The 57,671-nt window shown below is 38.1% G+C and carries 48 protein-coding genes and 1 pseudogene (2 of these 49 cut by a window edge); 27 read left to right on the top strand and 22 right to left on the bottom strand.

Translation table 11 applies throughout. From position 1 onward, the window contains the following. Both RMB03_RS18930 and RMB03_RS18925 read right to left on the bottom strand, forming a co-directional pair. Positions 1-1,007: pseudogene (locus RMB03_RS18930) on the bottom strand (diguanylate cyclase domain-containing protein); its annotated part reaches 430 nt to the left of the window's first position; the annotation flags it as partial. Positions 1,008-1,182: 175 nt separating this feature from the next. Further along, on the bottom strand, positions 1,183-1,974 hold the full coding sequence (locus tag RMB03_RS18925; protein ID WP_311077252.1) for a hypothetical protein: 792 nt from the start codon (positions 1,972-1,974) through the stop codon (positions 1,183-1,185). Positions 1,975-2,154: 180 nt separating this feature from the next. Here RMB03_RS18925 and uvrB point away from each other — a divergent pair, with 180 nt between their 5' ends. From uvrB to proB, 8 genes are all read left to right on the top strand, one after another. Next, positions 2,155-4,176, top strand: coding sequence for an excinuclease ABC subunit UvrB (uvrB, locus tag RMB03_RS18920; protein ID WP_003650334.1), 2,022 nt, complete (start codon positions 2,155-2,157; stop codon positions 4,174-4,176). Positions 4,177-4,269: 93 nt separating this feature from the next. Next, complete coding sequence (locus RMB03_RS18915; RefSeq protein WP_198495329.1) at positions 4,270-4,857, top strand: lipocalin family protein; 588 nt, start codon at positions 4,270-4,272, stop codon at positions 4,855-4,857. A 110-nt stretch (positions 4,858-4,967) separates the two neighbouring features. After that, a complete protein-coding gene (gene rarD, locus RMB03_RS18910) occupies positions 4,968-5,915 on the top strand; it encodes an EamA family transporter RarD (RefSeq protein ID WP_151744632.1) in 948 nt (315 codons plus the stop codon). A gap of 216 nt (positions 5,916-6,131) precedes the next feature. Next, entirely contained in the window at positions 6,132-7,589 is a 1,458-nt protein-coding gene (locus tag RMB03_RS18905; protein WP_003650341.1) for a glyceraldehyde-3-phosphate dehydrogenase, read from the top strand. Positions 7,590-7,738: 149 nt separating this feature from the next. Beyond that, complete coding sequence (locus RMB03_RS18900) at positions 7,739-8,464, top strand: hypothetical protein (protein WP_004643644.1); 726 nt, start codon at positions 7,739-7,741, stop codon at positions 8,462-8,464. Between the two features lie 11 nt (positions 8,465-8,475). Then, the gene (locus RMB03_RS18895; protein ID WP_003650344.1) at positions 8,476-9,150 is read left to right on the top strand and encodes a hypothetical protein; all 675 of its coding nucleotides are present in this window, start codon (positions 8,476-8,478) and stop codon (positions 9,148-9,150) included. Between the two features lie 182 nt (positions 9,151-9,332). Then, positions 9,333-10,553 carry an Obg family GTPase CgtA gene (cgtA, locus tag RMB03_RS18890; RefSeq protein ID WP_003650347.1) on the top strand — a complete coding sequence of 407 codons (1,221 nt, stop codon included), beginning with the start codon at positions 9,333-9,335 and terminating at the stop codon, positions 10,551-10,553. A gap of 15 nt (positions 10,554-10,568) precedes the next feature. Further along, positions 10,569-11,702 (top strand): glutamate 5-kinase, encoded by a 1,134-nt coding sequence (gene proB / locus RMB03_RS18885; RefSeq protein ID WP_005038923.1) that lies wholly within the window; start codon positions 10,569-10,571, stop codon positions 11,700-11,702. A gap of 27 nt (positions 11,703-11,729) precedes the next feature. On the opposite strand, the gene RMB03_RS18880 is transcribed toward proB, so the two are convergent. Next, the gene (locus RMB03_RS18880) at positions 11,730-12,386 is read right to left on the bottom strand and encodes an HAD-IB family hydrolase (protein WP_005038925.1); all 657 of its coding nucleotides are present in this window, start codon (positions 12,384-12,386) and stop codon (positions 11,730-11,732) included. Next, a complete protein-coding gene (locus tag RMB03_RS18875) occupies positions 12,353-13,561 on the bottom strand; it encodes a DUF1615 domain-containing protein (protein WP_026056191.1) in 1,209 nt (402 codons plus the stop codon). Before RMB03_RS18875 ends, RMB03_RS18880 begins: the two co-directional genes overlap by 34 nt. A gap of 83 nt (positions 13,562-13,644) precedes the next feature. Here RMB03_RS18875 and dusB point away from each other — a divergent pair, with 83 nt between their 5' ends. Then, positions 13,645-14,670: a tRNA dihydrouridine synthase DusB gene (gene dusB, locus RMB03_RS18870; RefSeq protein WP_017391860.1), complete on the top strand. Its 1,026-nt coding sequence runs from the start codon at positions 13,645-13,647 to the stop codon at positions 14,668-14,670. A gap of 37 nt (positions 14,671-14,707) precedes the next feature. Here the strand turns inward: dusB and RMB03_RS18865 are convergent, their stop codons facing one another. Both RMB03_RS18865 and RMB03_RS18860 read right to left on the bottom strand, forming a co-directional pair. After that, positions 14,708-15,754: a nitronate monooxygenase gene (locus RMB03_RS18865; protein WP_311077251.1), complete on the bottom strand. Its 1,047-nt coding sequence runs from the start codon at positions 15,752-15,754 to the stop codon at positions 14,708-14,710. 117 nt (positions 15,755-15,871) lie between these two features. Beyond that, a complete protein-coding gene (locus RMB03_RS18860; RefSeq protein ID WP_311077250.1) occupies positions 15,872-16,573 on the bottom strand; it encodes a VIT family protein in 702 nt (233 codons plus the stop codon). Positions 16,574-16,838: 265 nt separating this feature from the next. On the opposite strand from RMB03_RS18860, the gene RMB03_RS18855 reads away from it, so the two are divergent. Then, a complete protein-coding gene (locus tag RMB03_RS18855) occupies positions 16,839-18,056 on the top strand; it encodes a hypothetical protein (protein ID WP_311077249.1) in 1,218 nt (405 codons plus the stop codon). Position 18,057: 1 nt separating this feature from the next. Then, positions 18,058-19,200, top strand: a complete 1,143-nt coding sequence (gene wecB, locus RMB03_RS18850; protein WP_311077248.1) for a non-hydrolyzing UDP-N-acetylglucosamine 2-epimerase — start codon at positions 18,058-18,060, stop codon at positions 19,198-19,200. On the opposite strand, the gene RMB03_RS18845 is transcribed toward wecB, so the two are convergent. From RMB03_RS18845 to RMB03_RS18805, 9 genes are all read right to left on the bottom strand, one after another. Continuing rightward, positions 19,185-20,105 carry a hypothetical protein gene (locus tag RMB03_RS18845; protein WP_311077247.1) on the bottom strand — a complete coding sequence of 307 codons (921 nt, stop codon included), beginning with the start codon at positions 20,103-20,105 and terminating at the stop codon, positions 19,185-19,187. The two genes, wecB and RMB03_RS18845, sit on opposite strands and share 16 nt — an antisense overlap. Further along, positions 20,083-21,927 (bottom strand): hypothetical protein, encoded by a 1,845-nt coding sequence (locus RMB03_RS18840; protein WP_311077246.1) that lies wholly within the window; start codon positions 21,925-21,927, stop codon positions 20,083-20,085. The genes RMB03_RS18845 and RMB03_RS18840 overlap by 23 nt, the downstream gene beginning before the upstream one ends. Further along, on the bottom strand, positions 21,924-23,177 hold the full coding sequence (locus RMB03_RS18835; RefSeq protein WP_311077245.1) for a glycosyltransferase: 1,254 nt from the start codon (positions 23,175-23,177) through the stop codon (positions 21,924-21,926). Before RMB03_RS18835 ends, RMB03_RS18840 begins: the two co-directional genes overlap by 4 nt. Next, a complete protein-coding gene (locus RMB03_RS18830; RefSeq protein ID WP_080027578.1) occupies positions 23,164-24,060 on the bottom strand; it encodes a hypothetical protein in 897 nt (298 codons plus the stop codon). Before RMB03_RS18830 ends, RMB03_RS18835 begins: the two co-directional genes overlap by 14 nt. Next, positions 24,060-24,803, bottom strand: coding sequence for a hypothetical protein (locus RMB03_RS18825; RefSeq protein ID WP_005038949.1), 744 nt, complete (start codon positions 24,801-24,803; stop codon positions 24,060-24,062). Before RMB03_RS18825 ends, RMB03_RS18830 begins: the two co-directional genes overlap by 1 nt. A 192-nt stretch (positions 24,804-24,995) precedes the next feature. Beyond that, complete coding sequence (locus tag RMB03_RS18820; RefSeq protein WP_311077244.1) at positions 24,996-26,438, bottom strand: deoxyribodipyrimidine photo-lyase; 1,443 nt, start codon at positions 26,436-26,438, stop codon at positions 24,996-24,998. 117 nt (positions 26,439-26,555) lie between these two features. Then, a complete protein-coding gene (locus RMB03_RS18815) occupies positions 26,556-27,038 on the bottom strand; it encodes a peptidylprolyl isomerase (RefSeq protein ID WP_003650377.1) in 483 nt (160 codons plus the stop codon). Between the two features lie 136 nt (positions 27,039-27,174). Continuing rightward, positions 27,175-28,461, bottom strand: coding sequence for an NAD(P)/FAD-dependent oxidoreductase (locus RMB03_RS18810; RefSeq protein WP_045429685.1), 1,287 nt, complete (start codon positions 28,459-28,461; stop codon positions 27,175-27,177). Between the two features lie 99 nt (positions 28,462-28,560). Continuing rightward, positions 28,561-29,880, bottom strand: coding sequence for a D-alanyl-D-alanine carboxypeptidase PBP6B (locus tag RMB03_RS18805; protein ID WP_311077243.1), 1,320 nt, complete (start codon positions 29,878-29,880; stop codon positions 28,561-28,563). Positions 29,881-30,051: 171 nt separating this feature from the next. On the opposite strand from RMB03_RS18805, the gene RMB03_RS18800 reads away from it, so the two are divergent. Together RMB03_RS18800 and RMB03_RS18795 are read left to right on the top strand one after the other, a co-directional pair. Next, positions 30,052-31,755: a M61 family peptidase gene (locus RMB03_RS18800; protein WP_311077242.1), complete on the top strand. Its 1,704-nt coding sequence runs from the start codon at positions 30,052-30,054 to the stop codon at positions 31,753-31,755. A gap of 398 nt (positions 31,756-32,153) precedes the next feature. Continuing rightward, on the top strand, positions 32,154-34,391 hold the full coding sequence (locus RMB03_RS18795; RefSeq protein ID WP_132068844.1) for an NADP-dependent isocitrate dehydrogenase: 2,238 nt from the start codon (positions 32,154-32,156) through the stop codon (positions 34,389-34,391). Positions 34,392-34,509: 118 nt separating this feature from the next. On the opposite strand, the gene RMB03_RS18790 is transcribed toward RMB03_RS18795, so the two are convergent. Next, positions 34,510-35,298 (bottom strand): rRNA large subunit pseudouridine synthase E, encoded by a 789-nt coding sequence (locus RMB03_RS18790; RefSeq protein ID WP_005038961.1) that lies wholly within the window; start codon positions 35,296-35,298, stop codon positions 34,510-34,512. Positions 35,299-35,494: 196 nt separating this feature from the next. Between RMB03_RS18790 and icd the strand changes: the two genes are divergently transcribed. Next, positions 35,495-36,751 (top strand): NADP-dependent isocitrate dehydrogenase, encoded by a 1,257-nt coding sequence (gene icd / locus RMB03_RS18785; protein ID WP_003650391.1) that lies wholly within the window; start codon positions 35,495-35,497, stop codon positions 36,749-36,751. Positions 36,752-36,788: 37 nt separating this feature from the next. Here icd and RMB03_RS18780 read toward each other — a convergent pair whose 3' ends face one another. Further along, positions 36,789-36,914, bottom strand: coding sequence for a hypothetical protein (locus tag RMB03_RS18780; protein WP_017391875.1), 126 nt, complete (start codon positions 36,912-36,914; stop codon positions 36,789-36,791). Further along, on the bottom strand, positions 36,911-38,137 hold the full coding sequence (locus RMB03_RS18775; protein WP_311077241.1) for a YbfB/YjiJ family MFS transporter: 1,227 nt from the start codon (positions 38,135-38,137) through the stop codon (positions 36,911-36,913). The genes RMB03_RS18780 and RMB03_RS18775 overlap by 4 nt, the downstream gene beginning before the upstream one ends. Positions 38,138-38,185: 48 nt before the next feature. On the opposite strand from RMB03_RS18775, the gene RMB03_RS18770 reads away from it, so the two are divergent. From RMB03_RS18770 to RMB03_RS18755, 4 genes are all read left to right on the top strand, one after another. Beyond that, complete coding sequence (locus RMB03_RS18770) at positions 38,186-39,067, top strand: LysR family transcriptional regulator (RefSeq protein WP_045429716.1); 882 nt, start codon at positions 38,186-38,188, stop codon at positions 39,065-39,067. A gap of 208 nt (positions 39,068-39,275) precedes the next feature. After that, positions 39,276-40,667, top strand: a complete 1,392-nt coding sequence (locus tag RMB03_RS18765) for an L-cystine transporter (RefSeq protein WP_004643616.1) — start codon at positions 39,276-39,278, stop codon at positions 40,665-40,667. Between the two features lie 147 nt (positions 40,668-40,814). Beyond that, on the top strand, positions 40,815-41,633 hold the full coding sequence (locus RMB03_RS18760) for a PhzF family phenazine biosynthesis protein (RefSeq protein WP_311077240.1): 819 nt from the start codon (positions 40,815-40,817) through the stop codon (positions 41,631-41,633). 122 nt (positions 41,634-41,755) lie between these two features. Then, a complete protein-coding gene (locus RMB03_RS18755) occupies positions 41,756-44,518 on the top strand; it encodes a pitrilysin family protein (RefSeq protein WP_311077239.1) in 2,763 nt (920 codons plus the stop codon). A gap of 61 nt (positions 44,519-44,579) precedes the next feature. On the opposite strand, the gene RMB03_RS18750 is transcribed toward RMB03_RS18755, so the two are convergent. Continuing rightward, positions 44,580-44,963, bottom strand: a complete 384-nt coding sequence (locus RMB03_RS18750; RefSeq protein WP_004643612.1) for a DUF3144 domain-containing protein — start codon at positions 44,961-44,963, stop codon at positions 44,580-44,582. Between the two features lie 103 nt (positions 44,964-45,066). On the opposite strand from RMB03_RS18750, the gene RMB03_RS18745 reads away from it, so the two are divergent. Continuing rightward, positions 45,067-45,699, top strand: coding sequence for a hypothetical protein (locus RMB03_RS18745; protein WP_003650404.1), 633 nt, complete (start codon positions 45,067-45,069; stop codon positions 45,697-45,699). A 35-nt stretch (positions 45,700-45,734) separates the two neighbouring features. Here the strand turns inward: RMB03_RS18745 and RMB03_RS18740 are convergent, their stop codons facing one another. Continuing rightward, positions 45,735-47,198: a CHAD domain-containing protein gene (locus tag RMB03_RS18740; protein ID WP_311077238.1), complete on the bottom strand. Its 1,464-nt coding sequence runs from the start codon at positions 47,196-47,198 to the stop codon at positions 45,735-45,737. Positions 47,199-47,363: 165 nt separating this feature from the next. Here RMB03_RS18740 and RMB03_RS18735 point away from each other — a divergent pair, with 165 nt between their 5' ends. From RMB03_RS18735 to rapA, 6 genes are all read left to right on the top strand, one after another. After that, the gene (locus RMB03_RS18735) at positions 47,364-47,747 is read left to right on the top strand and encodes a DUF962 domain-containing protein (protein ID WP_231762792.1); all 384 of its coding nucleotides are present in this window, start codon (positions 47,364-47,366) and stop codon (positions 47,745-47,747) included. Between the two features lie 115 nt (positions 47,748-47,862). Beyond that, positions 47,863-48,474, top strand: coding sequence for a thiamine phosphate synthase (gene thiE, locus RMB03_RS18730; protein WP_311077237.1), 612 nt, complete (start codon positions 47,863-47,865; stop codon positions 48,472-48,474). A 42-nt stretch (positions 48,475-48,516) separates the two neighbouring features. Continuing rightward, positions 48,517-49,815 (top strand): glutamate-1-semialdehyde 2,1-aminomutase, encoded by a 1,299-nt coding sequence (gene hemL, locus RMB03_RS18725; RefSeq protein WP_311077236.1) that lies wholly within the window; start codon positions 48,517-48,519, stop codon positions 49,813-49,815. Positions 49,816-49,876: 61 nt separating this feature from the next. Further along, on the top strand, positions 49,877-50,581 hold the full coding sequence (locus RMB03_RS18720) for an acyl carrier protein (protein ID WP_311077235.1): 705 nt from the start codon (positions 49,877-49,879) through the stop codon (positions 50,579-50,581). A 132-nt stretch (positions 50,582-50,713) separates the two neighbouring features. Next, complete coding sequence (locus RMB03_RS18715; RefSeq protein WP_311077234.1) at positions 50,714-51,352, top strand: RluA family pseudouridine synthase; 639 nt, start codon at positions 50,714-50,716, stop codon at positions 51,350-51,352. A gap of 145 nt (positions 51,353-51,497) precedes the next feature. Next, on the top strand, positions 51,498-54,335 hold the full coding sequence (gene rapA, locus RMB03_RS18710; protein WP_311077233.1) for an RNA polymerase-associated protein RapA: 2,838 nt from the start codon (positions 51,498-51,500) through the stop codon (positions 54,333-54,335). 57 nt (positions 54,336-54,392) lie between these two features. Here rapA and RMB03_RS18705 read toward each other — a convergent pair whose 3' ends face one another. Further along, entirely contained in the window at positions 54,393-55,409 is a 1,017-nt protein-coding gene (locus RMB03_RS18705) for an AI-2E family transporter (RefSeq protein WP_231762795.1), read from the bottom strand. A 165-nt stretch (positions 55,410-55,574) separates the two neighbouring features. Next, positions 55,575-56,270, bottom strand: coding sequence for an HTH-type transcriptional repressor FabR (gene fabR / locus RMB03_RS18700; protein WP_005038992.1), 696 nt, complete (start codon positions 56,268-56,270; stop codon positions 55,575-55,577). Positions 56,271-56,411: 141 nt separating this feature from the next. Between fabR and RMB03_RS18695 the strand changes: the two genes are divergently transcribed. Both RMB03_RS18695 and RMB03_RS18690 read left to right on the top strand, forming a co-directional pair. Beyond that, entirely contained in the window at positions 56,412-57,479 is a 1,068-nt protein-coding gene (locus tag RMB03_RS18695; protein ID WP_311077232.1) for a ferredoxin reductase, read from the top strand. A gap of 12 nt (positions 57,480-57,491) precedes the next feature. Then, a protein-coding gene (locus tag RMB03_RS18690; protein WP_004643597.1) for an acyl-CoA desaturase crosses the window boundary here: on the top strand, positions 57,492-57,671 show its 5' portion. The gene runs 915 nt beyond the window's last position; only the first 180 of its 1,095 coding nucleotides appear in the window; its start codon is at positions 57,492-57,494; its stop codon lies off the right edge, out of view.

The raw sequence follows: 57,671 nt of genomic DNA, 5'->3' as shown, positions 1-57,671 counted from the left end.
AAAAAAGCGCGATTATATAGTTTGGTCAGGACATCGTGCTGCCCCAAATATTCAAGATAGTTTTCCGCTTTTTTTCGCGCCGTAATATCGGTAAGTGCAACCTGTACCAGTCCCCAAGTGTCTTCATAACCCGGAAAAACGGTAAATTGAAGCAATACATTTCTTATTTGCCCATCTAAGGCATAGTTAATCGCTTCACGCTTATGATGAATATTACCTTGCCATAATTCGATGAGTTGTTCCCGAAAGGTTTCAATCATCTCTTCAGCAAAAATCTTGTGTGTATTTCTTAAAAGTGTCGACTTATCAGGAGCCTTAAATAAATCAAGAGTTGCCTGATTAACATCTAAAATCAGAATATCTTCTACACACTGACGGACAAATTCAGGATGGACATCTAGAAACGTTCTAAAATCTTCAATACCTAATAATCTGAGTTGATCAATTCTATTTTTTATACGGCTGAAATCTTCGACCCAAAGAGAGGTGGGTGAATAGATAAACATAGACTCAGCTAATCGACGATTTTTTGCTTCCTCACGAAGTGCATTTTGATAGGGTGTAATGTCTTCGGTGGTAATTAATACACGCTCAAAGGTCGATTCAGAGCCAGGTAAAATTGAGCCTCTTAGCTGAACATCAATACGTTTGCCTGATAAGGTGTAATTTACGGTCGTACTTGAAAAGTGGGTTTTACCATTCCATAGTTCTTCAAGCTCAAAAATATGGGATTCGAACATTTCTTTTTTAAAAATAAGATTTAAATTCGAATATAGCTCTTCGTGAGTTCTGGCTTCAAAAAGTTCTAATGTTTTTTGATTAACACGAATGATTTTAATTTTATGTGCACATTCACTGATTAAGTTTTTATTTTTACTTAAAAATTCATGGAGGTTTTCAATACCTTGATTTCTCCATAAATCAAATTGTCGTTTAACTTCACTGAAATCCTCAATCCACATTGGAATTGGGCTAAGGTCAAAAATTGAAGAATCTAAAGTTTCCATATGTTTCTTTAAGTATTCAGTTTGCCTTAAAGTATAATGAGAAAAATTAGGATTTGGGAAGCTAAAGAACTTAAATCTATTAGAATAATTAAAAATATAAAGATTAAATGTAAGTGAAAATAAAATAATGAGAAAGCAGATATTATCTGCTTAGCTCATAAGTTTATAAGAAAAATTAACGATTAATAGGGTGGTCAATATTCTTTTCACCACGCCAGAGTTTGATAAAGTCTTGCTCATCAAAATCATAAAGTTCCATGAGTGCAACCACAGCACTTACAAAAATCATGGCACCCTCAGAGTTTCCGTGCAGGTCAAAAATTTTACCATTGAGCTTTCCTAAAATATCACTCAGCTCATGATCACGGCCTCGGCCATAACGATCCCGAGGGTATAGCTCTTCATTTAAAACAATAAGAGCAATGGCTTTTTCGGCACTTGATAAATCTGTTTTATCTAAGGCTTCTTCAAAAGATTCACTTCCATGATTAAAGTAAAAAATAACTTCATCATTAATGAAACTTTTTACCATCTTTTGAGTTAATGTCGGAAATTCAGAAACTGCATTATCTTCAACATACGGTTTAAAAGATTCTGGAAAGGTAACATTGTGATGAATATCTTTAAACAGTGGCGCAATTTCAGAAACTTTATAACCTGCGATGCCACAACCTAAAGCCGTGACAAAATATTTCATTTTAGGATGATTTTTTGCATATATCTTAAAATCTTCAACATAGTGCTCAATCTGTGAAAGAGGCATTTGTTGAATATGTTCATTTAAGGTGGGAATTGCAAAGCTTTGACCAGCCCAGCCTCGACCTACACCTTCAACTGCTCCGAAGTGTTGACTGGCAACGCGTGCTGCACCGCTACCATGCTGTCCAGCAAGGTTACTTCCGAATACAAAAACTGTATCTTCGGGAAGTTCGGTTACAATACTTTCATCATGATATTGATAGGTCATGGTTATGCTTTTTATTTAATGGATAGCTTCATGTTGCAACTGATTATGGTATTGGTCAAGTGTTAAGATGCTTAATCTTTTACATTGAATTTCCAACTCAATTTGCACTTTAAATTAAGATAAAAATCCCCATTAATGGGGGAGACGTTAAATTCAATTTTTTCATAAAGAGAGATAACTTTGAACGAAAATCAACCTTTCGATTTGGTCACTCATTATCAGCCAGCAGGTGATCAGCCACAGGCAATTGAAAAGCTGGTCAATGGTATCGAGCATGGTTTTCGTAATCAGTTATTGCTAGGGGTAACGGGCTCAGGTAAGACCTATACCATGGCAAATGTGATCGCTCAAACACAGCGACCTACAATTGTGATGGCTCATAACAAAACTTTGGCTGCCCAGCTTTATGGTGAGTTTAAATCTTTCTTCCCCAATAATGCGGTTGAATATTTTGTAAGTTATTACGATTACTACCAACCAGAAGCTTACGTTCCATCTTCGGATACGTTTATTGAAAAAGATTCAGCCATTAATGATCACATTGACCAGATGCGGTTATCAGCAACACGAGCTTTATTAGAACGTCGTGATGCAATTATTGTAGCATCGGTTTCTGCAATTTATGGTTTGGGTGACCCGAATGCTTATATGCAAATGTTGCTGCATGTGGTTGAGGGCGACCGAGTAAGTCGCGATGAAATCATCCGCCGATTGGTTGAAATGCAATATACGCGTAATGAACTTGAATTTTTACGTGGTACTTATCGCATTCGCGGCGAAATTATTGATATTTTCCCAGCAGAATCTGATCAACATGCGATTCGTATTGAACTATTTGATGATGAAGTCGATTCAATCCGTTGGTTTGACCCGCTAACTGGTAAAATGGTTCGTAAAGTTTCTCGGATAACGATTTATCCAAAAAGCCACTATGTGACACCAAAAGATCATTTGACCCGTGCTATCGATACAATTAAAGATGAATTACAAGATCAGCTCAAATTTTTCCGTGAACATGACAAATTGCTTGAAGCACAACGTATCGAGCAACGGACACGTTACGATCTGGAAATGATGCAACAGTTGGGTTATACCAATGGTATCGAAAACTATTCGCGTCATTTGTCAGGGCGTCCGTCTGGTGAAGCACCGCCGACTTTATTCGACTATATTCCAGAAGATGCTTTACTCATTATTGACGAATCACACGTTACTGTTCCGCAAATTGGAGCGATGTATAAAGGTGACCGGTCACGTAAAGAAAACTTAGTGAATTATGGGTTCCGTTTGCCAAGTGCGCTTGATAACCGTCCAATGAAATTTGAAGAGTGGGAGCGTATTGTACCGACGACCATTTTTGTAAGTGCCACGCCTGCTAAATATGAATTAGAAAAGTCAGATCAAATCGTTGAACAGGTGGTACGTCCAACAGGTCTAATCGATCCTGAAATTGAGATTCGTCCTGTCTTAACCCAAGTAGATGATGTTCTTTCTGAAATTAATATTCGTAAAAACTTGAATGAAAGGGTATTAATTACAACTTTAACAAAGCGTATGGCAGAAGACCTGACTTCTTATTTAAAAGAATATGGCGTTAAGGTCGCTTATCTCCACTCAGATATTGATACGGTTGAACGCGTCAAAATTATTCATGAACTACGTACAGGTGTATTTGATGTTTTAGTCGGTATTAACCTGCTACGTGAAGGTCTGGATATGCCGGAAGTTTCTTTGGTTGCTATTTTAGATGCAGATAAAGAAGGCTTTTTACGTTCAGAACGCTCACTCATTCAGACGATTGGTCGTGCTGCGCGTAATGTGAAAGGTAAAGCAATTTTATATGCTGACCGAATTACCGATTCTATGCAAAAAGCAATAGACGAAACTGATCGTCGTAGAGCCAAACAAATTGAATTTAATGAGCTGCATGGTATTACACCACGTAGTGCTGTTCGTCAGGTCATCAAAGAAATTGACTCGGGTGAGGTACTTTCAGACGACGAGATTGATGAAAAAGTACTTGAACAAGCACAAGCATTGAGTGCCGATGAAAGACATATTCTTTCAGATCCTAAACTGTTTAGTAAGCATATTACTAAGCTTGAAAAAGATATGTTAAAGGCCTCGAAAGATTTACAGTTCGAGCAAGCAGCGCGGATACGTGATGAAATCATTCGATTAAAAGCGCAAATGTTGCAATAAACGAATACATAACGCTACATAATGTGTTTAAAAAACAAGCTACTGTAGATATTTGAGTTCTTTTGTATTCACAACTAATCGTTGAGGGCAACAATGGCATTTCGAAATAATGTTCCGCAAGCCAGTTGGCGTTTGGCTAAAATTGCGTTGGGCGGTGTTGTTTTGGCTGGTTTAGCTGTTGGAACGTATGTCTATGCTCAGCCGAAACCTTTGCAAACCGTTTATAAAGTTGAACTGGACCGATATTTAGGTGTCTGGTATGAGGTCGCCCGTAAGCCTGTTTTTTTTCAAAAAAAATGTGCTTATAACGTATCTGCAACTTACACTTTAAATGAAAATGGAAATGTGGTTGTAGATAATCGCTGTTATGACAATAGAAAACAATTACAGCAATCTATTGGTGAAGCCTTTGTCGTAAATCCGCCATACAACACGAAATTGAAGGTGAGTTTCTTACCGGAAGCTGTGAGATGGATTCCAGTCATTCGTGGAGATTACTGGATTTTAAAAATAGATGAAGACTATCAAACTGTTTTAGTAGGAGAACCTTCTCGTAAATATCTTTGGGTGTTATCAAGAACACCTCATCCTGAACAAGAAGTGGTTGATGAATATCTAAATTATGCAAAAACATTAGGTTTTGATATTCGCGATATTATTCATACAGAACATAAAGAATAGCTGTAGATGTCTGATTAATAAAAAACCATGTTTTTACATGGTTTTTTCTTTTTTATAGTGGATAAATCAAGTATTGTGGTGAGCTGTTTTTACTAAAGTATAAGAGGGTGATGATGTTTAAGGGCGTGAGCTTGTCTGTCATGGCATCTATCACTTTTGGTGTACTTTATTTTTATACTCAATTGTTAAGTCAGCTTGATAGTGAACAGACTTTTGGATGGCGGATTATTGCAACACTACCAGTTCTCACTTTGTTTATGTGGTGGAGCGGTGATTTAGGGTATATAAAAAATATCTACCAGCGTATTTTGGCAAAGCCGTCTTTATTATTGTTGTTAATCACAACCTCCATTTTAACTTCAGTACAACTTTGGCTGTTTTTATGGGGGCCAATGCATGGTCGAGGCCTACAAGTATCTTTAGGATATTTTCTGTTGCCGCTTGTTCTTGTCTTGGCTGGAAGTGTGCTGTATGGCGAAAAAATATCAAAATTTCAATGGGTCGCAATTATTCTTGCAGTCATTGGAGTTGGCCATGAGATCTGGCGTTTAGGAAGTATTGCTTGGGAAACTGCATTAGTTGCAGTTGGTTATTCTGCCTATTTTTTATTACGTAAGACCATTAAAACAGACAATTTAGGCGGTTTTTGGTGGGACTTAGTTATTATTCTGCCGATTGCGATTTATTTGACCCATACGGGTTTACTTCCTTATAGCAAATTTATAGACCAACCGAGTCTTGCTTTGGTCATTGTTGGGCTTGGAATTTTAAGTGCTATTGGTTTAGGAAGTTATATTCTGGCAAGCCGCTTTTTACCATTAGTCGTGTTTGGGCTTTTAGGATATTTGGAACCTGTATTACTTGCTCTCGCTTCTTTAGTTTTAGGGGAGAGTATTGGCCAAGAAGAATGGTTCACTTATATTCCGATTTGGTGTGCAGTATTTGTGTTAGTTTTAGAAGGTGCAGTTCACCTTTATCAGCAACGTCAAAAAGCCAAAAATTTGCAGCTCAACATCGCGAAATATCAAAAAAGATTAAAAAATGATGAGCTTGATTAGAGGAGCAGAATCTAAAAAGTAAGAAAAAGCAAAAATTTAGCTGCTTTAAACAATAAAATAATAAAAAATAATTATAGGTATTTTATGAATTTATGATGAATTTTAGGAAAATCTAATCACTAACGTCAGCTTTTGATTCATTCTTGCCAATAATTCCATTACAATTACGGGGTTTAAAAAATCACGCCTAGATATAATTAATTAGAGGACGTATCTGTGAGCAAAGACACTATCATCGCCCTGCATGCTGAACACCAAGGCCGTTGGAAAAACCGTGAAGAAATCGCGGAACGTATGATTGCATTAATTGGACAATTATACCGTGAAAAAAATATTGTCGTATCTGTTTACGGTCGCTCTTTAATTAACCGTTCTGTTATCCAAATTTTGAAAACTCACCGTCGTACACGTGTTGTAGACGTTGAGCTTTCTGTTGTAAATACATTCCCAATTTTAGAAGCTTTAGCTAAGCTTGAAAATATTGGTTCTGCAGAAGTTGATATCGGTAAACTTGCTGTTGAATATAAAGAAAAAGGCGGTGATGTTGATGCTTTTGTTGCTCAAGCAGTTGAGTCAATCAAAGGTAGCGCAACTTCTGAACAACCTAAAGATGTCGTTCTTTATGGTTTTGGTCGTATTGGCCGTATCTTAGCCCGTTTGATTATTAGCCAATCAGGTCTAGGTCGTGGTTTAAGCCTTAAAGCAATTGTTGTGCGTAAATCTTCTGATGGTGATTTAGCAAAACGTGCTTCTTTACTTCGTCGTGACTCTATTCACGGTACTTTCGCTGGCACAATCGCTGTTGATGAAGAAAACGAAGCAATCATTGCTAATGGTAACTTCATTAAAGTGATTTATGCGTCTAGCCCAAGTGAAGTTGACTATACTGAATATGGTATTTCAAACGCACTTTTAATCGACAATACTGGTAAATGGCGTGATGCTGAAGGTCTAAGCCAACACTTGAAATGCCCAGGCGTTGCACGTGTTGTATTGACTGCACCAAGTAAAGGCGAAATGAAAAACGTTGTATTTGGCGTAAACAACACAGACATCTTAGATGAAGACAAAATCATCTCTGCTGCAAGTTGTACAACAAATGCAATTACTCCAATTCTTAAAGTATTGGATGACAAATATAAAGTTCTTAATGGTCATGTTGAAACTGTTCACTCATTTACAAATGACCAGAACTTGATTGATAACTACCATAAAGCAGATCGTCGTGGTCGTGCTGCTACTTTAAACATGGTAATTACGGAAACTGGTGCAGCTAAAGCAGTTGCTAAAGCATTACCTGCATTAAAAGGTAAGTTAACTGGTAACTCTGTACGTGTTCCTACACCAAACGTATCTCTTGCTATCTTGAACTTAACGCTTGATAAAGAAATTGATCGTGAAGAAGTGAACGAATACATTCGTCAAATTTCAATTAACTCTAGCCTTCAAGGTCAAATTGGTTATACCAACTCGACTGAAGTTGTATCGAGTGACTTTATCGGTTCTCGTACTGCTGGTGTATATGATGCTCAAGCAACGATTACTTCTGGTAACCGTTTAACTGCTTATGTTTGGTACGATAACGAAGTAGGTTATAGCTGTCAGGTATTACGTATCGCTGAACAAATGTGCGGCGTAAGCTACAAAAAAATCCCAGCAGAATTGAATGCTTAAGATCATTTAATGATCTATAAAAGATTTTCACAAAAAGACCCAGTTTAGACTGGGTTTTTTTACAACCGTACAAAATATATGCTGACTATTTTTTGTAAATAAATGAGAATATGGATTAAGGAAAAAAAGAAAATAGTAAGGGATTGGAATTGTCGCAGTTTAAACGTTTGTTGGTCGTTTTTATATTCATCATTATTGCCAATTTATGTGGTGTACTCATTGCAATATGGGTGTTTAAGCATTTTAATATTTATATTCCACTGAAGAATCAGGCAGTTGCTATTGACTTGCAAGAACCCCTACAGGTTAAAGTTAAAGTACAAGATGCTTTAAATGTGGATGTAAAAGGGCGGGTAAATGCCAGTATTCCAATTGATGAGCAATTGAATATTCCATTAACACAAACATTAACTCCGCGTGTTTATTTCGATAATATGGTGCCCATTAGCACAACAATTCCTGTCAAAGAAGTATTAAAAGTTGAGCAAAATTTACCAATTGATACGAAGGTGCAAGTCAGAGTTTTGGGGCGTGATATTACCTTACCGTTAAAGGGATCAATTCCATTAAAACTTGATGTTCCGATTGATATTAATGTTCCGCTTGAGCAAAAGGTTCATTTGAAATTCGATGCGCCAGTGCGGACAGTATTAAAAGAAAATTTACATATTCCTCTAAAAGCAAGATTAGATACAAATATTCCAATTGAGGGCAATTTGAGTGTCCCTGTTAAAACAGCGCTAAATGCTTCGGTTGATGTGAAAAATACTTTACCTGTGAAGATCGCAAATGGTGAGTTAAAAATTCCTCTGTCCAGTATGCGATTAAATCGGGTATTAGGTTCAGAAACGTCGCAGACGACAGCTGATCAATAGGGTGGATGGTAATGTTTCGTTCACTCAAGAGTATGCTCATCAGTTTCATTTTAATGATGATACTTGCCGCTGTTATGTTTTGGGTATATCTCAATATTCAGGCAAATGTAGTGGTTTCGGCTCATAATGCAGATATTAGTTTACCCGACTCTTTAGAAACAAAGATTCAGGTTGGCAATACGTTGCAAGTCCAATCTATTGGTAAACTTGATACAACATTGGATATAGACCGCCAACTGACTCTACCGCTAAAAGGGAAATATTTAGCAGATATCAGTTTTGCTATAGAGACACCCGTTACAGTAAATGTTGATTACACAACGACTCTAAAAATTGATCAGGTCATGCCTCTTGAAACAACTACAGATTTAATTTATCAAAATAAGTTGTTACCTAAATTTCCACTTAAACTTGATATCCCCATAAAGTTAGATGTGCCTTTTCAGTTAAAGCGTAGTTATACCATTCCGATTAAAATTGTTTTTGATGGTCCTGTTTATTTTGAATTTGATGAGCCAGTAAATTTATCGGTTAAACATCAGTTTAAACCAAGTCTACAAGTGAATGATCCTATGGAAATGGGGAATGTCTCTTCATTTAATGCCATTATGTATAATTCGGTTCCAAAAACAAAAGCAAATCTTGATATGCAAATGACCTTACCTCTACGGAATGTTCATCCTTAAAAATTAAATAGTCATCCTGCATTTTATTTTCAATTTAGGCTGTATTTGTGGATCTAAAATGCTTCTGATGACTTAAATATAAAAACAGATCGTTATAAATAGGAATTGTCCCATTTTATATTCGAGAATTTTATGAAAATATGGCAGAATAAGCGGTTTTAGAGTTTTTAGAGGATTGGCAGATGCGCTTTGTTGATGAAGCAGTCATTACCGTAGAGGCTGGCGACGGTGGCAATGGCGTAGCCAGTTTTCGCCGTGAAAAATTTGTACCATTTGGTGGCCCAGATGGTGGTGATGGCGGACGTGGTGGAAGTATCTATATTCAAGCTGATGATGATACAAGTACGCTAGTCGATTACCGTTACACACGTAAGTTCCGTGCTGAGCGCGGAAAGAATGGTGCAGGCGCTAACTGTACTGGACGTGGTGGTGAAGATGTGGTTTTAAAAGTACCCGTTGGTACAACAATTGTTGATACAGATTCAGGCGATATTATTGGCGATTTGGTTGAAGATGGCCAAAGAATTCTGGTTGCAGGTGGTGGTGACGGTGGTTTGGGGAATACCCACTTTAAATCATCAACTAACCGTGCTCCGCGTAAATGTACGACAGGTATAAAAGGTGAGTTTCGTGAAATTCGCCTTGAATTAAAAGTATTGGCAGATGTTGGTTTATTGGGCATGCCAAATGCTGGTAAATCAACCTTTATTCGTGCTGTAAGTGCTGCAAAACCAAAAGTGGCAGACTATCCATTTACAACCATGGTTCCAAACCTAGGTGTAGTAGATGCTGACCGTCATCGTTCATTTGTAATGGCCGATATTCCTGGGTTGATTGAAGGTGCAGCAGAAGGTGCAGGTTTGGGAATTCGTTTCCTTAAACATCTGGCACGTACGCGTATCCTTTTACACATTATTGATGTGCAGCCAATTGATGGTTCAGATCCGGCGCATAATGCAAAAGCAATTATGAACGAGTTAGTTAAGTTTTCACCTACTTTGGCTAAACTACCAGTTGTTTTAGTACTGAATAAACTTGATCAGATTGCTGAAGAAAGTCGTGAAGAGTGGTGTCAGCATATTCTAGATGAACTAGAGTGGACTGGACCTGTCTTTAAGACATCGGGCTTATTAAGTGAAGGGACGAAAGAGGTTGTGTATTACCTCATGGATCAGCTTGAACAACAACGCGAACGCGAAGTTGAAGATCCTGAATATGCAGCAGAAGTAAAAGCTTTCCGTGAACAACTAGAAGTTGAAACACGTGAACAAACCATTGCGGCAAAAGAAGCATATCGCGCTATGCGTCGAGCACAACGTCTTGAAGGCATGTTAGGCGATGATGATGATTTTGACGATGATGAAGACGACAATGATGTAGAAAGCGTCTACGTTCGTGACTAGAAAACCGAGGAAAACATGATAGAAGTGGTCGATGGGCAACGTCAGCTCAGTGAGTGTAAACGAATCGTTGTTAAAATCGGATCATCTTTACTCACAGCCAATGGGCAAGGTTTAGATTTGGATGCTATTTCGCATTGGGCGAAACAGATTGCAGATCTACACAATGCCGGACACGAAATTATTTTAGTGTCTTCTGGAGCTGTGGCAGAAGGTATGGTTCGTATGAAGCTTGCGAGTCGACCCACCGATCTACCCAGTCTACAAGCCTGTGCTGCGATTGGGCAGATGGGTTTAATTCATACTTGGTCTAGTGTGCTTGAAGAACATGGTATTCGTACTGCTCAGGTTTTACTGACACATGATGATCTGGCGGACCGTCGTCGTTATTTAAACTCATGTGATGCTTTGCAAAACTTGATTGATTGGCGTGTAATTCCAGTCATTAATGAAAATGATACGGTATCTACCGATGAGATCCGTTTTGGTGATAACGATACTTTAGCTGCGATGGTTGCAGGTCAGGTTCATGCAGAATTGCTGATCATTTTAACAGATCAGCAGGGTATGTTTGACTCAGACCCACGTCATAACCCTGATGCTAAATTACTATCTACTGTTCGTGCCATGGACGATGTTTTATTCGAAATGGCTGGCGGTGGTGGTGTGCTTGGCAGAGGTGGTATGGTGACTAAAGTTCGTGCCGCACGTTTAGCTGCTAAGTCGGGTTGTCCAACGCTCATCGCAAGTGGTGAAAGTGATAATGTCTTATCACGTGCGATGGCGGGTGAAATGCTAGGTACGTTGTTTACGACAGATAAAGACCGTATGACTGCTCATCAACAGTGGCTCGCTGCTCATTTACAGACAGCAGGTCGTCTTGTAATTGATGATGGTGCTATTGAAGCGATTAAATTGAAACATCGCAGTTTACTCCCTGTCGGGGTTAAAACTGTTGAAGGGCATTTTGATCGTGGTGATGTGGTTGAATGTGTCGATAAACAAGGTAAACGTATTGCAGTGGGGCGAGTGAATTTTAGCTCGCGATCTGCTGAGATTATTAAAGGCTTAGCCTCTGATAAGGTTTATCAAGTGCTTGGTGAAGCCCGTTCACTTGAAATGATTCATCGTGATCATATGGCGATTTACTAGATTGTTGTAAAATTAAAAAAGCTCGCTTTATGCGAGCTTTTTTTCTGGTGTTAAACGAGGTAAAACACGATCTTCACCCACCATATATGGGTGTGTCGCGAGACTCAACATATCTAGGTCTTCCGAGCTATTACCGTAAGCATAAATTTGATGATAATGCTGTAGCGTATATTGCTGATGTACTCTTAATTTCTTTTGTTCACTACTACAATCTGGGGTGGAGTAGTAACCCGTCACTATGCCGTTTTTAATTTGAGTTTCAGTACAAATTAATTCGATATCTAGTAACTTGCACAGTGGGGCAAGGTAGACATCAATTGAAGCCGAAACCAGTACGACCCGATCACCACGTAACTGGTGGTGCTGTAACTGTGCGAAAAGTTCAGGTGAGAGTGCAGAGACTAGCTCTTGTGCGTATTCTTCACCTAATCTTTGCAGTTCAATTGCGGAGGTATCTTTGAACATGCTGCGAAATAACTTGGCACGCATCGCATGGGCTGGATAAAAATTAAGATAGTAGGCTTGAATCCATGGCAGAATTTTCAAGCCTTGTTTAACGATGTGGCGCTTAGACAAAGCATAAAAGATGAACCCTGTAAAACTGTCTTTGCTACACAAGGTTCCATCAAAATCGAACAGGGCGAGACTTTTTATAGTCTTATTCGTTTCGCTCGTTGCATACATGATTCATATCGTCCGTTTACGCGGGTTGCATACCAGTTGGTATTATAGTCACGACTTAATTTTGGCCCAGAAATAACGACTTGCGGCATAATTGCATAGATAGGTTCTTTACCTGTCTTCGTTTTATAAAGTTTAGTCAGGGCAATATAGGTTTGTGTACTTTCAAACTTTTTCTCTTTTTCTAATTTAAGATCATCACGAATTTGTCTTGGCGTAACTAATACATTATTTTTTGCAAATACGGTAATCAGTTCTTTTTCTGACTGGCTCTGAGTCGGGCGCGGATCGCCATCTTTTGTGTAAAGAAGTAGATCACCATCAAGACTTATTTCTGTATCTGTTAGGTCCTTTAACATGCTTTGAAAAGCAGCATTACGGCTAGAATACATGCCTGAGTTATAGTCTGCAAATCGATAAATGGCTTTATCATAATTAGCTGGATAAACCATTAAACGATGTATGCCGTAATATAAACCGCCATATTCAGTATATAAGTCATCACGAAGTGCAGCAGTATTCATGCTTGAACGTTTATTGGCTTTTGCGTAGTTAATATGGACTTGCATAGAACCTAGGGTCGTAATAGGGTTCATTTTCTCGCCAATATCTTGACCAACCAATTTAGCTGCACCCGTTAATGCGCTCACATGGTAATGCTTAGCCATGAAGTCGAAAATTTCTCGGTAAAGTAAGTCGAGTTCTTTTTCGGTTTTAACCTTACGCATTTGACTCATATAGTTGTTATCAGGAGAAGGCTGAGTTTTTAGCACTTCTTCAAAATAACCAGCAATTGTTCCACCAACGGTTTTGCCAAGCTTATCTTCAAATTTTTCATTTAAACGCGTACTAACTTCTTCAACTGCTTTTTGGCCTAACCCAGGCACTTGAGGATTTGCAACGAAGTTCGACTCTTGATCGACAACCGCAATAATACTGCAGACATTTTTCTTATTTTTTGGAATATCCAGTTCTTTCATAATGTCGTCAATATCTTTTGCCCAAGACTCACGATCATTCACACGTGATGGAATTAGACGTTTAATCTGTTTGCTTTCTAGTTCAGGCTCATCATTGTTTGACCACCAAGCTTTATCACCACAAGCAGCTAAACTCATGCACACGGCGACCATACCGAATGATTTTAATAAAAAACGGGAAGACAACGGTTTGTTCATGGCGAGGAAAGCACCTGCATAAAAAGATGAGCCGATCAAGCGGATGAAGTATACTATGTTGATCATCAATTGTATGAATATATATGTATATTGGTCCCTATCAACTGTCAAATAATTTAATCGTTGCTCCTATGGCTGGGGTCACTGACCGTCCATTTAGAACGCTCTGTAAGTATTTTGGCGCAGGCCATGCAGTCAGTGAAATGATGACTGCCGATAAGACTTTGCAGATGAGCAAGAAAAGCCTCTACCGTGCAAATTTTGATGGGGAACTTGCTCCGATTTCTGCACAAATTGCGGGTTCTGATCCTGAGCAGTTAGCTGAGGCTGCACGTCATCAAGTGGCAAATGGCGCCCAAATTGTTGATATTAATATGGGATGTCCTGCCAAAAAAGTATGTAATAAACTCGCAGGTTCAGCTTTATTACAAGATGAAGATTTGGTGGCACGAATTCTTGATACGGTGGTCGCTGCTGTCGATGTTCCTGTTACCTTAAAAACCCGATTGGGCTTTTTAAATGGTCAAGAAAATATTTTAAGAGTAGCAAAAAGAGCAGAAGAGGCGGGAATTGCTGCACTAGCCTTACATGGTCGTACACGTGAAGACATGTATTTAAATACAGCACGCTATGATTTGATAAAACATGTCAAAGAATTAATCAATATCCCACTTATTGCAAACGGTGATATCGATAGCCCTGAAAAAGCTAAATATGTGCTCGACTATACAGGGGCTGACGCGATTATGATTGGTCGTGCTGCTCAAGGCCGTCCATGGATTTTTCGTGAAATTGCTCATTATTTAAAAACTGGAGAGCATTTAGCGGCACCTAATATTGAAGAAGTTAAGCAGGTGTTACTTGGACATTTATCAGAACTTTATCAATTTTATGGTGAATATTCAGGGTGCCGTATTGCCCGTAAACACATTGCTTGGTACACAAAAGGATTACGTTCAAGTAATGAATTTCGCCAAAATATGTATAAAGTTGAAAGTACAGCTGAGCAAGCAATAGTGGTTGAAAACTATTTTAATCAGTTATTGGCTGAAGGTAATTTGATGAGCGATGTCCAAGTCGAGCAAATTAATTTATTGCAAACTCATTAAACAAAAAAGCCAGTATCTACACTGGCTTTTTAAGATCTTACTCATCTTCTAATATTTCTACCACTAACTGGTTAATCAGGTCAGCAGCATCTAGTTCTCTTATTTGCGATACATTACTACCTGCCCAAAAAGCACCATATCCATAGTCTTGATGTTTGCTTGCAATCGCATTTAACTGTTTCGCTAAATCATAGGTATATGGATATTCGGGTTGAGGAGGGCGATTTGGTAAATCAATTTGTATATGCCAGTGGTTCAGTAGACCACGGGCTGGACGACCAGAAAGACTCGCACTGATTTGTGTTACTGGTTCATTAAATAAAGCTTTACGATATTCAACAGATGCATTGGATGATCGACATTGAACAAAAGCGGTTCCCAGTTGAACAGCCGCAGCACCTAAGCTCAACATATGCCGCGCTTGTGCTCCATTCATAATCCCACCGGCGGCCACGACAGGCAACTTGCAGTGTTTTACAATAAGCTGTACTAAATCGCTAGTTTTAATTGCTGCATCAAAGGTTTTATTAAAGATTCCTCGATGTCCACCTGCTTCAATACCTTGAGCAATAATAATATCAATACCAGCTGCTTCAATGGCTTGTGCTTCAACTAAATTGGTAGCAGAAACCATAGTGATAATTCCGGCATCTTTTAACGCCTGAATTTGATGGGGATGAGGAATGCCAAAGTGAAAACTGACCGCTTTAGGTTTCGTTTCTAAGACAACATTTAAAAAGTCATCGTTATCAAGAAAACTTGGATAAATGCATTTTAAATTTTGAGGAGGTTGCTCACCAAACTTTTCAAACTGTGGGCGTAAATATTCAATCCATTGTGCTGAAGTTTGAGGATTAAGTTGTTCGGGTTGATGGCAGAAAAAATTAACTTGAAATGAGTTTTCTGTGAGTTCTTGAGTTTTTAAAATCTGTTCGCGTGCAATTTGAGCCGTATTTGCACCTAATCCTAGTGATCCAAGGCCACCTTGGTTAGAAACTTCGGCTGCAAGTTGAGGGGTAGACACACCTGCCATGGGTGCAAGAAAAATTGGATGTTTAATTTCAAGTTGTTGTAACAGCGTCATTTTATTCACCTCATTTCTTTCCCTTCACCATAACGTGAAATCAGAACCAAGAGCAAATAATATTGGGCATTTAGTTTTTAAATATTTATTCCTTGATGTTTAATAAGTTACTCTTTTTTAAAGAGGAGTAACGTGAAACAAAGAGCCGATCCAGCTTGAAAATACCATCGCCAAAATACCCCATAACGTAATACGTAAACTGCCTTTGAGTTTGGACGTTCCAGCAAAATGGCTTGAGAGAGCTCCTAAAAAAGCTAATGAAATAATGCCAAATATTAAAACCGTTTTTTCGACCCATATGTCTGGACTGATTAAAATAGCTAACATGGGGAATAATGCACCAAATGAAAATGAACTAGCCGATGCAAGAGCTGCTTGAATCGGATTTGCTGCTGTATTTTCATGGATACCAATTTCATCACGTGCATGAGCACCTAAAGCATCATGACTGGTGAGTTGTATGGCAACTTGCCTTGCTAAATCAGGTGCCAAACCTCTTGATATATAAATTTGGGTGAGTTCATCTAGTTCCCGTTGCGGGTGTCTTTTAAGTTCTTGTGCCTCAAATTTTAAGTCAGCTTTTTCAATATCTTCTTGAGATTTTACAGAAATATATTCTCCGGCTGCCATGGAGGTTGCACCGGAAATTAAACCTGCAATGCAGGCAATAAAAAGAGTATGAGCAGAAGCTCCACTTGCAGCCATTCCCATAATTAAGCTAGTAACCGAAATAATCCCATCATTAGCCCCTAAAACGGCTGCTCTTAACCAACCTGAACGGTGAATAAAATGATGTTCGGGATGTTGGGAGAATGACATAACTTTTCCTAATTCTAGTTATAAATTTTTATCTTATCCTATAAGATTATTTACAATAATACGATTAAAAAATGTGCCATTATAGGAAAAACAATCAGATAAGAACTTTTTAAGGATAATATAAAAGGAGATAAAATGAATGACTTATGGAACCAGCTAACACACCTAAATAGGGTAATTTACGAGTTTAATTATAATATTTATTGATTAAATTTTAATTTTATTTCTACGAATAGATTCTATCCACTTTACTCTAGAGGTCTCAATGAATAGCAAAACAATAAAATCTCTAACATGTTCCTTTATCGTTATCGGTTCGATTTATCCTGCTTTAGGCTTTTTAACTATTGAGACTACATTTGCCCAAGAGATTGTTAATCAAGAATATAAACCCGGTAACCCGATTTACGATAAATGGGACCAATTTTATAAAATTGAGAAGACTCAACCAGAGAATGCTGAAAAAATACTACTAGAACTTGGTGAGATGACGCCAGCAGATATAAAAGTTTGGAAAAGCTTAACCTATTTGCAGATTAGATTAGGTAAACAAGACGCCGCTTTGCAAAGTCTAAGAAAAGCAGAGGCATTAGATCCAGCAGATGATACTTTAAAACTACAAGAAGCCTATCTACTCAATTCGCAAAAAAATAATAAAGAAGCTTTGGTAGTTTTCAAGGGACTTACACAATCTAAAGATGCTGATATTGCCAATAAAGCCACACAAGCCGTAAAAAATCTGAGTGGAGGGGAGGTTAAAACTTATTTCCGTGATGTTTATTTTGCACCTTCATATGAGTCACGTTATGACGATGTAATTTTCCCGCTCAAAGCTCGTTATGGTAAAAACTTTGATAATGGACGAGCACAAGTGTATGGCTTTTTAAACTTAAACCGTGATACCCAATCTCAAGGTGGTGTACGTCCTGAAATTATTGATGAAAATGCAGTGACGCTAGGGATAGGTGCTAATTATCAACCTTGGACTTCAATCCCTGTACGTGCATATCTAGAAGTTGGCGGAAGTTACGATCTGATTGACCGCAATAGAGATAAATTTCGTGAAAGTATAGTTGGTGGCGTTACGGGTTACCAAGAGTGGAATTCTCAAAATAATTGTAATAATTCACTTTGCTTTAATGATTATTTCACCGACTTATATGGCAATGCTGCGACCTATTCTAGAGAAGATTATAATGTTATTGGGGATTTACGCCTACGCACAGGCTTAAATGTCTATAAAGGTGAGAATGGAACTGTGCAGGCTTATGTAAAATTGCATGGTTTAGCTGATAGTAAGGATGAATATTACAATAATTTATTCGAATATGGCCCAGGTATTTCATGGCAGCCTTTTAATTATCAACCTATAAAATTACGTGTTGAACGACTATATGGCAATTACTTTAAAGATGTGCCAGTAAATACAAAAGATCATTACAACAATACTCGCGTCGAACTCGTTTTTTATAAGGATTTCTAAAATGAAGAAAATTTTTATATCTATTGTATTTGGTACACGTCCCGAATTAATCAAACTTGCCCCTGTTATTTTATTGGCAAAACAAGATCCGCGCTTTCAAGTTGAGGTTATTTTTACCGGACAGCATGATGAATTGGTAAGGGATGCGATAGATTTCTTTGGGGTTGAAATTGACCACCGTCTCAAAATTATGAATGCAGGCCAAAGTCTAAATCAGTTATTAATACATGGTTTGAGTCAAATTGAACAGGTATATACAGATGGTCAGAAAAGAGATGCAATTGTTATTCAGGGCGATACAACGACTGTTTTAGCGGCAGGTTTAGTCGCATTCTCTATGAAAGTACCTGTTGCGCATGTCGAAGCGGGGTTACGTTCCTATGATTTAGATCATCCTTTTCCAGAAGAAGGAAATCGCCAGTTAGTTTCCCGCATTACAAAATGGCATTTTGCTCCGACTGAACAATCAAAGAGAAATCTACTCAATGAACAAATTTTACCAGAACTGATTACGGTTACAGGAAATACGGTTGTAGATGCGGTGTATTTAGGGCGCAAATTAATTTCTGAAAAATCGGGTTTGAAAAATCAGCTTGAACCTTATGGAATTCAATTAAAGCAAGATGATAAAGTTGTGCTTATTACGGCTCATCGCCGTGAAAACTTTGGTGAAGGAATTCAAAATATTTGTAATGCAGTTGAGCATTTAGCGAAGGGGCATCCTGACTTACATTTTATTTGGCCAGTTCATTTAAATCCTGCCGTACATGATGTCGTCCATAATAAGTTTAAAAATCATGCCCAAATCCATCTTGTTAAACCATTAGACTATCCAAGTTTATTAGCAGTCATAGATCGATCTACTTTTATTTTGACCGATTCGGGTGGTTTACAAGAAGAGAGCCCATCATTTAATAAGCCCGTTTTAATCTTGCGAGACACCACAGAACGACCTGAAGTTGTTGAAGTGGGGGCAGGTGTTTTAGTCGGTACAAGCCAACAAAAAATTATTGAAGAAGCTGAAAAACTACTCACCGACCAACAGCATTATGAAAAAATGGCACATGTAGAAAATCCATTTGGTGATGGGCAAGCTGCTCGGCGTATTCTTGATCAAATTGTTAAATCTTATGAATTAGCATAGTTGTGAGTTAAAGGTTTATTCTCACTTACGGAGGTATTCTTACCACTATAAGTGAGGCGGTACCACAAGCTCACAATATTGACGCACCAACGGTTCATATAGTGAGGACCATCAAAAATATAGACAGTTTTTCCTTCATATGCTTTCAGTTGAGAAATAATTTCCCAAGGATAGGCAGCTCTAAATTGTCCATTCTTTTTAACTCTAAAAGCTTCTAGCACTATAATTACTTTATCTTTTCCAAGCTTTTGTTCAAGCTGATCTAAAATATGTTTGGCTTGCTGAGGAGACCTTACACCTACGCCAACCCCGTCTTGGAAGAAAACACCGTTATGTTCTGGTAACCAGCTTTTAACCCATAAATCATAATGTTCGGGTTCGCTTTCACCACTATAAATACTTACCCAAACTGGTACTGGAAGTTTCGTTAAAACCTGACCTAAAGCACTGACTCTCAACCACGTTGGATCTGCTTCCACCGGAAAATAATAGCCTTTAGGCGCCGTTTTTTGCTCTTTTATAATTTCGGCAGATTTTTCCCCTAACTCAGTTACATTTGCCCGAGCTTTAGGTTCATTATATTCACCTGCTAAACCTAATATTAGATTTTTAGCCCAAGGTTCTTGTTTAATTTTTTCTAAATTAATTGCTTTTTCCCATTGAGGAAAGTTTGATTCTTTCCACCATGATTTAGACTCAACAACAGACCACTGAGGGACAAATGTGTTAACACCCAAATAGTGCCAGTTTCCCTCTGGTGGGGTCGTGTTATTGTCAGGCTGCCAGAAAATTCCTTCAATACGCGGGGCTTGACCTTGATGTTTGAACAACCCCGCATAAGCTATAACACTACATATAATTAAAATAATAAAAGCAGCTATTTTAATTGGTATCTGTTTTTTCATTATTTCGTCTTAACCAGTACCACAAGAAGATAATTATTATCATAATTGCAGATATAATCACAACTAATAAGAAGAAAGAAGATTGTTGGACTAAAGGTGCTTTTTGATTTCCGACAATGAGCTTTTGTAAAACATAAATATTTCCATTTTCTGAAACCAACATTTTTGTCACGTTATTTGGAATTTTATGCTGTATTTTTTCCCAAAGATGCATAAAGCTTTGTGCACCACCTTCTGAGTCGGTAATAACATCAAAACGGTTATTGCTATAACTCACAATAAAACCATTAACAGCAGCAGGTGCATAAATAATATCTTGATGCATTAATACCTGTTGTTGATAAATATCTTTATTCACACGAACATTTATTGATTGAGGTGCACTCGGTGTATAGCGAACTAGATTTAGAGGAATAGGGGCTTGTGTTAACAACATTTTTTTAGCAACTTGGCCCATAATAATAGCAATATTCAAAGCACCAGATTGATCATCAATCGCAATGGTTGGAGTAGTGGCTAAAGTCATAGAAATTGCGGCTACGCCATTTTTGAGTTTATGTGGCAGTTTTACAGTAGATTTAGCTGTATCAATCCAGAGCGAACCATGTGCAGTGGGTAAACACTGAGAGTTAGCAATCACCGAATTTTCAAGCTTTAAACTAAAATTGGTCGTATTAGAAATAGCTTTTGCAAAAATGTTGAATTGTCGGTTGACGGGATCGGAAGCAAGGTCGGCTGTTTTCATACTGCCTGCAAGTCCGCCATCAATCCAAGCCGTAATATTTGAACCTTGTAATAAGCCACTTTGAATGCGAAGAGCGATCTGTCCTTGCAAAATATCAGTGGGTTGCCATACAGCTGGGAAATCAAGGAATAAGTTCTTTTCAGCGTGATTTAATCTGAAGTCCTCAATGCCTAAATCGGCAAGTGTATTAATTTTTTTAAATTGTGCCCAAGTTGGGGTGGAGATCGTTGTGGGAAAAATTGCACTTCCTGTATCAAGTTGCTCTACATACGAGGGATTGATTAGTCCATTTATGGCAGCAGTGAGTTCTTGTGGTGTGTGATAAGTAATTGAAAGAGTAGCCACTCCATTTGCTGGTTTTGCAATTTGTACTAAAGCACCCCCTTTGAGTGGCGTAGCTGAGCGAATCACTTCAATAATGAAATTTGTTTCATCATTTAAATTAGTTTGTCCTGAATCAACCCATTCAATTGGTGTGATTGAAGTCCATGAACTTGCTAATCTAGCGAGCATAGAAGCTTCTATAATCTCTTTACGGTTATATTTTAAAATACCAACAAATGGAGTAGGTCGTCTCGCTTGTGGATTAGCTAAAGCATCTGGTAAGTCTTTTAAACGGTATACATTACGGATAGGCGTAAAGTCGAGTTGGGAATTGCTTAAATAAGTTAAGTGATCAATATCTTCTGTACAGAATGTTTCTTTGGTTTGATTCAGCGTAGTCGGTTTAGCATACTGTTGAATAATAAAATCTAAACGATGAAAGCCACTCTGACTTTTAGGGATATTAAACTTCAGTTGTCCATCACCGCTTAAAGTGGTGTTATAGATGAGCTTATCATCATATTTTACAAGTAACGTTGTCTCACTTTGAGTAGAGTAGTTGCTTGAAAATTCAATGTTTTCCCATTCAGCACCTTTCCCAATATAGAAAAAATGGGGCTCAACGGTATATTTAGTAGAAGTATTAATATCATCTAGTTCCCATGTATATGCATGAGCAGACATTGCTAACATGAGACTAGTGCTAGCAAGGAGTACTTGAACCATTTGGTAGAAATTAGAAGAGTATTTCATTTTTTTTTCTCCTTGCTACGTTCCGTTTTGTACCATTGAAGGGAGTTGCCCTGTATTTTATTTTTAAGCATGTCATATGCGGCTTTAAATACAATAAATAGAAATATTTGTGAGTAACTTACGTAAGATAAAACCGAGTAAAAATAGAGTTCTGGTTTAACTTTTTCTAAAGAAAGGGTAAACCACATTTGCGCAACATAGAGGCAAAATGAAAGGCCCCACAATAATGTGAATGGTCCCGGAACTGAAATGCCTGCAATACCGAGTAAGCCCAGAGTTAAGGTAATATGACTCCAGAATAAAGCTGGTACAAAAAGTATGTAGCACATAATGTTATTCAGAATTTCAATTCCGATAGGAAAAGGTGTTCTTAACGCTACAGGTAAATATTTACGGGTCACATAAAAATTACCTTGAGTCCAGCGTGAGCGCTGTTTAATAAATACACTTAAAGATGGTGGATCTTGTTGCCAACCAATTGCGTAGGGTACCCATTTAATTCGTTTTTGGCCGATAAAAATACGGAAGCTCATTTCAGTGTCATCGACCAATGACTTCTCATCAAAACCACCTAAGGTTTCTAATGCATCGCGCCAAATGACATAGTTCGTACCCATCAATGTAGATAGTTCAAAACGTTGCCAACGTCCGCCTTGAAAGATCCATTGGAAAAAAATGAACTCAATGGCAATAAAGCGAGTCAAAATACTATCTTGCCAATTACGGGTTCTGACTTTGCCATTTACAGCCACTAATTTTTTATCGGCAAGTAGTGTTTGAGCTAAGAGGCGAACACAATCAGGTTCAGGTGTACTATCTGCATCATAGACAACAATGAGTTCACCCGTTGCATGTGGTAAGCCATTATTAAGTGTTCTAGATTTACCTTTACCACCCATGCCTTTGGGAACATTAACAATTTTTATGCACGGATAAATTTTTGCGAGGTTCTCAGCAATTTCTAAGGTGTTGTCTTTAGAACCGTCATTAATGAGAAAAACTTCATAAGATTCAGCAGGATAGTCCTGCTGAGCGATTGCATGTAAAGTATCTTCAATCACTACGCCTTCATTATAGGCAGGAATTAAGACACTCAAAACGGGCCATCTGTCTGGTATGGGAAGGTTCTGTAACTCTTTTTCCGCTGTTTTTGAGTATTTCCAAGCCTGATAACTTAACCATGCCCAAAATGCTTGTGGAATCCAGATTCCCAAAAAACCAAATAGGAAGAGAATATCAATGGGAGCCATTTGATTTAACCCTCCTAATAATAGATGAGATGAGCAATAACAATAAAATCAGCCCAACTACCAAAGAGATCCATGAAACATAGCTACCAAACGTACCAAGGAGGTCAGGGTAGTTACTTGTTAAAATCAAATCGAGTGGAACTACGACTGTGCTTAAACCAATAAAAATGTATCCGATGAGATTAGTTTTTACATGTTCGGGCGTGCTTATGTAGTTAATATTATTAAATTTCCATGATATTCCGAGTTGAGGGTATCGAATATTTGTGGTTGGTAGATCAGCAGGCGGGTTAATAATAATTTCATAACCCGAAATATGACCATCAAAACTTTTAGCTGAATAAAATAAGTGCTGCTTTTGTCTAATCTCTCTAGAGGGCAGAGGAAGTTCTGGTGGATTAAACTGAACAATATAGCTGCCAGCATTTTGTGAAATTAAGTTTTCATCCCAACCTTTTGAAACAAAAGCAGCCATGGGTCGTAAACCAATGGCAGTTGAAAATGTGGCTTTGGCTGCAAAATATTGGGGCTGTCCGGATTTAAAAAGTGCAATGGGAATTGCACCTTGGCTCACTGCTTCTTTTAATAAGAAATAATGAGAAAAGCTAAATACTTCATCTGGTAATATGATGCCTGGCTTTATACCTGTACGAATAAGCCTTTGAAAACTATCCGAGCTGATCTGGTCAATTGTAAAGACAGGCCACCATGTGTCCTGCGCTGGGAAAAACATGGAAAGGTCATTAATACTCTGAACTTCAGTTTTGGTTTGTTCAGCTTGAATTTCACAATGATAATATTGACGATAGAACTGCTGTAAAGTGCCATCTGGATATTGACTAGAGGCAATAATAATTCCACAAATATTAAGAAGATTAGACATTAAGTAATCTCCTCTTCGGGTGGAATCTGAATAATTTGATATTCTACTTCAAGCCTCAAAGTCGTAATTTGTTTGAGCTTTTTAATAAAATCAGGGTCTTCATCCGTTTTTTGCTTACGAATTACAATACTGTATATATTTTCTAGGTCATCATCGGCAAATTGGAAAATAATTTCTTGTGGCTGATGCTGGCTCAAGATTTGAATCATTTCATTTTGAGTTGTTTTCCATACATCATCACCTAACATTTCTTTAATTAGACTTCTGTTGAGGATTTTGATTTTAAAGACTTCATAATCTTGTAGGTGATGATGATCAAGAAGTTTAAAGAAACTACGTTGAAAATATTTTAATGCACTGATCGGAAAAATATCACGGCGGTAATTACGGTCATAACTTTGAATATCGCGGTATTTTTGAACGTTAATTTCAATATTGTGGCGTACAGCACTCAGAAAAAGTGGAATAAGGGGAATAATAAAAAGTAGAAGGAGCTGCCGTTCAATATGCGTCTGCGCACCCAAATCGAGTAAAAAGTATACTGCAACGCCTACAAAGGCAATTAAACCAACAATTAAAGACGCACCAACTTCTAAAAAAGCACCAGAAATTAAAAGAATGAGAATAAAAATCCAGCTTCCTCTAAAACTTACAGGTAACCACTCATATGCCACCATTCCCATAAAGAGGTGAGCTGCGATAATCCATAAGACGAGTGTTCTTCCTGGGTTCTTTTGTTGCATGCGAGCTCTGGCCACCTTTTTTGTAATGTTAATTTTTATACTTTTATAATGAACTGTGACGAATTCCTAAGTTATTGTTGTGTTTTTCCTTTTATAAATCCCTTTAGAATTATTTTTAGATTAAAGTCACATTATAGTCAAATTTCTTATTTTCTTTTAATCAAAAGCAAACATAAAAGACTCAATTAGCATCTAAATACTCTTGAAAGTTTCAATTGCTTTTATACGAGTTTCTTTTAAATCAACAATTGGCTTTGGATAATTCAACTGAAGATGAGTGTTGGTTGAGTAGGGTTCATGAATCATTTTATTGTCTAGATGAGCTAATTCATTCACCCATTGGCGAATATAGTCTCCATTTGGGTCAAATTTCTTAGATTGAGCAATTGGGTTAAAAATTCGGAAATAGGGTACAGCATCAGTTCCAGTCGATGCACACCATTGCCAGCCACCATTATTCGCTGCTAAATCACCATCGATTAAGTGTTCCATAAACCATTGTTCACCAACTCGCCAATCGATGAGTAAGTTTTTACACAAAAACATAGCGGTAATCATGCGGACACGATTATGCATCCATCCTGTTTTTTGTAGCTGGCGCATGCCAGCATCAATAATCGGTATACCTGTTTGGCCATTTTGCCATGCGACCAAATGCTCTTGATTATTTTCCCACTTAATATTTTGAGTATTTTTCTTAAAAGGATAGTGTTTAGAAACATGCGGGAAATCAAATAAAATATGTTGATAAAATTCGCGCCAAAGAAGCTCATCTAACCATGTTTGCTGGCCTTCGTTTGTCAGATGAAAGTTGCCATGTTCAGCTCGAAAAAGGGCTTGTAAACATTGACGAATAGATAAAACTCCAAGATTTAAATACGGAGAAAGTTGGCTAGTTCCTTTTACATTTGGAAAGTCACGTTCTAATTTATAATGAGATAAATGATCCTCAATAAATAAATCGAGCTGATCCAGAGCAAAATCTTCTCCAGTAGGCCATAAGTCTTGTTGCTCTTTCGAAATTGATGAGTCAAAAAAAGCTTCAACATCTTCTAGATCTAAACTTTTTATATTTGAAAAAGACTGCGGATAGGCATTTTGTTTCTCAGGAATTGGATAGCACTGAGGCAAACCACTTATATCTAGTTTTGAATAACACGCTTTTTTGAATGCACTGAAAACTTGATACGGTTGCTGTGACTGATTGCGAATGGAACGTAAAGGGAAAATCGTGCGGTCATGAAATAAAAAAAGCTCTTTACTCTGCTGATTTAAAGCTTGTTGTACAGTTTTATCTCTTTTCAACTCATTCACGCCTACTTCTATATTTGAATATACATTTTCGATATGCAGTTGTTGAGCGAGCTTAGAAATATAGTCTGCAATATCTTTCCAGTAGGGAATGACTTGAATAATAAGTGGAATATTAAGCTGTTCTAATTCTTTCTTAAGTTGTTGAAGCTGGCGTAAATAGAAATTAATTTTTATTGGCGCATCGTGATGTATGTTCCATTGTTCAGGCGACAAAATAATTAACCCAATCGAAGGACCTTGTTGGCAGGCATGCCATAATGCAGCATGATCCCGAACTCTCAAATCCTGACGAAACCAAATAAGCTGATTTACCTTTGGCATGAAAGATACCCTTATAAAGTTGAATGAGTTAGAGGTTTATTATCAATATATTATATAAAAATAAAGACATAAAAAAAGCAAAGCCGAAGCTTTGCTCTTATCATCTTTAAAGATGAATTAGTGGTGATGACCACCAGCACCGTGTACGTGACCGTGATCTAATTCTTCTTCAGAAGCTTCACGGATTTCTACGATTTCAACTTCAAAAGTTAAATCTTGACCAGCAAGTGGGAAGTTAGCATCAACAACAATGTTGTCACCTTCAACCGCTTTAACAGTTACGATCTGTACGCCGTCATCTGTTTGCGCTTGGAATTGCATACCAGGTTGAATGTTCTCAACACCTTGGAACATTTGAGCTGGAACTTCTTGAACTAGGTCTGGGTTATATTCGCCATAACCTTCAGCTGCTGGTACATTAACAGTAAATTTTTCACCAACAGTTTTACCTGTTAGAGCATTTTCTAAACCAGGAATGATATTGCCTGCGCCGTGCAAATATGCAAGTGGTTCACCTTGAGATTGATCAAGTGTTTCACCCTCAGCGTTTGTTAATTTGTAGTGGAATGAAACCACGTGGTTATTTGCAATAGCAGTCATGTTTTTGATCCATTCAATCAATTAAAGCGTACATCATAAAGTGAAAAATAAATTTTGTAGACTACAAAATTTGAATCTTTAACACTTTTATATAATGCGTTTTTATCTAAATAGGGATGAACTTAAAAAATTCAACTCAATATAGTTTAATTTTTGGACGTACACGTCTTGTAAGTAAATCTTTCATTGTGAGTAGTCCAGCCTGTGTGTACCCGTGAATCGTTGCTTGATGTAAACGATATAAAGATACATACATTGTTTTGGCAATATAACCTTGCACACTTACATCGCCAAGTAATTCTCCAACGGCTTTATTACGGCTTAAAGACACAAGCGAACCTTTGTCGTTAAAGCTAAACATGGGTTGTGATCGGCCATTAAGTCGAGCAGCCATAGCATCGACTAAAAAGCTCGCTTGTTGGCTTGCAACTTGAGCACGTGGTCCAAGTGGAGGATGTCTTGCATCAAGTTGACAACGGGCGCAATCACCAAACGCAAAGACATTTGGGTCGGAATAGGTTTGTAATGTTGCGTAGACCATCAGGCGGTTAATATTATCGCGTTCAAAATCAGTAAAGCTTTCTAAAACTTTAGGTGCTTTTACACCAGCAGCCCAGACGGTAATATCACTTTTTAATTGATCACCATTACTAAAATAGATGGAATGCTCATCAATTTTTTCAACGCGATGTTTGGTTAAAACTTCAATGCCCATTTTTTTGAGCTGTTTTGCACTATGCTCAGCTGTTTTTTCACTAAGGGCAGGTAAGATACGCTCGGATGCTTCAATCAATGTAATTTTGACTTGGTTTGGGTGAATCTTTTTTAAACCATATCGATAAAAGTTTTTAGTCGTTTCAATGAGTTCGGCAGCAAGTTCTACACCTGTTGCACCAGCACCCACAATCCCAATATTTAAAGTCCGCTGATTTGGTTGATTTTGAGCTTCAATATAAAGATGTAATAAATCTTGCTGGAAAATATCGGCCTGCTTTCTGCTGTCGAGGAAATGACAGTTTTCACGTACGCCCGCTGTATTAAAGTCATTTGACACAGAACCAAGCGCTAAAATAAGCGTGTCATAACTCAGCTCTTGTAGATGAGTTTGTTGATCCTTAGAAACTTGAGGGGGAATTAACTCAATTATTTTTTTATCTTTATTAACTCCAACTAATGTTCCAAGCACAAATTCATAGTGATGCTTTTCTGCATGGGCAAAATAGTTAGTTTGTTCTTCGTGTGGATTTAAAGATCCGGCAGCAATTTCATGAAGTAAAGGTTTCCAGATATGCGTCAGGTTTTGGTCAATTAACGTAATCTTCGCTTTATGAGTTTTCCCAAAAGTTTCACCGAGTTGTGTCGCAAGCTCTAAGCCTCCAGCACCACCACCAACAATTACAATATGATGTAAATTTTGGGTCATTTTTATCACCTAATTATTTTTCTATAAAAAAAAGATGGCTGAATTATGCCATCTTTTATTTATAAAATTTATTGTGCATCTGTGCACAATTTGATGTTTTTAGTGCGAATCTAAAGGGTAGAGTTTTGCAGCACTATGTTCACTCGATGAAAAAATAGAGAAGAGGCTAGAAAACCACATCATGATTCTTTGGAAAATATTGGCTTCTTCAATATGTACGTTATCTTCAATTTGAAGACTACGGATCAGCTGGTTGTTTTGATAAATAGATACTGTTGCCAAACTCATGACTTTCATTAATGGTGCAGTTAATTGTTTTTCATTTAGTTCAATATTTACATGTGTTTGAGTCTTTTCGAGCGGAGCAATAACTTTGGGTTGCAGATTGCTATCAAGTACTTGAACGCGTTGAGTCACATTGTCAAAAGTATTTAAGTCAATAGGGGCAGGTTCAGCATATAAGGATGTCGTTACAATTGTCGGTTGCTTTGTTGCGACCTTAAACATTTTTAAAGTCGATTTTACAACAGGCAGTTCGGCAATTAATTTCTGCTCAGGAATAATGACTTCATCGCGCGTGTAAGCATAGGCAAGATTCATTAACTTATCTGCAATCTCCGCTCGTTTTACCGCACTCGGTGTACCTAAAACAATTACCAATAAACGTCTTTGAGCTAAGTCTGATGAAAATGAAGGACGTGAAGCTGTTAATGCTAAATTATAACCAGCTGCTTTAGTGTAACCAGTTTTTAGACCGTCAACAGATGGGTCATATTTCAGTGCAAGGTTTGTTGCATGATGGAAGCGTTGGTTGTAGCTAAAGCTTGGCATTTTTGAATAATGTAAATATTCAGGAGTTTGTTTAATTAAAGCCTGACCTAATAAGCTTAAATCATGAGCCGTAGTGTAATGATCAGGCATTGTAATTCCGGGAGGATTACTAAAATGAGTATCTTTCATGCCCAAAGCTTGAGCTTCCTGATTCATACGTTGTACAAAATGAGGAACATCACCAGAAATTTTTTCAGCTAAAGTCACGGCTGCATCATTCGCAGACATAACAATTAAACCTGCCAATAGCTGATCAACTGAAATTTGTTCACCAGCTTTAAGATACATTTGTGATTCATCCCACTGCACGACACTTACTACCGGTGTTGCAGTAATGATTTCTTCTTTTTTCAGCTTTCCAGCTTTAATCTCTTTTAAAGCAATATAAGCAACCATCATTTTAGTTAAAGATGCTGGTGCGCGCTGCACATGGCTATTGTGCTCGGCAATAATTTGACCCGATTGAGTATCTACAATGGTCCATGCAGCGGCTTCAACACTTTCAGGTGCAATATTGAGTAACGCAGCATTGGTTAGGGTAGTGCAGAAAATACTGAAGAGGGTAAAAAGAGATAGAAAAAATTTCACGGATGACCTTAACTTTTACTGGCAAATACGGGACACAGATGCACAGCATGCTATGCCTTTTTTTAATTGAAGGCTAGTGGAAATTGTTGCCAAAAAATACATGTACGCAAGACGATACAAAAAAGTGATAATCTAATGTGAAGCCGTTCTTATTTTTAAATTGAAGAATTTATGTTGCATTATCAAATTGAGTTCGATGATTACAAACAACACCTTGTTCACGTGACAATTCGTTTTTTAGCCAATCCGAATCAGGAACTTTGGCTACCAACGTGGATTCCGGGTAGTTATCTAATTCGAGAGTTTTCAAAACATATTGAATCCGTTAAAGCTTATGATGAAGCTGGACGTATGCTGGACATTAAAAAAACGAGCAAGAATCGCTGGCGTTTATTTAATACAGATCACGAATTAATGACGATTGAATATGATGTCTATGCATATGATTTGTCTGTACGTGGCGCATACGTAGACCAGACACGCCTATATATTAATCCAGCGTGCGTATGTTTGGCTTTGGAAGGTCAGGAGCAGTCTGCTTGTGAAGTCGAAGTTTTCTTGCCAGATGAGTTAAAGCATTTTCAGTTAGCAACTGGCTTAGCTTCAAAAAGTCTAGTCAAAGGGCGCTTTACTTTAAAAGCCGATGATTATGATCAATTGATTGATAGCCCGTTTGAATTGGCTGATCAAACACGTTTTAGCTTTGAAACACATGGCATTGAACATGAGTTTGTAATTTCTGGCCCACATAATGCCAATGTTGATCGCTTAAAAGCTGATATTGAAAAGATTTGTGCAGCTGAAATAAATATGTTTGGTTCGGCGCCATTTAAAAACTATACCTTTATGACGATGGCAACAGGGAATAGTTATGGTGGATTAGAACATTGCAATAGTACAAGTCTGATTACACCACGTGACGATTTACCAAAATCGAATGAACCAACTGAACCTTCTAAAGATTATCAACGCTTTTTAGGCTTATGTAGTCATGAATATTTTCATTCATGGTTAGTAAAGTTTATTCGTCCAGAAAACTTTGCAAATTATAATTTGCATCAAGAAGGCTACACCTCTTTACTTTGGATATTTGAAGGTTTTACTTCATATTACGATGACCTGATTTTATTGCGTAGTGGTGTAATTTCTCAGAAGTCTTATCTTGATTTACTCAAAGCACAAATTGATCGCTATTTGCAAAACCCAGGCCGTTTTGTTCAAACAGTTGCCGAATCAAGTTTTGATGCTTGGATCAAATTTTATCGTCAAGATGAAAACTCAAATAATGCGGGTACCAGTTATTACAATAAAGGTGCTTTGGTTGCATTGTGCCTAGATTTAGGTTTACGCCTACGTGGTTCTAGTCTTAATGCTTTAATGCGTCGGTTATATGAAAATACTCAAAATGGTATGCAAGTAAATGAGCGAACCATTTTTGATTTATGTAAAGAACTGACGGGTGATAACTGGATTGAACAGATTAATCATTTGATTAACACGACTGATGAATTACCACTTGATCAGTTGCTTCCTGAATTTGGCTTAAGCTATAGAGTTAAAACTGACAAATCTTTGCCATTAGGCTTGAAACTTGTCGATAAGCCAGAAGGCGTACTCGTGCAAAGTGCTCGCCGTGAGAGCGCTGGAGCAAAAGCAGGTATTTCTGCCAATGATGTGATTATTGCAATTGATGGTTTAAAAGCATCCACTAAGCTTATCGAGAAGTATGCAAAACAGGGTGGCTCTTATACTGTATTTGCTTTCCGTCGTGATGAGTTAATATCTTTTGAAGTCGATTGTGCTACAACTGATTTAACCGAAGTTGAACTTGTCGTTGAAGATCAAGCTAAAACTGAAAAATGGTTAAAAGCATAGATTAAAGCTAAATAGTTTATAAAAAACCGATGTTTTGCACATCGGTTTTTACTTTTAAGTACGTCCAAATGGTGAAATCCGTTTTACCTTTGAGTTTATTTTGAATGAAAAGTATAATAATTGTCAGAACACTGAAAGATATCTCATGTAAGTTAATCATGTTTAATGCCTGAAAAGTGATCTGAATGTGCGTATTACAATGACTTAGATATCAGAAAATTATCTATACATTTGAATTATGTATTATTTCGCTACGAAATGTCGTTATCACTGGATATTTCGTTGACTGGAAGGCAATGAGAGCCGATACTCTCAGGGTTTTATTTAAGCATATCGGTTCGTAGGCACTGGGCCAAAAGCTCGGTCCTCAACACTCAATCAAACGGAAGGGGCTATATATGGCTGGTGAAAAGTCAACTATTATTTACACACTGACTGACGAGGCGCCACTATTGGCGACCTATTCGCTACTGCCGATCATTGAGACCTTTACTAAGCCAGCTGGCATCGAGATTATTAAAAGTGACATCTCTGTAGCTGCACGTGTGCTCGCAGAATTCACTGAATACCTAAGTGAAGAGCAAAAGGTATCCGACAACCTTGCAGAGCTAGGTCGTCTTACACAAGATCCAGATACTAACATTATCAAACTCCCGAATATCAGTGCGTCTGTTGCGCAATTAACTGCATGTATCAAAGAGCTTCAATCAAAAGGTTATGCAATTCCTGATTATCCGGAAAATCCTGCAACCGAAGAAGAAAAATCAATCAAAGCTCGTTATGGCAAGTGCCTTGGTTCAGCAGTAAACCCTGTCCTTCGTGAAGGTAACTCTGACCGTCGTGCTCCAGCAGCAGTTAAAAATTACGCAAAAAAACACCCTCATTCAATGAGCGAGTGGAAACAGTGGTCACAAACTCATGTTTCACATATGGAAGAAGGTGACTTCTACCATGGTGAAAAATCAATGACACTTGATCGCGCACGTAATGTGAAAATGGAACTTATCACGAACAGTGGTAAGAGCATTGTTCTTAAGCCAAAAGTTGCGCTACAAGACGGCGAAATCATTGATTCAATGTTCATGAGCAAGAAAGCACTTTGTGATTTCTATGAAAAAGAGCTTGATGATTGTAAAGAAGCGGGTATTTTGTTCTCGCTACACGTAAAAGCGACAATGATGAAAGTTTCACACCCGATCGTTTTTGGTCACTGTGTGAAAATCTATTACAAAGAAGCTTTCGAAAAACACGGTAAGTTATTTGACGAATTAGGTATTAACGTCAATAACGGTATGGCTGGGTTATACGAGAAAATCGAAACTCTTCCAACATCATTACGTGAAGAAATCATTGAAGATTTACATGCTTGTCAAGAACACCGTCCTGCACTTGCTATGGTTGACTCGGCAAAAGGCATCACAAACTTCCATTCACCAAACGACATCATCGTTGATGCTTCTATGCCAGCTATGATCCGTGCTGGTGGTAAAATGTGGGGTGCTGATGGTAAGCAATATGATGCTAAAGCTGTTATGCCTGAATCAACATTTGCTCGTATTTACCAAGAAATGATCAACTTCTGTAAGTGGCATGGTAACTTCGATCCGAAGACTATGGGTACTGTACCGAACGTTGGTTTGATGGCTCAGAAAGCTGAAGAATACGGTTCTCACGACAAGACTTTTGAAATTTCAGAAGCTGGTATTGCAAACATTACCGATCTTGACACTGGTGAAGTGTTATTGACTCAAAATGTTGAAGAAGGCGATATCTGGCGTATGTGTCAGGTTAAAGATGCTCCGATTCGTGACTGGGTAAAACTTGCAGTAACTCGTGCACGTAACTCTGGCATGCCTGCGATCTTCTGGCTTGACCCATACCGTCCACACGAAAATGAATTGATCAAGAAAGTACAAAAGTACTTAAAAGATCATGACACGAATGGCTTGGATATTGAGATCATGTCTCAAGTTCGTGCAATGCGTTACACACTTGAGCGTGTAGTACGTGGTCTAGATACTATTTCTGTGACTGGTAACATTTTACGTGACTACTTAACTGACTTGTTCCCAATTATGGAACTTGGTACTTCTGCGAAAATGTTGTCTATCGTTCCGCTTATGGCGGGTGGTGGTATGTACGAAACTGGTGCGGGTGGTTCAGCGCCAAAACACGTACAGCAACTTGTTGAAGAAAACCACTTGCGTTGGGATTCGCTTGGTGAGTTCCTTGCTTTAGCAGCTTCTTTAGAAGAAATGGGTATTAAAGAAAATAATGCTCGTGCTAAGTTACTTGCGAAGACTCTTGATGAAGCGACTGACAAGTTACTTGACAATGGTAAGTCACCATCACGCCGTACGGGTGAGATTGACAACCGTGGTAGCCATTTCTACTTATCACTTTATTGGGCTCAAGCGCTTGCTGCACAGGACGAAGATGCTGAGTTGAAAGCTAAATTTGCTCCTCTTGCAAAAACTTTAGCTGAAGAAGAACCGAAGATTGTTGCTGAACTTGCTCAAGTACAAGGTAAACCAGCTGACATCGGTGGTTACTATGCAATTGATAAAGCAAAAGTAGATGCTGTAATGCGTCCAAGTGCTACATTTAATGCAGCTCTTGCAACTGTTGAGGCTTAATTACTAACTCGTTAGTAAATAGCTTAAAGGCCGGTGCATATGCACCGGCTTTTTTATTTTTAGAAAAATAACAGGCATTAAAAAAGCCCACTGATGTGAGCTCTTAAAAGTTTAAATCTTATCGACTATTGCGGCCACGACCGCGTGGTGCTTTAGCATTTGGACGAGTTGTACCATTGGTTTTACGACGAGGTTTTTCACCTTCATCCATTTGCCAAATACGTTTCGTACCAGACTTTTTCGTAGAACCGTCTTTATTCTTACGAACCATTGGTTTACCGCCAGTACCACCTGGTTTTTTCACATATGAACGTGAACGATAAGGTTCTTCAGCTGGAACATCTTTAAAGTCAGGGTAAAGCAAAGGCTCAATTTCTTTAACATCACCAGGTTTTAAACCGAGTTGAACTAAATCAATTGAACCAATTTTCGTACGAATTAAACGTAAAGTTGGAAAACCTACCGCAGAAGTCATACGACGAACTTGACGGTTACGGCCTTCGCAAATTGAAATTTCGATCCAAGATGTTGGAATATTTGCACGAAAACGTACAGGCGGGTTACGTTCCCATAACCATTCAGGTTCACTTACTTTAATGGCTGTAGCAGGAAGCGTCATACCATCATTAAGTTCTACACCTTTACGAAGCTGCTCAAGCGCTTCTTCAGTTACATCGCCATCAACTTGAACTAAATACGTTTTGTATTTTTTATTTGCAGGGTTAGTAATGAACTGATTCAGACCACCATGATCAGTTAAAAAAACTAAACCCTCAGAGTCCATATCAAGACGGCCTGCCAAACGCAAAGTCGGGTCATCAACAAAGTCAGAGACGGTCATATGCGCTTCGTCTTTACGAAACTGGGAGAGAACGTCATATGGTTTGTTGAGAATGACAATTTTCATAAAAAATGACTTCTTCTTTCAAATAACTAGAGAAAACATTGAGGTTTATTTAAGTGAGAAATCTTATTATTTCTCATATAAATCCCAAAAATGATTAATTTCAATTAAGCTATTATGCGTTAAGAAGAGTTGAAAGTATTGTGTATCGATAATTATTTTTAGTTAATTAAGTATTATAAAAGGGAGAATTCACATAATGGGTTATCAGAAGATCGTGGTTCCTGCAGATGGCGACAAAATTAAAGTAAATGCAGACCTGTCACTGAATGTACCAAATCATCCAATTATTCCTTTCATTGAGGGTGATGGTATTGGTGTGGATATTACACCAACCATGAAAGCAGTCGTAGATGCTGCTATTTTAAAAGCTTACGGCGGCAAGCGCTCAATCGAATGGATGGAAGTGTATTGCGGTGAAAAAGCCAATAAAATTTATGGCAGCTATATGCCGGAAGAAACTTTTGAAGCACTTCGTGAGTTTGTTGTCTCAATTAAAGGTCCTTTAACCACGCCCGTTGGCGGCGGTATTCGATCATTAAACGTTGCCTTACGCCAAGAATTAGATTTATATGTTTGTGTACGTCCAGTGCGTTGGTTTGAAGGTGTTCCTTCACCAGTTCAACATCCTGAATTAACAGACATGGTCATTTTCCGTGAGAATTCGGAAGATATCTATGCAGGGATTGAATGGAAAGCCGATTCTGAAGAGGCTAAGAAAGTCATTAGATTCCTTCAAGAAGAAATGGGTGTGACAAAAATCCGTTTCCCAGAAGGCTGTGGTATCGGAATTAAACCTGTATCGAAAGAAGGTTCACAGCGTTTAGTACGCAAAGCCATTCAGTTTGCAATCGAAAATGATAAGCCTTCGGTGACGCTTGTTCACAAGGGTAATATCATGAAATATACCGAAGGGGCGTTCAAAGAGTGGGGCTATGAGCTGGCTCTAGATCGTTTTGGTGGAGAACTGATTGATGGCGGCCCATGGGTTAAAATTAAAAACCCAAGAACTGGTAAAGACATCATCATTAAAGATGTGATTGCAGATGCGTTTTTACAACAGATCCTAATGCGTCCAGCTGATTACTCTGTTATCGCAACGCTTAATTTAAATGGTGACTATATTTCCGATGCGCTCGCAGCAGAAGTAGGCGGCATTGGTATTGCACCGGGTGCAAATATTGGTGGTGCAATTGCAGTTTATGAAGCAACTCATGGCACTGCACCTAAATATGCTGGTCAAGATAAAGTAAACCCAGGTTCTATTATTTTGTCTGCGGAAATGATGCTACGTGATATGGGCTGGACAGAAGCTGCTGATCTGATCATTAAAGGAATTTCAGGAGCGATTGCCGCTAAAACCGTAACTTACGATTTTGAGCGTTTAATGCCGGGTGCAACTTTGTTACGTTGTTCTGAATTTGGTGATGCGATTATAAAACATATGGGAGAGTAATCTTCTATTAAAAAAAGCCCTCGGTTGAGGGCTTTTTTTATTGCAAAAATTCAGGGTGCTTAGTGGTCTTCGTGATACCGACTTTCTTTTGATAACTCTGATCTAGGGCCTGAATAATCAGAACAAAGGCAATTAAAAATAGGGGGAAGAACAGAGATTTCATGATTCGGTTTCTCCGAGAGTTGAGATGTAAGTAGGACGTACAGGAAGTAAAAGGCAAACTGCAAAGAGTAGAACGATTCCACCCAGAAGAAAGAGATGTGCATAAGACCAATGCAAATGATGCAAAGTACTAATGACGACACCACCTAAAAGCTGAGTGCTAGCAAACCCAATCGTGGCCAGACTCCATAGCTTTTGATAACGCTGTTCATAAATCTGTAGCAGACTATAAGAGCTAATAAACACCGTTGCGGGAGTCAGCAATCCTGTAAGAAGGGAAGATAAAGCGAGCAAAGAAGTGGTCTGGGAAAAGAAAGGTAAAACAACAGCTAGACAATAAATGGCATATAACCATTTAATGGTGTGTAAATATCCTATTATTCTGCTTAAGCAATAAGCGACAAATGCACCAATGCAGCTTCCTGCTCCATAGAGAACCCAAAATAAATTCCTTTGCTCTAATGAGAAATGCAAAGTTCCAGATAAATAATCCATCCAGAATAGAGAGTGAGGAATATAAGCAAAGGCACTGCACATATAGGTAATAATAATGACAAGACCTAAACGTGATTTTTGTGAGGCTTGCAGGTTTATAGAATTAGGCTTAATCACCTGAGCAGTATTACGACTTAATAATTGATAAAGCAGTACGCTTCCTAATATGGAGATGCCCGCAAAAATATCCCAAACATAATGCACAGGTATATTTTTAAGTACAGGAATAATAATGGTGGCAGATAACACACCCACGCCAATCCCGCTAAATCCTAAAAAATTAACTTTTAATCTTTGCGTGGTAGGAATGTATTTCATGGCAAAGCTCGGGGCTAAAATCATAAGTAAGCCGCCAGCAATACCAGAAATCGTACGCCAGAAAATGAACCATGCCAGAGGCATATCCATGAATGAGCAGCATAGGAGGCTGAGGCTACCGGCAATAGTTGAGAGTACGATCATGGATGGGATGTACTTTTCTTTAATACTCAATAACGCCAATAAGGCACCAATGAGATATCCCAATAAATTTGCACTCCCTAAGAAGCTGGCAAAATCATGGGTCCAGTGATATTGCTCAATCATGATGGGCATGAGCGCAGTATAGGAAAATCTGAACACTCCAATACCCAAACAAGTTGCCAAAAAGACAAGTAAGCTCATTCGATAAAACGTAGACATGAGAAGGCTCTCAATTTTTTTATTATTAAAAGCTAGTTTTGTGATCATTAAAAATGATTTAATAAGATGATGATTATCTTATTTTGAGATAGTGTAATGTTATTAAAGTCACTAGAGTTTTTCTTGGCGGTCGCAGAGAGTGGAAGTTTTTCATTGGCTGCACAAAAAATGTATACCGTTCAATCGAATATCACGAGCCATATAAAAAAACTTGAAGAAGAGTTGGGGGTGATTTTATTAAATCGCCATAACCCAGTGACGCTAACCAATGCAGGACAACAGCTACATAGTTATGCCGTTCAAATGCTTGCACTACACCATAAAGCTAAAAAAATCTTTCAAGAAGGTGGAATTGATCCTGCTGAATCAATCCGACTTGGAAGTATGGAGACCACAGCTGCAATACGTTTGCCGCAGTTACTCAATCAATGTATGCAGCAATATCCTACTTTACCTATTGAGCTCCAAACTCATCCGACACGTTATTTATTAAATGCTGTACATCAGGGTGAATTGGACTGTGCGTTTGTAGCATCTAAACATTCCATTCCTGAGTTATATAGTTTTCCAGTGTGGCATGAAGAGCTGGTTCTGGTTTGCCCTAAGCAACAAGAGAGCTTTCCAGACATGGCAACTCTTGCAAAAACAAGGTTTATAGCATTTCGGCAAGGTTGTTCATATCGACATGCCATAGAGCTTTTCTTGAATGACTTTAGTATTCCACCTTCGCAAATTATGGAAATGGGGAGTCTGGACGGTATTGTGAGTTGTGTAGAATTGGGTGTTGGTTTTGCTTTATTACCTAAGTCTTATCTGGCAAAAGTTGCGGATAAAGTGTCCGTCAATTGTTTTGGCCTAAATACGGAATCTGCTTTTTTCACTACATATTTAGTTGCCCAGTTACCAGAAACATGGGGAACCAATTTAAAGCAATTTATTTATTTTATTGAGCAACAATTTGAATTAAAGGTTGCTTAGGTAGAGGCTGATTTTTATACATAAATATCTTACGTAATTTATAAATTAAAAGTGATATATATGTATTTAAAAGTCATTTTATATTCTCACGCAGGTTTGTAATCATCTTGATGCTATAAAATTGTTGAAAAGGGTAGTTTATATAGGCCGGCTATGGTCAAATATGCCCCCTTGAAAGATGACACAAGCAATAATTTGGAGTTTGGGAATGAATATACCCTTAATCATCAATATTGTGGTTTTTGTCGGGTTAATATTTTTACTCGCCCAAACACGTAAAACGGACTGGAGCTTATCCAAAAAAGTTCTGGCTGGCTTAATTCTAGGTGTGGTGTTTGGCTTAGGACTACATTTGATTTATGGCGGTGGCCATCCGATTCTTGCTGAATCTATTAGCTGGTTTAATATCGTTGGAAATGGCTATGTAAAACTTTTACAAATGGTTGTTATGCCTTTGGTATTTGTGTCTATTTTGGGAGCGGTTGCAAAATTACACCAAGCATCGTCTTTAGGCAAAATCAGTTTTTACACGATTGGTACTTTACTATTTACAACGCTGATTGCTGCACTCGTAGGGGTATTTGTTACTAACCTGTTTGGCTTAACGGCAAAAGGCTTGGTACAAGGTGCTGCTGAAACTGCACGTTTAACTGCCATTAATACAGATTATGTAGGCAAAGTTACCGATTTAAGTGTGCCGCAATTTATTCTTTCCTTTATTCCAAGTAATCCATTTGCTGAATTAACTGGTGCCAACCCAACTTCAATTATTAGTGTGGTTATCTTTGCCGTGTTCTTAGGTATAGCAGCACTCAACTTAATGAAAGATGATGAAGAAAAAGGTCAGCGTATTTTAACTGCAATCCAGACTTTACAGTCTTGGGTAATGAAGCTTGTTCGTTTAGTGATGACGCTTACACCTTATGGTGTTTTTGCACTCATGACCAAAGTTGTGGCAAGTTCTAACGTAGCAGATATCTTAAACTTAGGCGGTTTCTTGGTGGCGTCTTATTTAGGCTTGGCGATTATGTTTGTCGTACATGCCATTATTTTGACGCTTACAGGTGTTTCTCCACTTAAATTCTTTAAGAAAGTTGCTCCAGTTTTAACGTTTGCATTTACCAGCCGTTCAAGCGCTGCAAGCATTCCACTGAGCATTGAAGCACAAACTCGTCGTTTAGGTATTCCTGAATCTATTGCAAGTTTCTCTGCTTCATTTGGTGCGACAATTGGCCAAAATGGTTGTGCTGGTTTATATCCAGCAATGCTAGCGGTAATGGTTGCACCAACGATGGGAATTAACACGCTAGACCCAATGTGGATTGCATCGTTAGTCGGTATTGTGACTTTAAGTTCAATTGGTGTGGCTGGAGTAGGTGGCGGTGCGACTTTTGCTGCACTGATCGTACTTCCTGCAATGGGCTTACCTGTAACCTTGGTTGCACTTCTTATTTCAATTGAACCATTAATTGATATGGGACGTACTGCATTAAACGTAAATGGTTCAATGACTGCGGGTGTTGTTACCAGTCAATTTATGGGCCAGACAGATAAAGAAATATTAAACAGTGAAGATGAAATTGAATTAACACATCATTAATAAACTGCAAGAGACGACTCAATCTTATTGGATTGGGTCGTTTTTTTATGTGTGAATAATGGCTGTAATGCTAATTTTTAAAAATCTGTGTCTGTTTATATTTAAAAAAATTGAAGACAATGAGTTAATTTAAAAGAGTTGAATATCATGAAAATGTATCAAGTCGATGCTTTTACAAAAGAGTTATTTCGTGGAAATCCGGCTGCTGTGGTTGTTGAAAAAGAATGGCTAGATGCAGATTTAATGCAGAAGATAGCATTTGAAAATAACTTGTCTGAAACTGCTTTTGTCAAAATCATAGACTCTGAAAATTATGAAATCCGTTGGTTTACTCCAACAGTTGAAGCTGATTTTTGTGGGCATGCCACTCTTGCTAGTGCTTTTGTAATATTTAAAGATTTTACTAAGAAAAAGACGATTAATTTTCATGTACGAAACTTAGGGCTTTTTATAGTTCATCAAGATGAAGACGGCAAAATTAGAATGAATTTTCCAATTTGTAAAGCTCATCAAGTTGAAGATTATCCGGCTATTTTACGTCAAGCTTTAAGCAAACCTTTTAAAGCGGTTTATCAAAATCCTTATGCCTACGTCGTTGAATATGAGTCAGTTCAAGATGTATTGGATGAAAAACCAGACATAAATTTGCTAAAAAAATTAGGTAAGTTACGTACTGCTGTTACAGCAAATGATGTGGATGTTGCAATAACATCAAAAACAGACCAGCAATATGATTGTGTCTCTCGCTATTTTGCACCTGTCGCAGGTATTGATGAAGACCCCGTAACAGGTTCAATTCATACTGCTATAGCCCCGTTATGGGCAGAAAAGCTTGGGAAAAATAATATTGTGGCTTATCAGGCTTCTAGCCGCGGAGGCATTTTATATTGCAATATTCTGTCTGAAGAACGTATTGAAATTTCAGGATATGGGAAACTTTATATGCAAGCTGAAATTTTTCTTTAAAATATAAGGCCGTTTAAATAAACGGCTTTTTTTTCAAAACTTTACTATGAAAGTCAGCTTAAATTTCCTACTATAGTCCCACAACTATTGATTTTTTATTATTCAAATTAATTGGTATTTATATGTTTATGCAGTTTAAACAACTGACTCTCTCCCTATGTATTCTTAGTTTAAGTGCTGCGTCTTGGGCACAAACCACACTAGTAAAAAGCAAGCAAAATATTGAGGAATATAAATTAGATAATGGTTTTCGGATTGTACTTGCACCGAATGACAAAGAAAATAAAATCTTTATTAATACCATTTATTTAACAGGTTCATTAAATGATCCGCAAGGCAAAAGTGGCTTAGCTCACTTGCTTGAACACTTGGCTTTTAAGGGGACAAAGAATGTTAAAGGGGAAGAATTCCAGCGCCGTTTAGATCAATATACATTGATGACGAATGCGAGTACGGATTATTATTCAACCAAATATACCAATATCGTTCGTCCAGAAAAAACTGCACTAAATGAAGTGTTGTACCTTGAATCTGAGCGTATGGATAAATTGGTTCTACAAGAAAAATTTGTTCCTTCTGAAATTGAAATCGTAAAGCGTGAACGTGAAGTCCGTATGGATCAGCCTTTTGCTGTTTTAATGGACCAAATGTGGAAATCGGCTTATGGCAATCAATATTTAGGTCGTTTACCGATTGGTGATTTGCCTGAGCTTAAATCTATTAAAATGCCTGAATTGAACCAGTTTTATCGTAGCTGGTATGCACCGAATAATGCAGTCATGGTTGTTTCGGGTAAATTCGATAAAACAGATGTCTTAAAAACAATTGATCAATATTTTAGTCCAATCGCGGCACGAGAAGTTCCGAAGGCTGTACAGATTCCTGTACTCGACTCTACAAAAATAAAAAATCGTCAGTTTGTGGTGAAAAAGGGGAGCGATCTCGCTAAATTCCATATTTATATGAATGGAAAAAACACCAAAATTCAGCCAACACTAGCGTTAGCTCCTTTGCTATATACCATGCAACCAAGTGGTCATTTATATCAGAACATGGTTGAAACTGGCATTACCACAAATGTTGATGCGAGTACGTGGTTAGACCAAGATTTTAATGTGGTATTTCTAGGCGCTATTTATGCACCAAGTAATGATCCTAAAAAAGTTGAAAGCTCTTTGCTAGCGGGTATTGAAAAAGGAAAGCCTTTTACTGAAGTTGAATTAAATCGTGTTAAAAATTTAATGAAAACCCAAGGTGACTTAATCACCAAAGATGCGGTAGCACTTGGGTCACGTTTGAGTGATTACACTGTTGCTGGTGGGCAATGGGATCAATATTTTAAAGATTTAGATTCGGTAAAAAACGTTAAGCTAGATGAAGTAAATCAAACTTTAAAACTGTTCCTTGTTGCTGAGCATCGTATTGACGGTGATATTTTGCCAACACCTGAAGACCAGAAGAAAGCTCAACAACAAAACTCAAAAGATGCGCCTAAAACCTTAGATCAGGTGGAAGCAAAGGCTGAGCCTTTAAAAGATCCGAAGGCGTATCAACAAGAAGTCGCTGAGTTTTTAAAAACTTCTAAGCAATATGTTGAAAGCAATGAGAAAAAGATTATTCGTGGAAAGCTGAAAAATGGAATGAAGTATGCTTTATTCCCAGTTGAAACACGTGATGATCGTACTTATGCCACAATTACGATGGACTTCGGGACAGAGAAATCTTTATTTAATAAAGGTACAGTAGTTGATTTAACCTCATATTTATTACTACGTGGTTCTGATAAATACAGTTTGCAAGATATTGCCGATAAGTCGATTGATGCGGGTGGGGCCGCTTATGCGAGCGCTGATGGTAATGGCATGACCATTAATATTCAGTCTAAATCAGAAAAATTTGATGAATTCTTTAAGTTTGCTCTTGATGTGATGAAAAATCCAAAATTTGAGCAATCTCAATTTGATTTGATTAAATCGCAGAGCTTATCTAGTTTAGATCGTCCGTATACTGAGCCGGATGTTGTAGCAGGTTTAACACTTTCCCGTTTACTGGAAGAATATCAACCGGGAGATTTGCGTTACCACTTTGAACCAGAGTTGGCAAAGCAGCAATTGAAAAGTGCTACTCAAGAACAAGTGAAAGAGTTGTACGAGCGGTTCTTTGCTATGAACCACGCTCAGATTGCGATTACGGGTGGGTTTGATCCGAAAAAAATGCAGAAATTACTTAATCAGGAATTTGGTCGTTGGAATGGTAAACAGCCTTATCAAAAAATCCTGATTGATCATGTTGATTTTCCAGCTCAGCAAGTTCATGTTTTATCTGAGCAACGCGAGTTTGGTAGCTACCAAAGTGTTCTCTCTCTACCAGTCGGAAAAAATCATCCTGATGCATCTGCTTTAATTTTACTTAACTATATTTTAGGTGAGTCTCAAATTTCATCACGTTTGGCTCAAGAGCTTCGTGAGAAAAATGCATTGGTTTATGGTTTTGGAAGTGGGTTACAGCTTGATCGTGATACTAATGTAGGTGCTTTAAGCATTAGTGCAAATTATACTTCGGGCCGCTCAGCGCAGGTTTCTGCATCAATACATAAAGTATTGAATGACTTGTTGAAAAATGGTGTGACAGAGCAAGAGCTTGAAGCTGCAAAAGCAGATATCATGAAGAAACGTGTTACGGCATTAGAGGATGAACGTAATATTCATGGGATGTTAAATCTCCAGCTTGAGTCAGGTAAAACATTAATGGACCGTGTAAAACACGATCAAAATCTGACTAAACTGACTGTTGCTGATGTAAATGCAGCAATTAAAAAATATATTAAACCTGAACATTTAGTTGAGGTAATGGCTGATCAATATGGTCAGGCAGCAAAAAAATAAAGTCTTCTTTTAAATAAAAAGCCACTCAATTGTGGCTTTTTATTTGGGTATTTAAATCATTTTAATGATCATGTTTATGCGCGTGAAAATCTTCATTTTTACGGAAACGTAAATAATTTTCGAACTGTTCACAGTACTCATCAAAGTTATCTTCAAGCATCATTTGAAATTGTTGCACAAGATAAGACATGACTTGATCTTTAGCATCACGCATTTCATCGCCATCTTTAAAATTATTTGCTGCTACCCATGTGTTAAAACGGGCGCTTGCAAACAACATTGCTGCACTCACTTGACCACGCAGCTCGGCTGGATCTGGTTTTTCACCTTTTGGCGGGCGACAAAAATCATTGGCCTGTTTAATGAATTCATCCGCACGCTCAAAGAAAACCGCATTTAAAGCTTCTTCTTCAGTAACATCTGTTGCATTGATCTTTTGAGACATGACTTATTCCCGCAAAAATAGAGTTGCTTATTATAGGCAAAGCCTTGCGGAAACAAAACCTTTGCCTTAGTCTGTAAATAGCCTAAGTATCGGGAGGTTTAATATGCAAGATGCAATTGCTATTCAAAGTTTAAAAACGGATATCGCTTTATTACGACAGCATATTTTCCCGCCTCAATATTTAGAACATGTGGAAGGGCTGCCAATCTATTATGGTTTACAACAAGAAGTCGAAATTTATTACCAACAATGGCAAGGCCTAATTGAAAGGGCACAAGAACTTTTTCAACCCTTTATGGAAGATGAATTACCAGATGCCATTCATTTGCCAAGTCATTTAAATTTACCCTTGTTCTTTTTTCATGTAGACCGAATTCGGATTAATAAAACACGTGCGAAAGAGTCTAAAACTTTCCGCGGCGTTGCAAGTCTTATTGAAAAATGCGGGCAGTTCGAAACAGATCAGATTTTTACAATGCAAGAATGGTTGCAGAGTGACGATACTGCTGCACTGGTGGCTCATCGTGAGTTTATCGATTTAAGAACTTATGTATTCCAACATGGCCAAAGTGAATATACCCGTTCACGTTTTTATACCAACGGTATTGTGTTAGGGGTAGAGCCACATTTTAAATTGGTCGATGCCCGTGATAAGCCAAGAAAGCAACGTAGTGATAGCTATAATGACCCGTTAGCAGATAATGGTGTATGGAAAGTATTTGGTAAGTATAGATAAAAAGTCGCTGCACGTTTACAGCGACTTTTTATAAATTACCAGAACGTTTCAGCCTGACTAAAAGTTTGTAAAGCTTTGGCGGACCGTTTTTGTAAGTGAGGCTGTTTGGCTTTTACCCATCCTAGTGCAAACCAGAAAGACGAGTCATTTTCGACAATTTTATTGAAAATACCTTCTGCAATAAATAAGTCGTTATATTGACCTAAGGTGTTTTGTACAGGTTGTAGCTGTTTTAAATATTGCTGTACTTTTTTGTCAGGATAAAGACTTGAAATAAACTCAACACAATAACGTAACTGCTTAGCTGTCTTGCGTATTTTGTGTTGTTCAGTGACTTCAAGCTCAGAGAAATGTTCAGCATTGCTGATCACTTTATGATGTAGCTTATCTAAACTCTTTTTAATATGTTTTTTTAACCCACCTGTTTTGTTCTTTGAATCTTCTTCTGAATACGCAAATGCTAATAAATCGAGTAATAGTTTAATCGTGTCCGAAGAGGTAAATAGTATTGAGAGCTCTTTTAATGGCTGTGCCGAAACGGGTAGTAAAAGCTCAGGTGAACCGTGTTGCTTAATGATTGGTAACACCTCGGTGCGAATAGCATCTTCATCACGAGTGTCTCCAAGCTGGCGGAAAAGCTCAGCAATTTGTTCTTCCCAAAGAGGATTTACCTCGTTTGACCAGCTAGAAAAATGTTTAAGTGCGCTACGTAAACGGCGCAAACTTACACGTGCCTGATGAATATGTTCAGCTTCGGCAACGCCATCGGCAATTGCAGCCATATTTGGTAAAAATTGTCCTAAACAGTTTTCTACAATCTTTTTGAGGGCCTGTTCAGCAGTAATACCTTTATTTAATGTTAGCGCTTTGGCATGAACAGCGGGTGAAGCCGCTTGCCCCAGCGCTAATAAATTACCACGCTCGGCTTTACTTCTTACATCGAGCCAAAGGGTATAACGATTAATCCATTGCTGTGCAAACTGAATAAGTGTTTTAACTGCGCCTTGTTTAAGTTCAAATTCAACTTCGCAAATTATGCTTTGAGCAGTTGCGGTTTTTACTACACCGTCATCAAGGCAAACTTCAATCGCTGTATTGTCTGCTTCAAACACATGATAAGTACGCTGTACATCCGTTTCAAATTGCAAACTTAATTTTTTAGCTTCTTTACCTAGGGCTGTATTAAGTAAATCAGTCACTACTTTATTGTCTTGATATAACTCAAGGTTTAAATCAGGTTCTTGGTCACATTTGCCTAAAAAAACTTCTTCTTCAACACGGTGTAAATGGCTTTGACCAGCAGCTTTAAATGTTTGGACCCAAAGATCATTTTCTTTACGTAAACGTAGCGCCATGCCATTTTTTGCGAGTAATCGATCGGGGGTGTCGTAATATTTTGCCTGTAGATGAATCTGCTGTGCTTTATGCTTTTTTAAGTATTGTTGAACAGATTTTTTCTTCGATTCAGGTAACTGAAACTTAAGCTCAACTTCAACCATAATGTATCTCCCTGAATCAGTTATTTAAACTATCTTGAATGAGTATAATAGCTTAGTACTAAAAGTAATGGTTTTGATAGAGAAAGTTACAATCAAACATATGACGCTATGCTTTTATTTCGGTGTACAATCAGGTGACGTTTTGATCAAATAAAAATCAGGAAGATGATCGTGAATGCACCCATAAACTTTAACCATGAAGCTCAGCCAGAGTTTGAATTGCCGATTAAAAACTATCAGGAATTTTATCGTTTTTACTTAACCGAACACCGTAACATCATGAGCAGACGCTTACATGTGGTGGGTAGTAGTATAGGCATATACTTTTTTTCGAAAGCAATTCGTAAAAAACAAGCCAAATATGTAGTCTATGGTTTGGTAGCGGGTTACGCAAACGCTTGGGTTGGACATTTTGTGTTTGAAAAAAATAAACCTGCGAGTTTTAAACAACCTTTCTATAGCTTTATTTCTGATTGGCGAATGCTATCTGATGTTGCACGTGGTCGTTTGAGTTTGACTGATCGCAAACACGATAAAATTCCAAGTTAATTTTTATTTCTATTCTTAATAGACCGATTGGTACTGGTAAGCCCATATCAATCGGTACTTATGATGACCTATAAATCCGTTATACTAGCGAAGTTTTTTAAAGCAAGAGTAGAGTATGCGCGGTTTATATCTGATTACCAATGATGACCCAATTCAATTATTATTAGAAAAACTAGATGTCGCGCTCGCAACTAAACAGGTCGCAATTTTACAGTACCGCCGTAAAAAAATAGAAAAAACTGACCAACCTGCTGAAGTTGAGCAAATCAAACTATTGTGTGAAAAATATCAGGTTCCTTTTGTGATTAATGATGACCTAGAACTGGCTGCTCAGTTTGGTTTAGGTGTGCATTTAGGGCAAAGTGACGGTGAAATTACCGATGCCAAATCTCAGTTACCACAAAATGTCATTATTGGTCGTACTTGTTTGAATTCTTTAGAGCTTGCCCAAAAGGCGATTGCAGATGGTACAACTTATATTGCATTTGGTGCTGTCTATGCGACCTCTACAAAACCTGAAGCAGGTAATGTGGGTATTGAAGTGATTAAGCAGGCAGCAGCTCAATATGATCTACCGATTTGTGCTATTGGCGGCTTAACTGTTGAAAACTCCAAACCTGTGATTGAGGCTGGGGCTGACCTGTGTGCCGTCATTAGTGATATATTAGGCCGATCAACTGCTGAAATTCCTGCCCGTGTACAGGCGTGGGCACAATTATTTTCTTAAGCTTTCAAAATTATTTTTTAGATATTTAAGACGAGCATTTCCATGAGTTTATCTCCAAAGCAAGAACAGTTATTTAAACAAGCCAGCAAACACATTCCAGGTGGTGTGAACTCTCCGGTACGTGCCTTTAATGGCGTTGGAGGAACACCTGTTTTCATCGAGAAAGCGAAAGGTGCATATTTGTGGGATGTTGATGGTAAGCGCTATGTTGACTATGTTGGTTCGTGGGGACCAATGATTTTGGGCCATGCTCATCCAGAAATTATTAAAGCAGTACAAACAGCCGCAGAAGATGGTTTAAGTTTTGGTGCACCGACCGTACACGAAACAACGTTGGCAGATATTATCTGTGAAATCATGCCATCAATTGAATTGGTACGTATGACGAACTCTGGTACAGAAGCGACCATGACGGCTATTCGTTTAGCGCGTGGTTATACTGGCCGTGACAAAATTGTGAAGTTTGAAGGTTGCTACCATGGGCATTCTGACTCGCTGTTAGTAAAAGCAGGTTCGGGCTTACTCACTTTAGGTGAAGGTGAACCAACTTCAAAAGGTGTTCCAGTTGACTTTGCTAAACACACTTTAACGCTTCCATACAACGATATTGCCGCATTAAAAGAGTGCTTTGCCAAGTTCGGTCATGAAATTGCGGGTGTCATTATTGAGCCTGTCGCAGGTAACATGAATATGGTGAAACCAATTGACGGTTTCTTACAAGCCATTCGTGATGTGTGTGATGAATATAAATCTGTCTTTATTATTGATGAAGTCATGACAGGTTTCCGTGTTGCATTAGGTGGCGCTCAATCAGTTTATAACGTTAAGCCAGACTTAACGACCTTAGGTAAAATTATTGGTGCTGGCTTACCCGTAGGTGCATTTGGCGGTAAACGTGAAATCATGGAATGCATCGCACCTTTAGGTGGCGTATACCAAGCAGGTACTTTATCTGGGAATCCACTCGCTATGCGTGCTGGTATTGAGATGTTCAAACATTTACGTCAACCAGACTTTTACAGCAACTTATCAGCTCAACTTGAAAAGTTACTTGCAGGTTTACAAGCAGCAGCTGATGAAGCGGGGATTCCATTTAAAACTCAGCAAGCTGGTGCAATGTTCGGTCTTTACTTTACCGATCAAGAAGATATTACAAGCTTCGACTCTATGTTGGCATGTGATATTGAAGCTTTCAAAAAGTTCTTCCATGGCATGTTAAAGCGTGGTGTAAACTTGGCACCGTCAGCATTTGAAGCAGGTTTTATTTCATCTGCTCATTCTGATGACGATATTGAATATACGATTCAGGCTGCAAAAGAAACATTCGCTGAAATGAAGTAAGCAAAAAAGCCCGTTTAAAACGGGCTTTTTAATTTGAGCTATTTTTTATTTGTAGAGAACAATGTTTTATCCTTTACCTCGAAAAATCCAATTAGCAGCAAATACTTCAAATTGGCCAATTGAGTCTACGCAAAGTATTTTGTTGATGATTGGACTAAATGAACTTAAAGTTTTACCGGATTGGGCAGGGCAGCCATTAGCCGATCATTTAGAATTGCTAAGTAAAAGAGCGCAGGCGCTCGAAATTCCAGTCATTTTTATTGATGCATCTCAGCTTCAACAAACCATGTTGCAGCTTGGTCAGCAACTATCAGCAAATAGTAAAGCCCAAGTTGTGATGGTAGGCAATTTGTCACCTCTTTTTAAACAGGTCATGCAGCTTGTTTTATCTATTACCGATTATGTAGCTATTGTAAATGATGCGTTCTTGGCGGCTAATCTAGAGCAGCATATCCAATGGGTTGAAAAGATCAGTTTTGACCATATAAAACATTTAAATACACAGACCTTAATGCGCTTATGGTCTTTAAGTACACCGTCTGAATATATTTTGTCGGATAAAGGAATTTTATTGGCCATTGCTGAACAGGTTGGACGACATCCTATGGAGGTTCACCCTGAAATTGATTTACGAAACTATGGATTAAATCAATCTGCTGTGAATTATCTAGTCGACCTATGGCGTGCGAACGGCGCAAGCCTGAGCGCTGAAGAGGTGATGCAAGCACCTACCTTGCAACATATTATGCAGTTATTGAAGTATTGACTCATCCTAGACCCAACGTGCGCCATAATATTTGCAAATTATGCTGTTAATTTACCCGAACGGCATTGTAATTCGGACGTAAGCTTTTTATTATTGCCCGCTTGTTTTTCATCTTACCTTGGGAATACAACTTTGAGTGATTTTCTAAGTGAACATCTGATCTATCGTGATGATGATTTTATGGTGATTCATAAACCTTCGGACATCTTGAGTGTTCCGGGTAAGGGTGATTTACATGATAGCGTTCTGACAAGGTTGGTTGCGATTGAGCCTAAAACTTTGCTCATTCACCGTCTAGATCGAGACACTTCAGGTATTTTGGTATTTGGTTTATCTAAGCGCGGTCAAAGTGCGATTGCACGCCAATTCCAAGACCGTCAGACTTCAAAAATATATGAAGCACTAGTTGCCGGTCATTTAGAGGGTGAGGGAACAGTAGATATTCCTGTTATCTATGATCCAAGCCGACCACCTTTACATATTGTCGATGCTTCTCACAATAAGCCTGCTTTAACCCATTGGCAGGTTCTAGAAAATTTTCAGATTCAGGGACAACCTGTAACGCGTGTGAAATTAACACCAATTACGGGTCGATCCCATCAACTCCGTGTACACATGCAATATCTTGGGCATCCAATTGTAGGTGACACGCTGTATGCAACATCGGAGCAGCAACTTGTTCCGCGTTTGTGTTTGCATGCTAAACAGTTAAGTTTTAATCATCCTGTCACAGCAGAAACATTAACTTTTGACTGTCCTGTACCGTTTTAATGTAAAAAATTTTAATGCGTGATTTTTTGTAGCAAAGTTATTTAATTGGTTTTTGCTTCAAAATTTTGCTTTAAAGACTACATAAAAAGATGCAAAAATAAGCTAATTTGCATCGTACAATATGTAGTGCGAACTTGAGAGAAAGGTGGAAAAATTGCAGCAGTATGCTATTGGTCAACGTTGGCTATCAGACACAGAGACTGAGCTCGGTTTAGGTGTACTTATTGATGTAGATGAAAGATCTGTCAGCATTTTATTCCCCAAAAGTGATGAGACACGTGTATATGCACGTAATAACGCTCCACTATCTCGTATCATCTTTAACACAAATGATGAAGTTCAAGATCAGGAAGGCAAGAAGTGGATTGTTGAATCTGTTGAAGACCGACATGGCGTTTTGCGTTACAACGTGGTTCGTACATTAGAAAATGGCGGGCAAGATCGTAAAGCGTTGAACGAAACACGTATCGGTGCGCAAATTCAGTTGTCGAAACCTCTAGATCGTTTGCTTGCAAGTCAGGTTGATTATAAAGAGTGGTATGACCTGCGTATTGAAGCGATGTTAATGCAAGCACAAATGCAGAATAGCCCTCTACGCGGTATGATTGGTGCGCGAGTTGGTTTAATTCCGCATCAGCTTTATATCGCACACGAAGTTGGTAAGCGTTTTGCACCTCGTGTTTTACTTGCCGATGAAGTGGGCTTGGGTAAAACAATTGAAGCTGGCTTAATTATCCACCAACAGCTTAAAACCGGACGCTCAGAACGAATTCTTATTTTAGTCCCTGATTCTCTACAGTATCAGTGGATGATTGAAATGCGCCGTCGTTTTAACTTGCAATTCTCTCTGTTTGATTTAACACGTACCGCATCTATTAAAGAACATGATCCTGAACTTAACCCGTTCCTGACTGAGCAATGCATTATTGCTAGCGTTGACTTAATGGTTGACCATGATGATTTGCGTGAGCAAGCCATCGAAGCTGGGTTTGATTTGCTCGTGGTTGATGAAGCACATCATTTGATGTGGAGCGAAGAAGAAGGCGGGAATGACCGCTACGATTTAATCGAAGAGCTAGCTGAAAATACGGCTGGGGTATTGTTGCTTACTGCAACACCTGAACAGCTTGGTGTAGAAAGTCATTTTGCGCGTTTACGTTTACTTGATCCGCAGCGTTTTAGTAGTTTAGAGCGCTTCTTAGATGAAGAAACTCAGTACCAGCAGACTGCAAAAATTGCTGAAGTGCTTATGTCTGATCAACCTTTAGCTCCTGAGCATTTATCTGCTTTAGAGGGCTTGTTAGGGCATAGTATTGAAGACCAGCCTGAACAGCGCTTTAGAGCAATTCACGAATTATTAGACCGTCACGGTACTGGACGTATTTTATTCCGTAATACACGTGAAGCCATTCAAGGCTTTCCTGGACGTGATTGTCAGCCAGCACCATTACCAGCACCAGAAGATTGGTCAAAAGATGGTAAATTACGTGAGCAAATGTGGCCAGAAGAAGCACAAATTGATGGTTCATGGATGCAAAATGACCCGCGTGTGTTATGGGTAATGGAAGTTCTGCGCAAAGATCTCAAGCATAAAAAAGTGCTTTTAATTGCGCGCAGTGGGCCAGTTGTTGAAGCTTTAGAAAATGTGTTGCGTTTGCATGCAGGTATCCGTACTGCCATGTTCCATGAGGGCATGAGCTTACTTGAACGTGACCAAGCAGCTGCTTATTTTGCTGAAGAAAGCTATGGTGCACAAATTCTACTGTGTTCGGAAATTGGTTCAGAAGGCCGTAATTTCCAATTCGCCAGTGATCTAATTTTATTTGATCTACCAGCTAACCCTGATGTTTTAGAGCAACGTATTGGACGTTTAGACCGTATTGGTCAAGAAAACCGTATTCAGATTCATGTGCCATATCTTGTGGGAACAGCTCAAGAGCGTATGTTCCGTTGGTATAATGAAGCACTTAATATTTTCAGCAATATTTCGCCAACAGCACAAACGTTGCAAGAAAACTTTATTGTTGAATTAAAAGACTGTTTGCTTGCAGACCAAGGTCAAACATTTGAAGATTTGCTTGAAGAAGTAAATGTTCAACGTCAGGCCTTGGAAGCTGAACTTCAAGCAGGGCGAGATCGTTTACTTGAATATAACTCATGTCGTCCAATCGTGGCGCAAGAGATTGTTCAGGCATTAGAAGATTATGATGACAACACAACGCTTCCGATGTTTGTGAAGCGTTTCATGTCATCAACCAATATCGACTTTGATGAGCAAAGCAACGGTACTGTGATTATTCGTCCAACAGATCAAATGCAAGTGCAAGGTTTGTCGCTAGACGAAGAAGGCATGACAGCAACGTTCTATCGTGATCAGGCTCAGCTTCGCGAAGATGCCCAATATTTAACTTTAGAGCATCCATTCATTGAAAGTGTAATGGAAATGATCCGTACGCAATCATTTGGTAGTACTAATGTTGCTGTACTCAAATCAAATGCGTTAAAGCAGGGTTCAGTATTAATCGAAGTATGGTTTAAAGTCGATGTGGTGGCACCTAAGGCGTTAAATCTACCATCGAGCTTACCTAAGCAATTAATTCGTGTACTGTTAAGCGAAAATGGTCAAGATTTGTCTGAGAAAATTGATCCGACTATCTTAAAACCATATTTACACCATTTAGATGGCAATAGCTGTCGTCAGGTGGTTAAAGCTCGCCGTGATATCATTGAGGAACGTTATAAACAAGCGTTAGATATCGCGAAAGTTGATTTGCCACAGCTTCAGCAGCAAGCAAAAGAACACTATGGTAATAAATGGCAATATGAAATTGACCGTTTAACCTATTTAAAACAGTTCAATCCAAGTATTCGTCAAGATGAAATTGAACGCTTACAAAAGTTGCAAAAAGAAGGCTTGAGCTTGCTGGATGGTTTAACTGTTACACCAGAAGCAATTCAAGTATTAGTTGTGGTTAAGCCATAATTAACTTAAAGTAAAAAAAGCGCCTAGAGGGCGCTTTTTTTATAGATCGATTTTGAATTAGATGAGACCAGCATCTTTTAATTCTAATTTTAAATATGCATAGAAAATTGGAGCCGCGATTAAACCGCCTAAGCCAAAAATTGACTCAAATACCAGCATTGCCAATAAAATCTCCCATGCATTTGCATTGATTTTATGGCCAATAATTTTAGCGTTAACAAAATATTCAAGTTTATGAACCAGAACGAGATAAAGTAATGCTGCTCCTGCTAGTCCGAGTGAAACAGTAAGAGCAGCAATGAATGTTAATGTGTTGGAAATAAGATTACCTAAAATTGGAATCAGTCCAAACATAAAAGTCAAAATAGTGAGAGTTTTGGCAAAAGGAAGGTGGACTCCCCAAAGCGGTAATAAAATAAAAGCGAATAAAATAAAGAGCAGGGTATTAATGGCTGAAATTTGTATTTGTGCAAAAACAACGTTTTTAAATGAAATTGATAATTTTTGAATACGTTGAATCAGAAGAGATTTAAAAACAGGCTGAGGGGTTCGGCGGTGAAAACCATGTATTGCCACCAAAATCCCAATGATTAGTCCCATCACCATAGTCACGAAGTTATGCAAAATATCAGAACTGGCATTTTTTAATGTGGTCACGTTATCTTTCATAAATGCAAAGATTTCGTCTTTTAAATCTGTAACGCTATCGGGAATATAACCCGGAAGATATTTGCTAATTTCAGCTTGTAAATGCAGTAGAGTTTGATCAACTTTTGTATTAATACTATGTAATCCGACACCTTTTAAATCATATACAACAAAGCTAATCAGACTCGTAATGAAAAAACCAATAAGTGAAATAGTGACAATACTTAGTAAAATACTAATAAAAATACGTGCTCTTTGACCATCAATATAACGTTCTACAACCGAGCTTAAGCTAATAATAATTTCATAAATAAGAAAGCCTGCAAAAAAACTTGCTAATAGGTGTAATGGGATAACCGAAAGCAAAAAGATGCCCATAAGAATGTAGCTTGCAATCAGGCTTTGACGATTATTCAAATTTTGCATGTTGATCCCTGAGATCGTTGGGAATATAGGAGAAAGAAAAATGAGGTAATTATTTATACTCTCGCAAGCTATTCGCTTCAATCGATGAATTATATTTTTATTGGAAAATAGAGGAGTTAGATGTAAAAATGGCCTGTTCATCAACAAGCCATTCATTAGATAATTTTAACGAATTTTTGCTTCATCCAAATGACGTGCGCCTTCTAAAATCATTCGAATCATAATCATGGTTTGCTCAGCAAGTTCTGACCTTTGCTCAATAGGAAGGTCAATCGCTTTTGCGCCCATGTGAAACACAAGTTGAGTAATTGCTTTTGCAACAAGTTCAGGGTGGTAGAGGTGATTGTTATTTAAGCGCTCCAGCCGAATTAAATCTTCTTGTAGCTCTTGTTGAAAGAAGTTTAATTGACGTTCAACTGCGGCTTTATAAGAGGCAGAGCCTGTAAAGCCTTCACGTAGTAATAAACTTAAGTTACCCTCATCAGCATCGAGCTGCTGAAGAAAAATATCGACAGAACTACGAATAATACTTTCTTGTAAGGATGCGCGTAGGCGAGCGTGGCGAATAATTTTACGTAAGACAATACCAGCTCGGTCAATTAAAGAAATCGCTAACTCATCAATATCTTTAAAATGGCGATAAAAACTATTTGGCGCAATTCCGGCTTCTCGTGCTACTTCACGTAAACTTAATGAAGCAATACTTTTTTGTGGACCAATAAGATTCAGAGCAGCCTGAAAAAGTTCTTCTTTAGTAATCGTCGCTTTTCTTCCTACAGAACGCGTAGCTGTTTTAATTTCAATGACATCTTGTTGTCGAGATGTGTCATTCAGGCTCTGAGAAAGTGAAGATTGGGTCATGCTGTTCAATATATTTATAAACTGTCAGGATTATAGCCTTAAGAAGGTGAACTTGTGAAATTGTAATTAAAAGTACAGGTGTATATACAAATATATATACATGTGTATAATAATTAAAAAAGAGCGATAGAGCCTCCAGCTATGCACGTAATCGAAAAGAGAAATTCTCTATTCAATTCATTGACACAAGCCATCTTTGATAGAGATACGGCTAACTTCTGGCTACAAAAAGTTAATCCTTTATGGTCCGTAAAACATGGACTTGTTCAAATTGTAAAAAAAGAATTTTTCGCTCATGACATGGTGAGCCTGACGCTAAAATGCAACCGTTTAGTAAAAATGGGTGTTGCTGGTCAGCATCATCCTGTCATTGTTGAAATCGCAGGTCGTCGTTATGAACGTACTTATAGCTTGACGCAAATTGACGAACAACATTTACGTTTAACGATTAAAAAAGTGGCTGATGGTATCGTCAGTAACTGGTTTATGACTGAAAGCCAAATTGGCGATGTTTTTGAGCTTGGTCAACCTTATGGCGACATGCAACAAAATATCAAAACGCCAAAATTAATTATGCTGGCTGCGGGTAGTGGTATTACTCCAATGTTGAGCTTAATCACTGCAATTAAACAGAGTCAGCAGTTAGATAAAGTTCAAGTACAACTTCTATATTGGGTAAAACAGCGTTCTGATGTCGCTTTTATTGAATATTTTGAACAAGTTGCACAGCAATTCCCAAATTTTAGTTATCAGATTTTTTATACACAAGAAACACCAAATGATGAGCGTTTAAATCCAGAGCATTTATCATTAGTAGACGATTTAGAAAACAGCACCGTATATGCGTGTGGGCCTTCAGGTTTTGTGTCGACAGTGGAACAGCTTTTTGAAAAAGCACCGACTGTATTAACAGAAGCTTTTAGCTTAACTCGTGATAGTACGGCTGAAGTTGGTTATGTAAATGTCACATTAACCCAGTCTAATAAGGTCATTGCAATTCCAAAAGGCGAATCAATTTTGGTGAGTCTGGAACATGAAGGTCTTAAGCCAACACATGGTTGCCGTATGGGAATTTGTAATAAGTGCGTTTGTAGTAAAGCCCAAGGGTCTACACGTAACTTACTCAATGGTAGCGAAAATACCGAACCAAGCCAATTACTCAAAATTTGTGTGAACTCAGCACAATCTGATCTAGTTATTGATCTTTAAGAGAGAACTTTTATGAATATGCCAGTGAAAGTCGAATATTTTAAAAATCCTAAAAATCGAGATTTGACGCCTGCAGAACTTGACGCATTTGCAAAAGAGCTCGATCAGATCAAACAAGAAGTATTGGATGATTTAGGTGAGAAAGATGCAAAATATATCCGCCGCGTCTATGCAGCAGTTCGCTATAGTAGT

This window comes from Acinetobacter sp. V91_7, assembly GCF_031799075.1.
Classification (GTDB): domain Bacteria; phylum Pseudomonadota; class Gammaproteobacteria; order Pseudomonadales; family Moraxellaceae; genus Acinetobacter; species Acinetobacter calcoaceticus.
Note: the sequence above shows the minus strand (reverse complement) of the source record. Positions and strands in the feature narration are given on the sequence as shown.

Excerpts from the sequence above, each read along its gene's own strand:
- RMB03_RS18925 (WP_311077252.1), bottom strand. The coding sequence starts at position 1,974 with ATGACCTATCAATATCATGATGAAAGTATTGTAACCGAACTTCCCGAA.
- RMB03_RS18915 (WP_198495329.1), top strand. The coding sequence starts at position 4,270 with ATGGCATTTCGAAATAATGTTCCGCAAGCCAGTTGGCGTTTGGCTAAA.
- rarD (WP_151744632.1), top strand. The coding sequence starts at position 4,968 with ATGATGTTTAAGGGCGTGAGCTTGTCTGTCATGGCATCTATCACTTTT.
- RMB03_RS18895 (WP_003650344.1), top strand. The coding sequence starts at position 8,476 with ATGTTTCGTTCACTCAAGAGTATGCTCATCAGTTTCATTTTAATGATG.
- cgtA (WP_003650347.1), top strand. The coding sequence starts at position 9,333 with ATGCGCTTTGTTGATGAAGCAGTCATTACCGTAGAGGCTGGCGACGGT.
- proB (WP_005038923.1), top strand. The coding sequence starts at position 10,569 with ATGATAGAAGTGGTCGATGGGCAACGTCAGCTCAGTGAGTGTAAACGA.
- RMB03_RS18880 (WP_005038925.1), bottom strand. The coding sequence starts at position 12,386 with ATGTATGCAACGAGCGAAACGAATAAGACTATAAAAAGTCTCGCCCTG.
- RMB03_RS18875 (WP_026056191.1), bottom strand. The coding sequence starts at position 13,561 with ATGAACAAACCGTTGTCTTCCCGTTTTTTATTAAAATCATTCGGTATG.
- dusB (WP_017391860.1), top strand. The coding sequence starts at position 13,645 with ATGTATATTGGTCCCTATCAACTGTCAAATAATTTAATCGTTGCTCCT.
- RMB03_RS18865 (WP_311077251.1), bottom strand. The coding sequence starts at position 15,754 with ATGACGCTGTTACAACAACTTGAAATTAAACATCCAATTTTTCTTGCA.
- RMB03_RS18860 (WP_311077250.1), bottom strand. The coding sequence starts at position 16,573 with ATGTCATTCTCCCAACATCCCGAACATCATTTTATTCACCGTTCAGGT.
- RMB03_RS18855 (WP_311077249.1), top strand. The coding sequence starts at position 16,839 with ATGAATAGCAAAACAATAAAATCTCTAACATGTTCCTTTATCGTTATC.
- wecB (WP_311077248.1), top strand. The coding sequence starts at position 18,058 with ATGAAGAAAATTTTTATATCTATTGTATTTGGTACACGTCCCGAATTA.
- RMB03_RS18845 (WP_311077247.1), bottom strand. The coding sequence starts at position 20,105 with ATGAAAAAACAGATACCAATTAAAATAGCTGCTTTTATTATTTTAATT.
- RMB03_RS18840 (WP_311077246.1), bottom strand. The coding sequence starts at position 21,927 with ATGAAATACTCTTCTAATTTCTACCAAATGGTTCAAGTACTCCTTGCT.
- RMB03_RS18835 (WP_311077245.1), bottom strand. The coding sequence starts at position 23,177 with ATGGCTCCCATTGATATTCTCTTCCTATTTGGTTTTTTGGGAATCTGG.
- RMB03_RS18830 (WP_080027578.1), bottom strand. The coding sequence starts at position 24,060 with ATGTCTAATCTTCTTAATATTTGTGGAATTATTATTGCCTCTAGTCAA.
- RMB03_RS18825 (WP_005038949.1), bottom strand. The coding sequence starts at position 24,803 with ATGCAACAAAAGAACCCAGGAAGAACACTCGTCTTATGGATTATCGCA.
- RMB03_RS18820 (WP_311077244.1), bottom strand. The coding sequence starts at position 26,438 with ATGCCAAAGGTAAATCAGCTTATTTGGTTTCGTCAGGATTTGAGAGTT.
- RMB03_RS18815 (WP_003650377.1), bottom strand. The coding sequence starts at position 27,038 with ATGACTGCTATTGCAAATAACCACGTGGTTTCATTCCACTACAAATTA.
- RMB03_RS18810 (WP_045429685.1), bottom strand. The coding sequence starts at position 28,461 with ATGACCCAAAATTTACATCATATTGTAATTGTTGGTGGTGGTGCTGGA.
- RMB03_RS18800 (WP_311077242.1), top strand. The coding sequence starts at position 30,052 with ATGTTGCATTATCAAATTGAGTTCGATGATTACAAACAACACCTTGTT.
- RMB03_RS18795 (WP_132068844.1), top strand. The coding sequence starts at position 32,154 with ATGGCTGGTGAAAAGTCAACTATTATTTACACACTGACTGACGAGGCG.
- RMB03_RS18790 (WP_005038961.1), bottom strand. The coding sequence starts at position 35,298 with ATGAAAATTGTCATTCTCAACAAACCATATGACGTTCTCTCCCAGTTT.
- icd (WP_003650391.1), top strand. The coding sequence starts at position 35,495 with ATGGGTTATCAGAAGATCGTGGTTCCTGCAGATGGCGACAAAATTAAA.
- RMB03_RS18780 (WP_017391875.1), bottom strand. The coding sequence starts at position 36,914 with ATGAAATCTCTGTTCTTCCCCCTATTTTTAATTGCCTTTGTTCTGATT.
- RMB03_RS18775 (WP_311077241.1), bottom strand. The coding sequence starts at position 38,137 with ATGATCACAAAACTAGCTTTTAATAATAAAAAAATTGAGAGCCTTCTC.
- RMB03_RS18770 (WP_045429716.1), top strand. The coding sequence starts at position 38,186 with ATGTTATTAAAGTCACTAGAGTTTTTCTTGGCGGTCGCAGAGAGTGGA.
- RMB03_RS18765 (WP_004643616.1), top strand. The coding sequence starts at position 39,276 with ATGAATATACCCTTAATCATCAATATTGTGGTTTTTGTCGGGTTAATA.
- RMB03_RS18760 (WP_311077240.1), top strand. The coding sequence starts at position 40,815 with ATGAAAATGTATCAAGTCGATGCTTTTACAAAAGAGTTATTTCGTGGA.
- RMB03_RS18755 (WP_311077239.1), top strand. The coding sequence starts at position 41,756 with ATGTTTATGCAGTTTAAACAACTGACTCTCTCCCTATGTATTCTTAGT.
- RMB03_RS18750 (WP_004643612.1), bottom strand. The coding sequence starts at position 44,963 with ATGTCTCAAAAGATCAATGCAACAGATGTTACTGAAGAAGAAGCTTTA.
- RMB03_RS18745 (WP_003650404.1), top strand. The coding sequence starts at position 45,067 with ATGCAAGATGCAATTGCTATTCAAAGTTTAAAAACGGATATCGCTTTA.
- RMB03_RS18740 (WP_311077238.1), bottom strand. The coding sequence starts at position 47,198 with ATGGTTGAAGTTGAGCTTAAGTTTCAGTTACCTGAATCGAAGAAAAAA.
- RMB03_RS18735 (WP_231762792.1), top strand. The coding sequence starts at position 47,364 with ATGATCGTGAATGCACCCATAAACTTTAACCATGAAGCTCAGCCAGAG.
- thiE (WP_311077237.1), top strand. The coding sequence starts at position 47,863 with ATGCGCGGTTTATATCTGATTACCAATGATGACCCAATTCAATTATTA.
- hemL (WP_311077236.1), top strand. The coding sequence starts at position 48,517 with ATGAGTTTATCTCCAAAGCAAGAACAGTTATTTAAACAAGCCAGCAAA.
- RMB03_RS18720 (WP_311077235.1), top strand. The coding sequence starts at position 49,877 with ATGTTTTATCCTTTACCTCGAAAAATCCAATTAGCAGCAAATACTTCA.
- RMB03_RS18705 (WP_231762795.1), bottom strand. The coding sequence starts at position 55,409 with ATGCAAAATTTGAATAATCGTCAAAGCCTGATTGCAAGCTACATTCTT.
- fabR (WP_005038992.1), bottom strand. The coding sequence starts at position 56,270 with ATGACCCAATCTTCACTTTCTCAGAGCCTGAATGACACATCTCGACAA.
- RMB03_RS18695 (WP_311077232.1), top strand. The coding sequence starts at position 56,412 with ATGCACGTAATCGAAAAGAGAAATTCTCTATTCAATTCATTGACACAA.